48 protein-coding genes and 3 pseudogenes are annotated in these 57,671 nt (G+C 47.9%); 8 read left to right on the top strand and 43 right to left on the bottom strand.

Annotation, left to right across the window (positions count from 1 at the left end):
* Positions 1 to 97: 97 nt before the first annotated feature.
* The 5 genes and pseudogenes from efp to ACWPAB_RS11220 all read right to left on the bottom strand — a co-directional run bounded on the left by efp (position 98) and on the right by ACWPAB_RS11220 (position 4,444).
* Positions 98 to 661: an elongation factor P gene (efp, locus tag ACWPAB_RS11240; RefSeq protein WP_003566713.1), complete on the bottom strand. Its 564-nt coding sequence runs from the start codon at positions 659 to 661 to the stop codon at positions 98 to 100.
* Between the two features lie 572 nt (positions 662 to 1,233).
* Positions 1,234 to 1,414, bottom strand: a pseudogene (locus ACWPAB_RS11235) (hypothetical protein).
* Positions 1,415 to 1,480: 66 nt separating this feature from the next.
* Positions 1,481 to 2,188, bottom strand: coding sequence for a LutC/YkgG family protein (locus ACWPAB_RS11230; protein WP_003580170.1), 708 nt, complete (start codon positions 2,186 to 2,188; stop codon positions 1,481 to 1,483).
* Positions 2,181 to 3,665, bottom strand: coding sequence for a LutB/LldF family L-lactate oxidation iron-sulfur protein (locus ACWPAB_RS11225; RefSeq protein WP_003570969.1), 1,485 nt, complete (start codon positions 3,663 to 3,665; stop codon positions 2,181 to 2,183). The genes ACWPAB_RS11230 and ACWPAB_RS11225 overlap by 8 nt, the downstream gene beginning before the upstream one ends.
* Positions 3,662 to 4,444: a (Fe-S)-binding protein gene (locus ACWPAB_RS11220; protein WP_003570970.1), complete on the bottom strand. Its 783-nt coding sequence runs from the start codon at positions 4,442 to 4,444 to the stop codon at positions 3,662 to 3,664. The genes ACWPAB_RS11225 and ACWPAB_RS11220 overlap by 4 nt, the downstream gene beginning before the upstream one ends.
* 470 nt (positions 4,445 to 4,914) lie before the next feature.
* On the opposite strand from ACWPAB_RS11220, the gene ACWPAB_RS11215 reads away from it, so the two are divergent.
* Complete coding sequence (locus tag ACWPAB_RS11215) at positions 4,915 to 5,481, top strand: hypothetical protein (protein WP_003566723.1); 567 nt, start codon at positions 4,915 to 4,917, stop codon at positions 5,479 to 5,481.
* Positions 5,482 to 5,731: 250 nt separating this feature from the next.
* Here the strand turns inward: ACWPAB_RS11215 and ACWPAB_RS11210 are convergent, their stop codons facing one another.
* From ACWPAB_RS11210 to ACWPAB_RS11190, 5 genes are all read right to left on the bottom strand, one after another.
* Positions 5,732 to 6,067: a PTS lactose/cellobiose transporter subunit IIA gene (locus tag ACWPAB_RS11210; protein ID WP_003588351.1), complete on the bottom strand. Its 336-nt coding sequence runs from the start codon at positions 6,065 to 6,067 to the stop codon at positions 5,732 to 5,734.
* Positions 6,068 to 6,123: 56 nt separating this feature from the next.
* Entirely contained in the window at positions 6,124 to 7,224 is a 1,101-nt protein-coding gene (locus ACWPAB_RS11205; RefSeq protein ID WP_003580181.1) for a DUF871 domain-containing protein, read from the bottom strand.
* A 109-nt stretch (positions 7,225 to 7,333) separates the two neighbouring features.
* Positions 7,334 to 7,744, bottom strand: coding sequence for a DUF3284 domain-containing protein (locus tag ACWPAB_RS11200; protein WP_003570974.1), 411 nt, complete (start codon positions 7,742 to 7,744; stop codon positions 7,334 to 7,336).
* Positions 7,716 to 7,922 (bottom strand): hypothetical protein, encoded by a 207-nt coding sequence (locus ACWPAB_RS11195; RefSeq protein ID WP_003588354.1) that lies wholly within the window; start codon positions 7,920 to 7,922, stop codon positions 7,716 to 7,718. The genes ACWPAB_RS11200 and ACWPAB_RS11195 overlap by 29 nt, the downstream gene beginning before the upstream one ends.
* Positions 7,919 to 9,343, bottom strand: coding sequence for a PTS sugar transporter subunit IIC (locus ACWPAB_RS11190; protein ID WP_003566732.1), 1,425 nt, complete (start codon positions 9,341 to 9,343; stop codon positions 7,919 to 7,921). The genes ACWPAB_RS11195 and ACWPAB_RS11190 overlap by 4 nt, the downstream gene beginning before the upstream one ends.
* Positions 9,344 to 10,145: 802 nt before the next feature.
* Here ACWPAB_RS11190 and ACWPAB_RS11185 point away from each other — a divergent pair.
* The 3 genes from ACWPAB_RS11185 to ACWPAB_RS11175 all read left to right on the top strand — a co-directional run bounded on the left by ACWPAB_RS11185 (position 10,146) and on the right by ACWPAB_RS11175 (position 14,196).
* On the top strand, positions 10,146 to 12,368 hold the full coding sequence (locus ACWPAB_RS11185; protein ID WP_003580183.1) for an alpha-galactosidase: 2,223 nt from the start codon (positions 10,146 to 10,148) through the stop codon (positions 12,366 to 12,368).
* 62 nt (positions 12,369 to 12,430) lie between these two features.
* Positions 12,431 to 13,174 carry a peroxide stress protein YaaA gene (yaaA, locus tag ACWPAB_RS11180; protein WP_003580186.1) on the top strand — a complete coding sequence of 248 codons (744 nt, stop codon included), beginning with the start codon at positions 12,431 to 12,433 and terminating at the stop codon, positions 13,172 to 13,174.
* 275 nt (positions 13,175 to 13,449) lie between these two features.
* Positions 13,450 to 14,196 carry a DUF2087 domain-containing protein gene (locus tag ACWPAB_RS11175; RefSeq protein ID WP_003580188.1) on the top strand — a complete coding sequence of 249 codons (747 nt, stop codon included), beginning with the start codon at positions 13,450 to 13,452 and terminating at the stop codon, positions 14,194 to 14,196.
* A gap of 50 nt (positions 14,197 to 14,246) precedes the next feature.
* On the opposite strand, the pseudogene ACWPAB_RS11170 reads toward ACWPAB_RS11175, so the two are convergent.
* The 3 genes and pseudogenes from ACWPAB_RS11170 to ACWPAB_RS11160 all read right to left on the bottom strand — a co-directional run.
* Positions 14,247 to 14,438: pseudogene (locus ACWPAB_RS11170) on the bottom strand (hypothetical protein); the annotation flags it as partial.
* A gap of 103 nt (positions 14,439 to 14,541) precedes the next feature.
* A complete protein-coding gene (locus tag ACWPAB_RS11165; protein WP_016381933.1) occupies positions 14,542 to 17,124 on the bottom strand; it encodes an ATP-dependent DNA helicase in 2,583 nt (860 codons plus the stop codon).
* A 40-nt stretch (positions 17,125 to 17,164) separates the two neighbouring features.
* A complete protein-coding gene (locus ACWPAB_RS11160) occupies positions 17,165 to 17,755 on the bottom strand; it encodes a hypothetical protein (RefSeq protein WP_003570989.1) in 591 nt (196 codons plus the stop codon).
* 425 nt (positions 17,756 to 18,180) lie between these two features.
* Between ACWPAB_RS11160 and ACWPAB_RS11155 the strand changes: the two genes are divergently transcribed.
* A complete protein-coding gene (locus tag ACWPAB_RS11155) occupies positions 18,181 to 18,786 on the top strand; it encodes a WxL domain-containing protein (RefSeq protein WP_003585334.1) in 606 nt (201 codons plus the stop codon).
* A 685-nt stretch (positions 18,787 to 19,471) separates the two neighbouring features.
* On the opposite strand, the gene ACWPAB_RS11150 is transcribed toward ACWPAB_RS11155, so the two are convergent.
* From ACWPAB_RS11150 to ACWPAB_RS11135, 4 genes and pseudogenes are all read right to left on the bottom strand, one after another.
* Positions 19,472 to 20,284 carry a PfkB family carbohydrate kinase gene (locus tag ACWPAB_RS11150; protein WP_003570994.1) on the bottom strand — a complete coding sequence of 271 codons (813 nt, stop codon included), beginning with the start codon at positions 20,282 to 20,284 and terminating at the stop codon, positions 19,472 to 19,474.
* 321 nt (positions 20,285 to 20,605) lie between these two features.
* Positions 20,606 to 21,268: pseudogene (locus ACWPAB_RS11145) on the bottom strand (hydantoinase/oxoprolinase family protein); the annotation flags it as partial.
* An 18-nt stretch (positions 21,269 to 21,286) separates the two neighbouring features.
* Positions 21,287 to 22,093: a hypothetical protein gene (locus tag ACWPAB_RS11140; RefSeq protein ID WP_003585337.1), complete on the bottom strand. Its 807-nt coding sequence runs from the start codon at positions 22,091 to 22,093 to the stop codon at positions 21,287 to 21,289.
* A gap of 46 nt (positions 22,094 to 22,139) precedes the next feature.
* Positions 22,140 to 24,275 (bottom strand): DUF262 domain-containing protein, encoded by a 2,136-nt coding sequence (locus tag ACWPAB_RS11135; protein ID WP_003580307.1) that lies wholly within the window; start codon positions 24,273 to 24,275, stop codon positions 22,140 to 22,142.
* A gap of 141 nt (positions 24,276 to 24,416) precedes the next feature.
* Between ACWPAB_RS11135 and ACWPAB_RS11130 the strand changes: the two genes are divergently transcribed.
* Complete coding sequence (locus ACWPAB_RS11130; protein ID WP_016381930.1) at positions 24,417 to 25,499, top strand: restriction endonuclease subunit S; 1,083 nt, start codon at positions 24,417 to 24,419, stop codon at positions 25,497 to 25,499.
* 80 nt (positions 25,500 to 25,579) lie between these two features.
* Positions 25,580 to 26,506, top strand: coding sequence for a site-specific integrase (locus tag ACWPAB_RS11125; protein ID WP_003580311.1), 927 nt, complete (start codon positions 25,580 to 25,582; stop codon positions 26,504 to 26,506).
* A gap of 47 nt (positions 26,507 to 26,553) precedes the next feature.
* Here the strand turns inward: ACWPAB_RS11125 and ACWPAB_RS11120 are convergent, their stop codons facing one another.
* The 5 genes from ACWPAB_RS11120 to ACWPAB_RS11100 form a co-directional block, all read right to left on the bottom strand.
* Entirely contained in the window at positions 26,554 to 27,201 is a 648-nt protein-coding gene (locus ACWPAB_RS11120) for a restriction endonuclease subunit S (protein WP_016381929.1), read from the bottom strand.
* Positions 27,194 to 28,792 carry a type I restriction-modification system subunit M gene (locus ACWPAB_RS11115; protein ID WP_003580315.1) on the bottom strand — a complete coding sequence of 533 codons (1,599 nt, stop codon included), beginning with the start codon at positions 28,790 to 28,792 and terminating at the stop codon, positions 27,194 to 27,196. Before ACWPAB_RS11115 ends, ACWPAB_RS11120 begins: the two co-directional genes overlap by 8 nt.
* A gap of 17 nt (positions 28,793 to 28,809) precedes the next feature.
* Positions 28,810 to 31,860: a type I restriction endonuclease subunit R gene (locus tag ACWPAB_RS11110; RefSeq protein ID WP_076665435.1), complete on the bottom strand. Its 3,051-nt coding sequence runs from the start codon at positions 31,858 to 31,860 to the stop codon at positions 28,810 to 28,812.
* A gap of 33 nt (positions 31,861 to 31,893) precedes the next feature.
* On the bottom strand, positions 31,894 to 32,055 hold the full coding sequence (locus ACWPAB_RS11105) for a hypothetical protein (RefSeq protein ID WP_179948668.1): 162 nt from the start codon (positions 32,053 to 32,055) through the stop codon (positions 31,894 to 31,896).
* Between the two features lie 275 nt (positions 32,056 to 32,330).
* Positions 32,331 to 32,897 carry a hypothetical protein gene (locus ACWPAB_RS11100; RefSeq protein ID WP_003580320.1) on the bottom strand — a complete coding sequence of 189 codons (567 nt, stop codon included), beginning with the start codon at positions 32,895 to 32,897 and terminating at the stop codon, positions 32,331 to 32,333.
* 249 nt (positions 32,898 to 33,146) lie between these two features.
* Between ACWPAB_RS11100 and ACWPAB_RS11095 the strand changes: the two genes are divergently transcribed.
* The gene (locus ACWPAB_RS11095) at positions 33,147 to 34,331 is read left to right on the top strand and encodes an AbrB/MazE/SpoVT family DNA-binding domain-containing protein (protein ID WP_003566756.1); all 1,185 of its coding nucleotides are present in this window, start codon (positions 33,147 to 33,149) and stop codon (positions 34,329 to 34,331) included.
* 557 nt (positions 34,332 to 34,888) lie between these two features.
* On the opposite strand, the gene ACWPAB_RS11090 is transcribed toward ACWPAB_RS11095, so the two are convergent.
* The 21 genes from ACWPAB_RS11090 to ACWPAB_RS10990 form a co-directional block, all read right to left on the bottom strand.
* On the bottom strand, positions 34,889 to 36,850 hold the full coding sequence (locus ACWPAB_RS11090; RefSeq protein ID WP_027111533.1) for a PTS beta-glucoside transporter subunit IIBCA: 1,962 nt from the start codon (positions 36,848 to 36,850) through the stop codon (positions 34,889 to 34,891).
* Positions 36,851 to 36,852: 2 nt separating this feature from the next.
* Positions 36,853 to 38,520: a glycoside hydrolase family 13 protein gene (locus ACWPAB_RS11085; protein WP_003580326.1), complete on the bottom strand. Its 1,668-nt coding sequence runs from the start codon at positions 38,518 to 38,520 to the stop codon at positions 36,853 to 36,855.
* A 74-nt stretch (positions 38,521 to 38,594) separates the two neighbouring features.
* Complete coding sequence (locus ACWPAB_RS11080; protein WP_003580329.1) at positions 38,595 to 39,596, bottom strand: LacI family DNA-binding transcriptional regulator; 1,002 nt, start codon at positions 39,594 to 39,596, stop codon at positions 38,595 to 38,597.
* 144 nt (positions 39,597 to 39,740) lie between these two features.
* Positions 39,741 to 41,219 (bottom strand): sucrose-6-phosphate hydrolase, encoded by a 1,479-nt coding sequence (locus tag ACWPAB_RS11075; protein WP_003580330.1) that lies wholly within the window; start codon positions 41,217 to 41,219, stop codon positions 39,741 to 39,743.
* Between the two features lie 596 nt (positions 41,220 to 41,815).
* The gene (locus ACWPAB_RS11070; protein ID WP_003566762.1) at positions 41,816 to 42,691 is read right to left on the bottom strand and encodes an SDR family oxidoreductase; all 876 of its coding nucleotides are present in this window, start codon (positions 42,689 to 42,691) and stop codon (positions 41,816 to 41,818) included.
* A gap of 80 nt (positions 42,692 to 42,771) precedes the next feature.
* Positions 42,772 to 43,953, bottom strand: coding sequence for an SAM-dependent methyltransferase (locus tag ACWPAB_RS11065; protein WP_003580332.1), 1,182 nt, complete (start codon positions 43,951 to 43,953; stop codon positions 42,772 to 42,774).
* Between the two features lie 99 nt (positions 43,954 to 44,052).
* A complete protein-coding gene (gene accA, locus ACWPAB_RS11060) occupies positions 44,053 to 44,826 on the bottom strand; it encodes an acetyl-CoA carboxylase carboxyltransferase subunit alpha (RefSeq protein ID WP_003580334.1) in 774 nt (257 codons plus the stop codon).
* Between the two features lie 152 nt (positions 44,827 to 44,978).
* Positions 44,979 to 45,794 (bottom strand): acetyl-CoA carboxylase, carboxyltransferase subunit beta, encoded by an 816-nt coding sequence (gene accD / locus ACWPAB_RS11055; protein ID WP_003580336.1) that lies wholly within the window; start codon positions 45,792 to 45,794, stop codon positions 44,979 to 44,981.
* Positions 45,795 to 46,037: 243 nt separating this feature from the next.
* The gene (locus ACWPAB_RS11050) at positions 46,038 to 47,402 is read right to left on the bottom strand and encodes an acetyl-CoA carboxylase biotin carboxylase subunit (RefSeq protein WP_003585370.1); all 1,365 of its coding nucleotides are present in this window, start codon (positions 47,400 to 47,402) and stop codon (positions 46,038 to 46,040) included.
* A 40-nt stretch (positions 47,403 to 47,442) separates the two neighbouring features.
* Positions 47,443 to 47,883, bottom strand: a complete 441-nt coding sequence (gene fabZ / locus ACWPAB_RS11045; protein WP_003571030.1) for a 3-hydroxyacyl-ACP dehydratase FabZ — start codon at positions 47,881 to 47,883, stop codon at positions 47,443 to 47,445.
* Positions 47,884 to 47,995: 112 nt separating this feature from the next.
* Positions 47,996 to 48,439, bottom strand: a complete 444-nt coding sequence (gene accB, locus ACWPAB_RS11040) for an acetyl-CoA carboxylase biotin carboxyl carrier protein (RefSeq protein ID WP_003580339.1) — start codon at positions 48,437 to 48,439, stop codon at positions 47,996 to 47,998.
* 5 nt (positions 48,440 to 48,444) lie between these two features.
* Positions 48,445 to 49,665 carry a beta-ketoacyl-ACP synthase II gene (gene fabF, locus ACWPAB_RS11035; protein ID WP_003580341.1) on the bottom strand — a complete coding sequence of 407 codons (1,221 nt, stop codon included), beginning with the start codon at positions 49,663 to 49,665 and terminating at the stop codon, positions 48,445 to 48,447.
* Between the two features lie 22 nt (positions 49,666 to 49,687).
* A complete protein-coding gene (gene fabG, locus ACWPAB_RS11030; protein ID WP_003580342.1) occupies positions 49,688 to 50,416 on the bottom strand; it encodes a 3-oxoacyl-ACP reductase FabG in 729 nt (242 codons plus the stop codon).
* Complete coding sequence (locus tag ACWPAB_RS11025; RefSeq protein ID WP_016382226.1) at positions 50,413 to 51,336, bottom strand: ACP S-malonyltransferase; 924 nt, start codon at positions 51,334 to 51,336, stop codon at positions 50,413 to 50,415. The genes fabG and ACWPAB_RS11025 overlap by 4 nt, the downstream gene beginning before the upstream one ends.
* Before the next feature lie 36 nt (positions 51,337 to 51,372).
* Complete coding sequence (locus ACWPAB_RS11020) at positions 51,373 to 52,359, bottom strand: nitronate monooxygenase (RefSeq protein WP_016382227.1); 987 nt, start codon at positions 52,357 to 52,359, stop codon at positions 51,373 to 51,375.
* A gap of 23 nt (positions 52,360 to 52,382) precedes the next feature.
* The gene (locus ACWPAB_RS11015) at positions 52,383 to 52,622 is read right to left on the bottom strand and encodes an acyl carrier protein (protein WP_003566774.1); all 240 of its coding nucleotides are present in this window, start codon (positions 52,620 to 52,622) and stop codon (positions 52,383 to 52,385) included.
* 103 nt (positions 52,623 to 52,725) lie between these two features.
* Complete coding sequence (locus ACWPAB_RS11010) at positions 52,726 to 53,688, bottom strand: beta-ketoacyl-ACP synthase III (protein WP_003580349.1); 963 nt, start codon at positions 53,686 to 53,688, stop codon at positions 52,726 to 52,728.
* A 15-nt stretch (positions 53,689 to 53,703) separates the two neighbouring features.
* The gene (locus ACWPAB_RS11005; protein ID WP_003566777.1) at positions 53,704 to 54,153 is read right to left on the bottom strand and encodes a MarR family winged helix-turn-helix transcriptional regulator; all 450 of its coding nucleotides are present in this window, start codon (positions 54,151 to 54,153) and stop codon (positions 53,704 to 53,706) included.
* Between the two features lie 70 nt (positions 54,154 to 54,223).
* The gene (locus ACWPAB_RS11000; protein ID WP_003566778.1) at positions 54,224 to 54,661 is read right to left on the bottom strand and encodes a 3-hydroxyacyl-ACP dehydratase FabZ family protein; all 438 of its coding nucleotides are present in this window, start codon (positions 54,659 to 54,661) and stop codon (positions 54,224 to 54,226) included.
* Between the two features lie 495 nt (positions 54,662 to 55,156).
* Positions 55,157 to 56,140 (bottom strand): alpha/beta fold hydrolase, encoded by a 984-nt coding sequence (locus ACWPAB_RS10995; RefSeq protein ID WP_003571042.1) that lies wholly within the window; start codon positions 56,138 to 56,140, stop codon positions 55,157 to 55,159.
* Between the two features lie 63 nt (positions 56,141 to 56,203).
* Positions 56,204 to 57,397: an iron-containing alcohol dehydrogenase gene (locus tag ACWPAB_RS10990; RefSeq protein WP_003575944.1), complete on the bottom strand. Its 1,194-nt coding sequence runs from the start codon at positions 57,395 to 57,397 to the stop codon at positions 56,204 to 56,206.
* Between the last annotated feature and the right edge of the window lie 274 nt (positions 57,398 to 57,671).

Below are 57,671 nucleotides of genomic sequence, written 5' to 3'. Positions count from 1 at the left end.
GCAAGCGATCGCGCAACCGGCTGCGGCAAAATGACACGTTTTTGGATAACAAAAAACCACACAGATTATTCACTGTGTGGTCAGCTTGCTTTGGAAATTATTTTTGCGCGCGGCCTTTGTAAGTTCCTGTGTCGGTCGTGACGATAATAGTTTCGCCATCTTTGACGAAATCAGGCACGGTAACAACTAAGCCAGTTTCCAATGTTGCTGGCTTGCCGCCGCCCGCCACAGTGCCGCCTTTGACAGCCGGCTGGGTTTCGGTGACTTTAAGTTCAACGCTGCCTGGCAGTTCCAAGCCGATGACTTCATCGCCGTAGAATTCAATTTCAACCGGAACGTTGGGCAGCATGAACTTCAATTCATGCTCAATGCTTGAAGTTGGCAATTCATATTGCTCGTAGCTGTCGCTGTCCATGAAGTAGGCAGTGTCGTCTTGCGTATAGAGATAAGTCGCCTTTTTACGATCCATAATCGCAATTTCGACTTTTTCGCTTGGCCGCATGGTGGTGGTAACGTTAGCGCCGGAACGAATGTCGTAGAGCTTCATTTGCATGACGGTGTTGCCTTTGCCAGGCTTGTGGTGGTTGGATTCCAGTACCTTGATGAGCTTGCCATCCTTAACAAAGACCATCCCAGATTTCAAATCAATTGCTTCAGTCATATTTTGTGTTCTCCTTCATTCGCATTACGCCGCAACGGCGCGTTTCGTGTTTAGTATACCATAGTGAACGATAGCGCTATCTTTTTAATCAAAGACAAAAGCACAAGCTGAGCCATAATTTCATCTAGACCTTGTGATCTGTCAAATATCGAATAAATTGGAAAAACAATCTGGACTAAAAAGGGGCTTGCCGTGCCAAACTCCGCAATCTCCGGCCAGCTGGAGCTGATGTTGTTTGCACGGCTGAGCCCCATCTGGCCTACGATTGCTCCGCCTTCGCACTAGGGTCTTCAAATATCAGAAGGGGGTGTATCACAAAACGCTTGTTTGGTAGACATAGTGCCAAATTAAAAAGCCCGTTTCTTCTCCATCGAGTCACCACAACAGAATAGAGAAAAACGGACTTCCGAAACACTCGCCATGATATTGACAACTCACCAAGAACAACTGCTCACTAATAAGCTAGACCTGAGAAACTTCGGCAATCACTTGTCAAAGTCAGATCACAGATTTCTGAAACATCTCATTCTGTCATCATATTGACAGAAGATGTGCCTATCTTGGCCCTAATCCTACGACAGAATGCAGAGAGCTGGCGGAGCGGGGATGGGCTCAGCCGTGAAATTGGTCTTGGTGGCGTGGTTTTCTCCGTCTAGACCAAGGCCGATCTTCAAGACCGCGGTTTTGGCGGGCTTGAAGTCGTGCCCACAGCTCTAGCTTCGCGGTCGCCATCCCCCATCCCCGCGTAGCCAGCTCGGACCATCAATTAAAGCTTAGCCCAGAATAGAACTGAAGAACTAAGGAACTAAAAATCTCAAACTACATATCCTCCACAACCAAGTAAGTCATGTCCAACGGGCCGTGGACCCCGACAACGAGGGTCATTTCGATGTCGCCAGAGTTGGATGGACCGGTGATGAAGTTGATGTTGCTGGTTTGGAGCTTGCCGGCTTTAATGTCAGCATCGTAATGATCCATGGCTTGGCGAGAACGTGGCAGGATGTTGCTCTTTTTGATAATAGCCAAGTAATGGGTTGGCAGGAAGTGGAAGCCACGGCCTTGACCAGGGGTGGTGGCAACGGTAATCGTGCCTGATTCAGCCAGCAAATAATCCGCAAAGCCGATGGCGACGTCCGCGGCCGCCGCTTGCTTCAAATTGAAGTCGCGGCCTTTGCCTGGCGTCCAGTACATCGGCTTAGGACTGACGGTGTTGGTCCATTCGGTCAAGCCAAAATCTGCGTACTTGTCAGTGGTTGGCAAAATCATTGTTTTAGGCGCATCTTGCTCAATGTAAGCATTCAAGGCAGCCGCCAAATCAGCTTTGATGGTGGTTTTAAACGTGACATGCACCCCTTCGCTATTTTTCTTAGCGATGGTTTCTAGCTCATCTTGAGAGTGGCCAGACAAGGTTGTTTCTGGCAGATCATTGAGCGGCTCAAATGGATGATCTTTGAGCTGGTGCCGCGGTCGGCCGGCTTTTTCAGCGATGGCGTTCAAAAAATCTTCCCGATTCGTGTGATCACTCATGTTTTTGCGCCTCCAATGCTGCCTTGTGCTCCTTGAACCAGTGACGGAAGTTCTCGTTCTTCTTCGGTGGCCGTGGCAGGTCACGCACATCGGTCCAGCCGCGTGCGAGTTTCGGCAGCATCTTAGTTTGTTTGATGCGACCACTGTTGTACTCATTTTCCACGCTGCCTTGATCCTTCGTAGCCAAAACGCCCATCATGGCATGGTCCATATCAAGTGCCATGTTGAATAAAACCGGAGCACTAGTGCCAACGCCAACCATTTTCATGATCTTGTCGTTGAAGCTGTGATCCATCTTGAGCTTATCCATCATGACTTCACGATGCTTGATCAACAATTCGTGAAGCGGAATGCGAACGGGACAGGTTTCAGTACAGGCTGCGCAGAGGCTGGAGGCAAATGGCAAGTCGCCGAACTTTTCATAACCGTCTAAAACTGGTGAAAGCACCGCGCCGATTGGTCCTGGGTAGATTGAGCCGTAGCCATGACCACCGATATGCCGATAAACCGGGCAGACATTGAGACACGCGCCACAACGAATGCATTGCAAGACGGGCTCGAAAGGCGTGCCAAGGGCGTTACTGCGGCCATTATCGACAATGACCACATGAAAATCTTCTGGTCCGTCTGCTTCGCCGTCAACTTGCTTGCCAGAGAAGGAACAATAGCTGGTCAGTTTCTGACCCACAGCTGACCGAGACAACATGTTATCCAGTGTTTCTGCTTCCTTCAAACTTGGGACAATCCGTTCCATCCCCATCACGACCACCTGTGTCTTAGGAATCGCCATGGTCAGATCGGCATTGCCTTCATTGGTGACCAAATTGATCAACCCGGAGTCGGCGATCGCAAAATTGCACCCCGTAATACCGAAATCAGCTTGTAAGAAATAGCGCCGCAAGTATTCACGCGCGAACCTGGCTAAATGTTCTGGATCGTTGTCACCTTTGTAACCCAGTTTATCGAAAATGGTTTTGACCTGATCACGGTTTTTCGCCAATGCCGGGAAAACGATGTGAGTTGGTTCTGCCCAATCGTCTTCTTGCAAAATAAACTCAGCCAAATCAGTTTCCATCAGCTGGGTGCCAGGAATCTTCAACAAATCTTTGTCCAAATTGATTTCGGTGGTGACCATCGACTTGGACTTCACAATCTTCTTAGCCTGCTTCTTCTTGGCGAGATTCGTGATGTAAGCCGCGGCTTCTTTGTCCGTTTTGGCAAAGTACACGTGCCCGCCGCGTTTTTCAACGTTATCGCTAAATTCTTCCAAATAATCCGGTAAGTATTTGATCACATGCTGGCGGATCTGCTCGCCAAGATCGCGCCATTGCGGCCAGTTGCCAAGTTCGTGACGTGACGCCTCGCGTTTATCCCACTGGGCGTCTTGTGCTTTGGCAACACTTGCCTGCATGAACTTGTCCTGTTCGGATTCTTTCACCCGCTCCAAGAATGGTTTATCACTGGTAACGATACTCATAGGCGCACCTCCTGTTCTACCGGCAGTGGATCATGGAACTTGATCCGTTTCGGGTCAACATTGTGGTTGAGCACTTCAGCAATGTGCATGATCTTAATTTTTTCCTGACGGCGAGAGAAACGACCGGAAATATTCATCAAGCAGGCAGGATCAGCCGAAATCAGGACTTTGGCCCCAGTACTCAGCACATCGTCGACTTTTTCATCCACCATCTGCTTGGAAATCTCCGGCTCTTTAGCGGAAAACATGCCGCCGAAGCCGCAGCAGTTTTCGATATGTGGGAGTGGTTCCATTTGCAGATCCTTCACATGATCAAGCAAAACGAACGGTGCTGTCCGCTCACCCAACAACCGGGTCATGTGGCAAGAGCGATGATAGGTAGCTTTGGCATCGAGTTCAGCGCCTGCATCAATCACATTCAAAACCCGATACAGAAACTGGGAGAATTCAAATGTTTTGTCGGCGACTTCCTTCGCCTTTTCAGCATATTCCGGATCATCTTTAAGTAAAACGCGGTATTCGCGCAGCATATTTACGCAAGAACCAGCTGGCCCGACGATGTAATCGGCGTCAACTGACAGCAACGCATCGATCTCATTACGAAAGACCTTCTGCGTAGCTTTCACGTAACCTGAATTATATGTCGGCTGGCCGCAACAAATCTGCTTAACCGGCATGAAGGTTTCACAGCCAAAGCGTTCCAATACTTCGACCATTGCTGCCCCGACGTTCGGGAAGAAAAGATCTACGATACAGGTGGAGAAAATGACAACTTTCATGGCGCACCTCCTATATTAAAACGATTCCAATTTAAATATACACCTCCAAACATGATTACGGTACTGAAAGCGTTTATAAAAAAATAATTTACTTCTTTTTGAAATCGTTATACTAACTAGCAGCGACCAGCCAATGAGTTCACTTTGAAAAAGCACTGTTTATGCTAGCTTTTGATACTAGGTTTAAGCATATTGTTTCTTAAGCACGATACTGCCCGTCTGAATCACGCTGACAACTTGGCATAACTGCCACTAGCATCCACAATTAGGCTGTCACCAAAACCAACGACATCTTGTGGCTCTTTTGCTGCTTTATTAACTAAAAAAATCAACTTTTTAAAACGGTCTATACCCCCTCTCTCCCTTGACTTGACGCTGTTTCGCACGGTTTCACAGCCTTGATTTTTAGGCTAAAAAGACTATGGTAAAGGTGGAGTTAGGAAACCCTAAATAATAATGGAGGCGTGTTTATGCGTAAGCGATATAGGGCAACGTTACAGGCGCTTAATGATGATTGTATCGGTCGGAAAGCACACGGGTTTGCGAATCTTGAAGTCACGGATGATGATGCCCTGCAAATTCGCATCGAGATGTTTAATACGCCAGCAGATATGACGCATATGGCCGTTTTGGAAGGTTCCGTTACGAAAGCGCCAGTCGCGGTTGCGACAGCCGCGCAAGACGTGAATCATGATGGTGTCGTTGACGAGGAAGAAGCAGAGAAGGTTTCCGGTAAAGTGTTTGTGCCACTCGATAATGCTCCTGAAAAGCTGAATCTCATCGGTGGTAAATATCCAGAAGCCGACGACAATGGCTTTTACATTTACCAGCAGCGAGTTGTCATGTCAGACTTGCGGGAACAGTTGCTCAAACGTTACGGCACGGATGTCTTCAATCTTGATAATGCGGTCATGTATGTTGACGGCGTCCAAAGCGATGTCCTGTTGCCGAAAACAGTGATGAGCGATTTGGACAAAGAGAAACCTTATCTCACCTTGCCGATTGCCGTTGGTAAGTTGCGTAAGGTGATGGGTTGATCATTGTCCCCCAATATGGGATTCGTGAAAAGGTTGGGCTAAACAATTCTCTGTCGTGCCAAGCTCTATAGTTGTAGACTTTGATCTTTCAAGCCTAAAAGGCACTGTGACGTGGGCAAAAATTCTTTGTTTCGGTAATTGCAAATTTTGTCCTACCTGTTCACTGTTTCTTGTTAGCTTTACACCATTCAAAAAAGCCGATCATCATCTGACCGGCTTTTCGTTTGTCATTTTTGTGTTGCGCCCATGATTACACAGTTGGCGCCGTTGTCATTTCTGCCATCCGCTGATAAACAGCGACAACTTCACCCGCCAAATCGCGGAAAGTGATGGCATTCATGAGGTGATCCTGCGCGTGGACCATCAGCAGTGACACCTCGGCGTGATTGCCACTGGCTTCGGCGGTCAGCAGCTCTGTTTGCGCATTATGCGCTGACACTAATGCATCATCAGCTTCTTTTAATTGCACAGTTGCTTCAGGAAAGTCACCGGCTTTGGCGGCTTGAATCGCGGTGAAGGCCGCACTCTTGGCATTGCCGCCTGCTATAATCAAGCCCATGATCGTTTGTTCATTCACTTGCGTCATCGCGTTTTCTCCTTTGTCATGATCAGTTTCTGTTAACTCATCGGCGGTTTGTGGCTCTAACTTTTAACATGCTTTAACATGAACGTCCGCCATGGTTTCAGCAACGGCAACAAGTCGAGATCTGAATCGGTTAATTGACCAATTTTATTGCGTCGGCCATCATTTGCCAGTTCACGCAGGACAATCTGCAGTTCTCCGGCATAGCGGGCATACGTCTCATTCACCACGACAACATCGCCACGGTGTAACGTGCCAGTTGCATCATGCGCCGGAATCGCCTGTCCTGCGTAGCGAACGCGCGGTTGGGTGTCGCGAACCAGATAATCTGAGGCGTCACCACGATATAAATGCGCCTCACTGAATGCAATCTTGGTTTCCAATTCAGAAATGGCCGCCGTTGGACGCACGCGCAATGCCGGATACGGACAGAAGAAGGCCAGTGCCGCGGCGTGCAAATCAGCCTCGCTCGCCATCGCATTGCCGATTAACACATCGTCTATCACCTCGGTCAGTCGCAAATGGTGCACCTGACTGGCAATGGCCCGATCGCGAAGGCTTTCCAGTGTCGGCAAGCCTTCGCTGATCGGCCACGGCCCATGATCAGCACTTGGCGCAGTCACAAATGCCGCGGTGCGAATGCCATAATGTCGAAACTTCTGCGAGTAGGCCACAAACCGCTCATCACCCAAACCAGTATATTGCTGCGGGTAAAAATTATGGCAGCCTAACAAGTTATCTAGACGTGGTCCAAACGGCATGATGGCATCAACATAATTCGTGCCAGCACTCATATTGATCTCAATTTTCAAGCCATACTGGTTATGCGTCATCAACGCCTCTTCTTGCCCAGTAAATCCCTCGTCAAGCCGCAAGCCCCAGACGCCCAGTTCGTGAAAGAAACTCAGATCATGATAATCAATTTCTAACTCGGAAAATAACGGTGGTGCAATATCGACAATCGTTTTAAATCCAAGTTGAGTTGCTTTGGCAACAACAGCCTTAAAAATGGCCAACTGATCGCGGCCTTTTTCGCCAGACAACTGCAATAGCGATGTAAACAGCCGCCGATACCCAAGTTGATGAGCCATTTCTAGATAAGCAGTCGCCTTCGCTACCGTGGTTTGTTCTGGGTAGAGACTGATCCCAATCTGTCCCATTTTTTCGCCTCCTTCTGTCGAGTCATTGTTTTTTGTTTCACTGTCTTGTATTGCTTGCTTCGTGCTCCGTGCCGATACACATGGGGTGTCACCTCTAAAGGCAACTTTTTTAAGATTGACACATCTTCAAGGCCATTTTCTTGAATCGGCGTTTCCGAAACCAGCCCATCAGTAGGCCGCTCACCCGATTGTTGGCCGTGCCGCGCGCCGTTTTTGCGACTAAGGATTCTTCATATTCCAACCGACTTTTTCCCGATGCAAGTGGCACTAGGCGATAGCTAACGCGAAAGTCGTCTTGCGGCGTTGCCAATGTATAAGCATAGACTTTGTTCGGCTCCATGTCGGTAATCTGCAGCCGCGCCTGCCGACCATTCGGCCATTTTTTAGCATAGCTAAACCCGCGCAAACTTCCCGGTAAAGGTTCCCGGCCGGTATGCGTGCGAATGTCTGCCAATGCCGAGAGCTGTAACTGTTTGAAAAAGACCGCCGGCTCAACCGGCAGATTCATGGTGATCTTCATCGCGCCCCTCCTGCTTTTGTGCCTTGATCAACTGAACATAGCAACGGACGAACACAATCGTTAAACCAATGCCGATGCCGCAGCCAACGATCTGCCATGGTGCTGGCAATAATGGACTGAACATCACGATGGCCATACTGAGATTGAGCAAGATCAAGTTTGCTGTCACATTTTTCAAACAGCATCACCTTCCAGCTTGCCTGTCTCCTTCACGCGTTTTTCTTTTTTCATCACCGGTTCGTCAACGGTCAACTCAGGGTCCAGCTTGTTGGCTGCTTTGACGAATGGCACATAGATCAAGAACCCGATGACCATATTGACTGCCTGTAGAATCGGTGCACGCCAGTCCATGGTTGCAATCAGCGAGTTGACAAACGGTGGCATTGACCAGACGATTTGATTCTTAACTGGCGATACCCAGCCGAGGATGTGGGCGCCATAAGCGATTGAGACCATGACCACTGGCGCCAAAATGAATGGGATGAAGTAAATCGGATCCAGCACGATCGGCAACCCAAACATCACAGGTTCATTCACATTGAAGCAGCCTGGGGCAATTGATAATTTTGCCACGGTACGTTGATCGTCTCGTTTTGAAAACAGGAGGATGGCAATCAGCAGCAGCAAGGTACTGCCGGCGCCGCCAATCCATGCATACAGATCAAATGCGTTTCGGGTCCAAACAAACGGTAACGCTTCACCTTTCATGAACGCATTCATATTAGCAATTTGCGCGGTCAACCAAATGGAATCCAACACCGGTCCGAGCACATTGGTCCCGTGCAGACCGAAGAACCAGAAGATTTGCACCAACAGTGTCATCAGTAAGACTGCCCAGAAACCTTGCGACATATTCAGCAATGGTTCCTGGATTAAGGTAGCAATAAATTCGATCACCGTTGTTTTGTTTAAGCTAATCAGATAGTTGATCACACCGGCTAAATACAACGCAGCCGTTGCTGGAATGATCCCGGTAAACGCCTTCGCAATAGCAGGCGGCACCGCCTCTGGCATCTTAATCGTGACATTCTTTTTCATGAGCCAGATGTATAAGGTCATGGCGATGCCGCCCATGATCATGACGGTGAAGAAGCCATAGGAACCAAAGAACTTGCCAAAGTTGAAGTAGCCCCACATGCTGATGTTCTTGCCATCAACGACCCCACCAGCATCGGTAATCAACTTTGTAGCGCCTTTACCAAGTGCACTGCTTAAAGCGACTGTGAAATTCTGCGGTAAACTCATGATGAATGCGCCTAGTACCACAATCCCCCCAGTCACCGGCTCAACTTGGTACTGGACTGCTAATTGATAGCCGAACGTGAAGGCAAACAGCAAGCCTAGAATCGCCAGTGTGCCGGTCCAAACCATCGCATTAATGCCGATCAGCCATTGCATTGAATCAACAATGCCCATCCACTTGAACTGGGTCGGAATATCGCGAATTAAAACGTTCAAGACTGTCGAAACTGCGCCGGCCATCATCGCTGGCATGATCGCAATAAACGCGTCACGCAAAGCAACTAACCACCGAATTGATCCAATCTTAGCCGCGATCGGCACCACATGCCGATTCAGCCATCCAATAAATGCATTCATAAAGATGCACTCCCCTCGAATATTTTTTGATAATGTCGCAGTCATTCTTTATTACAATTAAAATTTTACGGGAGTGCTGGTTCGCGGGTCAAAGATAATAGTAGTTATTATTTATAATTTTTATAAGCAAAATAGTTGCGGCGGCCTGTTCTTGTGTTGGCTTGTTGAACACCCTTAGTCCGAGCTGGCTACGCGGCGATTGGGCTGGAACGTGGTGGGCACGACTTCAAGCCCGCAAAGCCCGCGGTCTTGAAGCTCGGCCTTGGTCTAAGCGGAGAAAACCACTCCGCCAAGACCAACGTCACCACTGAGCCCATCGCCGCTCCGCCAGCTCTCTGCTTTCTATCCCATAACTTGAACCCGATTGCTCATAATTTTCCAGGTACAAGAACTACTTTTTCCACATCGAAAGTCGAATTCAAGAGCGGCTTCTTATTAATATATGGACACGAAAAAAATACTTCCTACAGCAGAAAGAAAGAGCTGGCGGAGCGGTGGCGGGCTCAGCCTTGAAATTGTTGTTGGCGGTTTACCGCCTACAACAAGGCCAGACTTTGAAATCGCGTGGGTTTTGCGGGAGTTCAAAGCTGTGCCCACGGCTCTAGCTTCGCGGTCGCCAGCCCCCGCCGCGGAGTTAGCTCGTTCTGTCGGTGTTCAAACAGCCCCCGTAAGAAAGGAAGCCCTCCCCCGATATCACAAGCAGTTCGACGGCCATTCGCTTATAATAGATTGAAACCAGTCACCATAACGCGCTCGCAGTCGCAGAAACCTGCTCGCGCTTTCCATCATGGGGGTAAACTTTATGGCAAATATTGAATATGATCCGGAACGTCAATTGTTTCATTTGCACAACGACACCTTTAGCTATGTCATTCAGGTTATTCGCGGTTATCTTGTTAAACGTTACTGCGGACCGGCGCTGGATCATTTTTCCGGTACCGCCAAACTTGAAGACTTCAGTCATGCTTTTAACATTCAAAATGATGCCGCACCTTACTCACTGACGACCTTGCCGCTGGAATATAGCACATTGATGGGTGGCGATTACCGTACGCCAGCTTACGCCGTGCGTAACGGTCACGGTCAGCTGATTGGTAATCTCAAGTTTGACCACTATCAAATCCTTGCTGGCAATGAAAGCTTTAACGGTACCTTGCCGACAGCGCGGACACCGCACGGGCAAACGCTGATCATAACGATGCACGATGAAACCCAGACGCTTGCTGTCAGGCTCAAATACACGATTGTCGGCGATTTACCTGTCTTGCTCAAACAAGTTGAGTATCGTAATCTGACAGACACGACACTGACGATTACTCATGCTGCCAGCCTTCAACTGGATTTTGACGACCACGCTTATGACCTCATTACGCTGACCGGTGCTCATCTCAATGAGGCCAAAGTGACCCGCCAGCCGCTGACCCCCGGCAAAAAGTCAATCGGCAGTAATTATGGCGCCAGTGGGCCGCAAGGTGTCCCGGCGACGATTCTTGCAGCGCCAGCGACCAATGAATTTGCTGGGGAAGCTTTAGGCGTCACGCTTTTGTGGAGCGGCAATTTTAACTATACAGCGCAAGTCGATCAGTTCGACAACAGCCGGCTCGTGATGGGACTGAATCCGGAGCTCTTTGCTTGGCAGCTCAAGCCCGGCAAGCCATTTGTCACGCCGGAAGCAGCCGTCGCTTACACCAACGATGGCTTAAATGATCTCAGTCGAATTTTCCATCGCTTTTTCGCCGATCATGTCATGCCATTGCCGCGCAAAAACCTAATTGAATACAACACGTGGGAAACCACTTATTTTGACGTTAGCGAAGCCAAAATTCTTGCCGAGATTCCCAAAGCGGAAGAGTTGGGAGTTGAGTTACTGGTCATTGATGATGGCTGGTTCAAAAATCGACCTAATGATGCTGGCCAACTTGGCGACTGGGTACCTGATCCCGTTAAGTTTCCGCATGGCCTGCGCCCGGTGGCTGACGCAATTCACGCTCGCGGCCTTGCTTTTGGACTTTGGGTCGAACCCGAAATGATCAGCGAAAATAGTGAGCTCTATGCCACCCACCCTGACTGGGCCATGCAATATGTCGGCCAAAAACCTCTGCGTTCTCGCAATCAGCTTATTCTCGATCTCAGTCAGCGGATTGTGCAGGATCACTTGATCACAGTTCTAACTAACCTCGTGCGCGATAATCATATTGATTACCTCAAGTGGGACTATAACCGCCACTTCAGTCAACCTGGCAGTCCGGTACTGCCACCTGATCAACAAGGTGAAGTCGGCTATCGCTATACCCGCGGCTTATATCGGGTTTTGAAAACGTTACGCGACACTTTTCCAAAGCTACTCATCGAAAACTGTTCGTCCGGCGGTGGTCGTTTAGATGGCGGGATGATCGCCTACACCGACCAAACATGGACCAGCGATTTTACTGACCCGGTTTACCGCATGAAAATTATGAACGGCTTCTCGCTGTTTTTCCCGCTCAAAATTTTTGTCTCGCATTTCACCGCCTCCCCGAATCTACAAGATGCGCGGTTAACGCCCTTGCATACCCGCGCACTGTTAAGTCTGGTTGGCATCACTGGCATCGAATGCCCGCCGAGTCAGCTCAGTCCCGCTGAAGCCGCGGCGGTCAAGGCCAGTTTTGCCTTTTACAAAGCGAATCGCAAAGAATTGCAGAATGGTTTGCTTTTTCGGTTACAACCTAGCCATGTTAATCAAGACGAGGTTTGTTGGCTGATCACTAACGCCGCCAAAACCAAGGCACTGGTCTTGACTTCAGTCGGTGTCACTTCGCCGATTCCCCATTATCAACATGTACTGCTGCATTACTTGGACCCAAGATTGTCTTATCAAATCGACAACACCAAAAATGCCACCGGGTTAGAACTGAACCACGCCGGTGTTACCTTACCACTTGCCCATGGTGATTTTTCAGCAACGCTCATGGAGCTGACGGCAGTAACCAACCTTCCGCAACCCACCGCAGCACCGACGCTTGATCAAATAACCACGCAAAGTTAGACCATCTTGTTGTTCAAGCATGACCGTTTAATCTCAGCCGTTAGAAAGTGAGTTTCGCTCGCATGAAATTTATCATCGCTCCCGCAAAGAAAATGATCCGCGCTCAAGACGATTTCCCGGTCCAAAGCCAGCCCAAATTCCGTGCCGAAGCTGGCGAGCTGTTGCTGCTGATGCAACAATTGACCTTTTCTGAAGCGCAAGCGCTGTGGCATACCAGTGACAAACTCACGCAAACCGCTTACAACCAACTGCAGCAAAGTGACCTGACTCGCCAACAGTCACCGGCCATCTTCAGCTATTCTGGCATTCAATACCAATACATGGCCCCGGACTTGCTAGACGACGCCGGACTGGTGTACATTCAGCAACATCTTCGGATTTTGTCAGGACTGTATGGCATTTTGCGCCCATTCGATGGCGTTGTGCCTTATCGCTTAGAAATGCAAAATCACTTACGTCTGCCTCATCATCGCAATCTATATGACTTTTGGGGCAACCGCCTTTATCAGGCTTTAGCCAGAATGCCCGGCCCCATCATCAACCTCGCCTCTGACGAATATGCCAAAGCCATTCGCCCCTACTTGCAAGCAAAAGATCAATTCATAGATGTCCGTTTCGCCCATCGCGTTAACGGTCAACTAAAAACCCGTGCCACTTATGCCAAAATGGCCCGTGGTGAAATGATTCGTTTTGCCGCCAGCCATCGGTTAACTAAGGCGGCTGATTTGAAAAATTTTGATTCCCCGACTTATCGCTTCGATGCCCACCTTTCAACCGCAACACAACTGGTGTTCATCGCGAAGTGAGTCTTTATAAAAAGCTGGCCCAAATTGCCTTTGATGAGTATCACCATGACCGACCCAGTCTCTTTTGGCCGGTAATGATGTGAAGAATCAGCCATCATTGACAGTTTGAGTCAGTTTTTTTGCGTACGCGGCTCGCGCTCAAGCCCCACCATTAAACTTATCGCATGTGTCAAAAAACGCTTCTTTGCAGGTAAAAAGTCATCAGCGAGCTCAAAACTTGCAGTTTCGCAAAATCCAAGTTAATATATAAACAAATATTAGAAAGGTTTGTTCATATGGAAACCTCAAATAATTTTGTTTGCGAAAATTCAGAACTAACGTACGGTTATCGGCTCAAAGATCATCATTACCAATGCCGCTACTGTCCGGTCACATTTGCTGCGGATGAAGTCTACCCGCAAGATGGCCATTTTTTCACAGCTGAAGCCATGATCCGTCAGCATGTCGCCCAAGTCCATCATGGCGCGCTTGCAGCGTTAGTGGCACAACCCGCTGGTCAACTTGGGGTGTCATCCAGCCAACAGACAGTTTTACAGTTGTTCGCCCAGGGACTCAGTGATACTGTCATCGCGCAACGACTCAAAGTCTCGCCTTCCACCATCCGCAACTACCGCTTTAAGTTCCGTGAAAAGGCACAACAGGCACAACAATTTCTCGCCGCCATGACGTTGCTAGCGATGCCAGACGCGCTGATCATCCCTCACGACGGTGCAAAAATGGTCGATGATCGATATGCGATCACGCCTGAGGAACGAACCAAGACACTCAAAAGTTTCATGGACGCTGATGGTCGCGTGACGAATTGGCCATCAAAAGAGAAACGCAAGCTCATTATTTTGTCGGAAATTTTCAAAGGCTTCGATCCTCAAAAGAACTACTCGGAAACCGCGGTCAATGAAATCCTTAAGCAACACGTTGAAGATTATGTCACGGTCCGGCGTAATTTGATTGAATACGGCTTTCTCGATCGAACAGCAGATGGCCGCACGTATTGGGTCAAGGCTAGTGGTCCGCGAATTTAAGATAGCACGATAAATGTGTTCGCGGGATATTCAAAAAAGAATTTAGAATAAAGATTCTGCGCCGTGCCAAACTCCGCAATCTTCAGCCAGACGGGGAGGCGACGCGTAGCTAGAGCGGAGACGGCGCTTCGAGCGCAAAAACCGGTCTCGAAGTCGCCTAACAACATCAGCGACAAGGCCCGGTCCCTGTGTTGTTTGCACGGCTGAGCCCGATCTGGCCTACGATTGCTCCGCCTTGGCACTGAGGTCTTTAAAAAGTTATCGTGATAAGCCGAAAGGCGAGGGATTTTCCGAACTCTCAGAAAATCTCTCGCCTTTATTTGTCTTCCATGAATGATATGACTATCAAACATCCCGAGCAGGTTTTCTAGCCGGCAATTGAGCAACCTCATCGACAATCTGATCCAAGATGTCCAGTTGTTCCGCATAACGAACGGCAAATGGCTGCTCGCTTGGTTTGACTTCCTCTGCTTCCAGCGCGGGTCGCGTGGATAAGCGTTCAGCGTGCCGCCTATCCAACCAAGCCAAGACCTGATCAAAGGTATAGCGGCTGAACGTATCGACTGTCAGTTGACGGGATAGAAAACTACCAAGTAAATCATGACGAGCGTCGATGGGATAGATTTTGGTGCGGGCTAAGAGCACCCGAAAGTCACCAAAAAAGATGAATTGCTGCTGGGTGCGCGTCAACGCCGTATAAAAGCTTTGGGCATTGAGCATCATGTCGGCGCCGTTGACAATGGCAATAACGGTATCTGCCTGCCCACCTTGGGCCTTATGCACCGTAATCGCATAAGCCAGCGTCAAATCGCGCGGCACGCTGCCAAAACTGTAGTAACAATATTGCTGGCCGATTTGGACCACAACAAAATGGCGTTTGGTATCAATATGGGCTACCACCCCTGCGTCGCCGTTTGCCACAATTGTCTCACGCCAACGTTTAGTGCCAAAATCATCGGTCTGTTGCAAGCCATTTTCACCCAGCACCGCACGCCGTTCCCATGTTTTCGGATCAACAAGCGGGACATGTTTGTCGTTTTTCAAAATCATGACCCGATCATTGAGGCGCAAGTGATGTTTTTGATTAGTGACCGGGTCCACGTAACTGCTGATATACTCCGGTTCGCCATTTTTAGCCGGGTTGACCAACGCTTGCAACTCAGCATTAAATCGCAAGCGGCCAGTTGCGCCGATGTTTTTATTCACGATCAACAATTGCGCATCAATCTGCTGACCACTTTTGACCAGCGCATCCTGATACGCCTTCACCCCAGCATCAAACACCCGGCCAGCATTGCGTTGGTTATACAGCCCCACGTTGCCGCTGACATAGCGATCATCGTCTGGTCCAAAAGGCAGCGCTAACCGCTCACGAATGCGATTAGCTAGTGCTAACACGCCGGACTGGCTATCTTGCCGATAAACGCGCGTCAGTGTTGTCGCCGCCACCTGTTCATCGTCTAGACAATCTTTTAAAAAGTTGCCAGGACCGATGGGCGGCAGTTGGAAAACATCACCGACAAACAGCACATGCGCCTTTTTAAAATTAACGTTCTTCAAAACCGTGTAGGCTAGCGGCGTTGTCAGCATTGAGCTTTCATCCACCACAATGAGTCGCGCATCGCCAAAGGTTTCCCAGTCGGCATCCGCGTCAAACTGGCCGGTTTCTTCACCTGGAAGCAAATGCAGATAAGCATGAATCGTAGCAGCCGGCTCGTGCGTATACTTTGCCAAAACTTTGGCGGCGCGGCCAGTTGGTGCAAGCAAGACACTTTTCCCTTTTGCTTGGGCGTTAAAAAACCGAACCAGCAAATCGGTCAACCAAGTTTTACCGGTGCCAGCACTGCCGTTCAAAACGCTCAAGCCATGACGGTTCACATTTTGAAAAGCGGCGCGCTGTTGATCATTAATGGTTAAATGAAACCGATCGAGAAACTGATCGAGAGCATCATCTAGCTCACCCGGAGCCATCAACGGTTCGGCTGTTTTTTGAGCGACTTTAATAATCCGCGCCACCGATCCTTCTGTGGCAAACATATCGCAACTCGTCACCAGTCCATACTGCTCATTAAGTAAAAAGCCGTATTGCAAGGCTTCTTGCGGATCAGCAAACATTTTCAAATCGGCTTCGCGTACAGCCAATAAAGTAGCAGCTTGCTGCCGGAACCACGTAATGGTGATATAGGTCAATCCTTGCGTGAGTACAGCCGTGCGAAAAATATATTGCAATCCTGCCGTAAGCCGATGCGGATCATTCGCTGCAATGCCACGCGTCTTAGCAAAGGTGTCGACTTTCTTGAAATCAAGCTGGGCAACTGACATCAACAGGTACGGATTGGCATCAATACTTTGCATGGCCAAATTGGCATCTTTATAAGCCAGCCAAATTTTTTCATAGGTCATTGAGCTTAGTGCCTTGCCCCAGTGATTGGCCAACACGGCAATTTCCAGTTTGCCGCGGATGGCGGTAGCGATTTTCTTAATTGTGGCGGGACCAATGCCCGGGACACTATCCGGTTTTACCTGATCGGTTGAAAAAATCGTCAAGATCGGGGTGTCATCTGCAAAATGTTCATGCAATCGGCGCCGAACTGTCGGCTGATGCACCAGCAACGTGTCAATCAGCTGCCACTGCCGGCGCGGTTCTTTGGGCAAGCCAAAATGCAACCGCGCCAATTTGTAAGACGGCTTGTTATAACGCAATGAGCCAGCATCATCGTAAACCAAATCAGCGGTGATGATCGCTCGGCGATTGTAGTAGCCCATATCACCGGTAATGGTTGCCTCTTGGGTGAGCGTCATTTTAAGCGCCGGATTCGGATTCAGAATCCGCACGGCGTAAACTTTATAATCACCGTTATCGCTATTAAACAGCAACTTGATCACTTGCAGATCAACATTTTCATAAACTTGTTCCTGATTAGCCATGTGCGCCCCTCCTCTCAAAAAAAAATCACCGACAAAAACTTTATAGTTGCATTCTTAGTTTCGTTGTCTCGTGTGTCGCAGCCTTGTCGAGCTTCGGTGCAATCCGAAATCGAAAATCCTCCGGTAAGGCTTGCAACTCATGCTGAGCCCACTGTTGGATAAAGGTCGGTTGCTGCCGGGCCTGATAAAACTGCAACTCTGGGCGATGCGTACTGTAAACCACGACATCTTCTCGCCCGTGCTTCACTGACCACTGAATGGCCGCCAGCAGTGCGACCAAGCCGGCAGATGGTAGATAAAATTTTCGCGCCGGGTTGAAATCGTCCGGTGTCAGCTCAGCATTTGCTGGCGCATCAGCGTATGCCAACTCTTTGACTGCATCGTCCAAAAACTGGGTGTGGCGCAACAACGTTTTATCTGCCGCATCCGTGATTTTCAAGCCAAATCGATTGCCATTCAGGTCATTCAGCCACGCTAAATAAACCTTTGTCTGCGGCGCAAAATCTGCACTATCAACCTCATGTTGCAGATTAGCCATGCCGCGATGCAGCATGATCCCCTCAGTTGTGCCGCCATTAGGAAGTTTAATGATGTGTTGTGCCTCGCTTGATGTTGCGTGTGTATCTGCCATGATCGGCCTCTTTTCTTCAAATAAGCTTAACCGGTATGGTGGTTGGCTGCAAATATTGATTAGCTAACCCTCAAAACGGCGGCTGACTTGCTGCTAACATTGACTTTTGAGTGATCTCGAACGTCCCATTAGCATCGACTTTTACTACTATCATTCTTTTGATATTTTTGGGGTTGGAGCTTAGACCGGCAATTTAAGTCTCACAAATCGGCATTTATTTACCTTAAAACGAGACAAAAAGTTATTTTTAGCTTTGTGATCTCGTGAATTTGAAAGCGGGTTTCCATGTAAAGCCTATTAATAAGCGATTAAATAAATTTTGTTTGCTCACTCAATTCGTTTTTGTTGGCTCTCGCAACCATTCGCGTACAATTAAAGTTGTTCCAGCGAATGGAACGATTTGACATCAATTGGGGGGAACTTTTATGTCAAAGAAATTGTGGTTGAGCGGTGTCGCGTTTGCCGGTCTCGTTGTGGGGAGTATTGCAACCGGTTCATCGCTTGTAGCTGCGGACAATACCGTTGGCACGACAAATACGACAGTCGCAGTGACGGGTGGCACAATCGACCTTGCAGTGCCTGACACACTGACTTTTCCAAGTGAGCCTGTCGAAGGGATTGTTAGAGGCAATGTCAACGAGACGGTTAATTCCGCTGACAACTCATTATTAACGATCAATGACTTCCGCGGTACGGACGCCGGGTATACGGTGTCGGCCAAAGCGTCTGCGATCACAGCCGCTAATGGCGATGTTCTGCCAGGCGCGGCCATCGAACTAACGCCGGATGCCCCAGCAGTGACGAATGCTGATGCCCCGACTTGGAGTAAAGCGGTAACGTTGACGGATTCAGATCAACCATTATTCGCCACGACCAAATCGCTAAACGGTGCCGGCATTAGCAGTTATGATCTGAACAAAACAACGTTGGCAATTCCTGAGGACAACGCTGTTAAGGCTGAAAGCTATTCCGGTATCATCACCTTTACATTGACACCTGGTCAGCCAGCTGCACCAGCTACTGCACAGTAACGGTGGCGCGAGGTTGATGGTTTTCGACTTTTCTGGTTGTACTTGCCGGAAGGGAGTTGATTCATGTCAGGACATCACCAGAAGACTGTTCGGTCACAATTAAAAATCAGCGCGGGTACCCACGTCGTTTGGATCGGCAATCATTCACGCACCATATCGTATTGAATCTACAAGTCTTTCATCTCTCTTATGAATTTTCATCTCTACACATGCGGCATCACCATTGTCTTGGGGGAGACGGTGATGCCGCATGAAAAAGAACCAAAGTTAATGTCTTGCTCAAGGTTGACTTGCAACTGTCAGCTTTGATAACCAAGTCGCGACACGGCAACCAGCAACATCAGAGCGCAAACAGAAGCGCTAAAAAATCGGAACATGTTCAAATCCCAATTTGATGTTACCGGCATTGCTGATCGTTCACGCGCACGGTCAGCGATCCAAAACCCACAGTACCGATCTTTTCAAAGTTCCCGAAATGGGCTGCCGACTTGGTCTATCAAAAAGCATCAAAGAAACCGTCGATTTTATGATCGACGGTTTTTTCGTGAGCGCGAACCAGCCCGGGTAGAAACCGGAGCATAAGTGGCCTTGGGCGTGATGGTTGGTTTTTGACTATTGCGATCAAGGTCCTTATGCGAAGGTTTCTGGGCTGGCAAGCGCGTTATGGCGAAACACAGCGTAATTTTCACGAAAGCAGTGGTGCGCCATGCCCAAATGAACCGGGCAACAAAACCTGCGCCGAAGCGAACTTAGCCGCATGACTTAATGATTCCGAAACTTTGGCATCCAATGTTGGCTTGCTCGAAGAGTACAAGGTCGCAGCAAAGGACGTAATATAAGCATCCCCTGCTCCCAACGAATCCACCGCCTTCACGCCAAGCGCCTGCTGCCAAGACATCATGCCGTCAACCAGCGCCGCCGAACCACGCAATCCGCGTGAACAAACAATCCGATCACAACCAGCTGCCGCAACCCGGCGCATCAATGCCTCCACATCATCATCAGACCGTGCTTTGCCAGAAAGATAGGCGAGATCAATCTGTGGCGCAATCTTTTTAAACAGTTTGTCATCGTCAAGGATCGAAAAGTCATAAACCTTGCGCGCTGTGATAGCCTGCAGAAAAGCATCCGCATGACTTTCACTATTCAGATAGACCAGATCGAAACTATTGATATAGGCGATGTCCTCTGGGTCAAGTCGCAGCTCTTGTGGCGGCTCGCCGACCACTTTACGCCGTGCCCCGTCTTTGCCTGTGATCGTTGTAAAAGCATTTCGACCGGCATATTGTAGCGAATGCTGCACATCTACGCCGCGTTCGACCAACATGCGCCGCGCAAAATCGCCACGCGCATCATTCCCGAACGTCCCGATATAGGCCGCCTGCAAGCCGAGTTCGGCGGCAAAAACCGCCGTATTCGCTGCATGACCGCCAAGATACATCTGCTTATCAGCCGGATAAAGGTCAACGACATTGTCTCCAATCGCAATGACTTTCAACGATCTCTCCTTCTTTCCATCAAACGCAGCAACTGCAGTCTTCGATCAAACTGCCGTCATGCACACCCCTGCTTCCTGTTAACAAGGTCAAGTTTACCACAGCAGGAATTGGGTGTGGCATCAAGCTTGTCATGTTTTCCAGAATGCATGATCATCACCAAGCCTATCAGCCTGAGGAAATGAACAAAACGGCGTCCAAAACTGGCCGTCGTTTTTTCGTTTTATATGTTATTCCAAGCTAATGTCTGAAAACTTATTACGGTCACCAATAACAGTCTACAAATTTCGATGATGGGTATTATCATCATCAGGTTTGCTTTTTCATTTCGCCAAATTTCCAACCACCTTAATCTTCACCCGATTCGCATTCTCAGGATGATAAGCCAGCGGTACCTCATCAACTTCAACGACTTCAATCGTCGTTTCATCCGCGCCAGATTCAATTGCTGCGGCAGTAGCTTTCTCCTTTGCATCAGCCATCGCCTTGTCGCGCGGAATCTGGTTGTATGGATAAATTCGGCCGTATTCACCCGAAACCTGACTGATGGACGCACCAATCGCGTTTGCCACACCGCCCAATGGGTCACGAACTAGTTTGCCGACCCCTTTCAACCGATGCGGTGCGATGATCGCCCCGCCACCAACAAGGATCACTGTTGCCGGCTCAGCACTCGTCTTCATTTTATCAATCGCCACGGCGATCATGTCGCTGATCGTTTGCAAAGCCGCCTGAGCGAACTTCAGCGAAATTTGCTTGGTCAGTTGGGGATCGCCGACATCCGACAAACCCAAACGAACCGCAATGTCAGTGGCGGTGATGATGTTACCGCCAAACGTCAGCGCCTCGTCGGTAATTTTGTAGCCAACGGAATCGGGGCCCACCGTGGCACTGCCATCTTGCTGCTGGCGAACGATTGAACCACCGCCTAAGCCAATCGACATGATGTCCGGCATCCGGAAGTTAGTCGCCACGCCGCCACAATTAGACTTTATATGCGTTTTTCAGCCCAATATTTGCCGAATCGCCAGTAACACCAAACCCAATCCCATCATTGCCATCGTAACGTTAAGTACCTTCGTCACAATTCGCCGCTCTTGGTCATCCATCTCCTCTATCATGCTCAAACTATAGTCATTGTAAGGACCAGCATCCCAGTACCCGACATAATAACTCAGCAACTTCTTCTCACGACCAGTCAACGGCTTACTGTCAGCGCGAAGCAACAGTTGATCATCAAACAAAGCATACATATCATCGCTCAACATAGCGGTCTTACGATGCCGCCTCGCCTGCTCACTGACCCGATCGAACAACCGCTGAAACCGTTCCCGCGCCTGCGCATCTTCATCATCCTCCGCTGACCACGCCGTCAATTTCCGCTTAAAAATCGCCATCACCGCGTTAAAGTGCTTCCGTTGAAAATGATTTGCAAACGTCAGATAACGATTCTGTTCATTCAGATATTTATTTTGCCAAGTCTGATAAAGAAAGTAGCCAAACAACCACAACACGATCAAAGCATTGATCAAGTTCCCCAAGTTCCAAGCCGTCATCAATTTCTCAAGACTACCAATCACCCAAAAAGTCAGGATCATGAGACTAACAAACAATGACAACAGCTGCTTCTGCCGCATCTGCGGATTCCGCTGCATCTCGGCATAAATCGTCTGGCGATGCTTCAGGTAAAGGACAAAATAATCCAAAAAGTCCAACGAGCGGACTTGTCGGTAAGTTTTAACAATGTAAAAGAGCAGGATGACCAGTGAAACCATGTTGATGACGCGGTTGATGGTGTCGATTGGGGACATGAAGGACTCCTTTTCGGTTTATTGACGTGTCACACACCACTTAATGTTATGAATGGTTAACTTTACGCGTTTTAACATTTACTTCTGACAAATCATGATCACTGCCAGCTAACAATCGTTTGATGTGTTGTACCCGACTCCAAGCGCTATCTCCACCTGCGTAGACGGCAACGTCAGAATCACCTAGTTGCCGGTAACGTTGATCTGCCTCGACTTCATTAACATGTTTAACAAGGCTTTCATCACTATTGGCCATGGCAAAAAAGTTAGATGGGTCAGCATCCCACAGGAGATCAATCAGTTGATTGTATAAATCAGTCCAACTTTTAATTTGAACCACCTGATCATCAACAAAACTGAAAGCAACTGGCTTAGTGCCGGTTGGGTTGGCTTCTAGAATCACATCCAACGTATCCCATGAATTTGGATCGTCTGTCGCAAGCTGAGTTGACACATTGGGACGTGGCCAAACTGTTAACGCTCTTGTTAACAAATCTGCCTGCCGTTCCTGTAAAGTTGCTTCATCCCACTTATCGAATTGTGCTACCCATTGGTTAAGTTTAATACCTGACTTACGATAACCGTCTGCCATATCCCGCTTCTCAATATAAGGGCGATTGCTCATCTGACCATTAAACCCAGTTAAAGTCAGGTTAGCTAGTCGGTTCAACCAAACATTGTGGACCAGTCGCCAATCGGTCCCCAAAGCCTTCTGCCAACTATTATTCACAACTCGCGGCATAATATGTTCAATCGAGTACTTACCAGATTGCGCCGTATCGAATAGGTCCTGCTCCTCACCACTCGCATTATTCAGTTCATCTAGAATGAACCACAGTGACATAGAACTCATGTGGTAGTAATCTTTCTCAACCAACGCGTCTTTTAAAGATTGATCTGTTGGAAAACGTTTATTTTCTTTAACGACCTGCGTCAACACTAACTTCAAGCCTTCAACATAATCAACCTTAGCCTGGTCAACATAATGCTCCACTTGGCGATCCAGCGCGGCAAACAGCAAATTCAGTCCAGTAGTGGGGACCCCGACAAAAAGTCGCCGAGCTAGATAGGCAAGCAAAACCCGCAACACTTCAACTAACTGATCAGCCGACAGCGCGCCATCACGCGTTTTTGCAAAAACCTGCAATAAGTACGGCACCAAAATATCGTTATTCAAATGACCGAGTCTAATCAAAAGTGATTTGACTCGTTGATCTTTGATGGCAACAGTCGCTGGCGCTGTGATTTCCGCAAATAATTTGGCTGCCGCCTGCTCCTTTTTCAATTGAGCAATTTGATCAAAGTTTTTGGTCAAGCCCACATAACGGCGATAATCGCTGTAAATTTCATTTTCTTTAACCGGCTTTGAACTCCGAGCCAACGAGGTCAAGTACTGCCGATAGAACCGCGAGAGCTCCTCACTGCCAACCAAGCGCTCGTTCTGTTGCCACAGTTGAAAAGCCGCTGCTTGTTGATCGCCCTTCAAGCCCATCAGCAAAAAGTTCCGGATCTTGTCTGATTCCGTTAAATTCATACCGGTCGAATTTAAACTTTCAAAGATCAATTGAGCATCATCGTACTGATCAACAACGATGTTCATAACTTGCAACCGCTGTTCCAATAAGGAAAGCCACTCACGAACTGTTAAGTCTCCCTGCTGCAAAACATTCCAAAAATAAGCGTAGGTGCTTTTGAAAATCGTATCCGCAGCTGACATACCATTAACTAGTACATCGACATACTGTTCCTCATCACCAGGTACCGGATGCAACCGATTCTTCGCGATTGAATCCCGATCAAACCTGTCTATTAAAAACATTTCGTTAACTCGTTGATAATCCACATCACTTGATCCTAAAAAATCACGGATAGCAATCAAGAATAACGAAACAGTGGTCAGTCGTTGCTGCCCATCAATGACATCTACTGTACTAGTGTCACCAGTGGCGTTCAAAATTAAACTTCCAAAGAAATATCGCTCGCGTTGATTCGCATAAGCCGTCTTCAAATCCGCGACAAACCGTTCCAACTGTTCCCGCCGCCAACTATAGCGTCGTTGATAAACTGGAATATTGATGGTCCTATTATTCGCAATCACCTGACTGACGATAAGTTCTGCATTACCCTTCACAATTGTCACCCCAAAGTAGTATTTTGCTGGCAAGTTCAACTTGATTAGCACTAATTGATCGCTAGCATTCTCTGGGTATTAGCATACCAGATGTGTGGGTTTGTGGCGGAGTTTGGTTGTTGATATTTTTGGAGTTTGCTTGCTCGGAACGCTTGGGAAAAGCGTAAGTTAGGAGAGGTAGCTACTATCACAATGGGGCAATCACCTGATAGCAAGAATTACACATTAAATCCCCAGGACCACATCTTGGTTCAAGGAAATGCGGATATAAAGAACGGATGGGTAGAGCCAAGAGTTTGGACTACACAAATAACCAAGATAGCAAAAAAGGGAAGTGTACTACTTAGTGTCCGTGCCCCTGTTGGTGAAGTTTCCAAGACAGCATTTGATGTTGTTTTAGGCCGCGGTGTGGCAAGTGTCGGTCAGACAGATTTCTTATACCAGTATTTGATCACATTGAAGATTAATGGCTTTTGGCTTCGGTATAGTACGGGATCCACTTTTGATTCAATTAATTCAGCTGACATCAAAGACGCAATTATTTTTCTTCCAGAAAAGAATGAACAAAGTAGAATTGCAAAGACATTGAACTGCATTGATAATCTTATCGCTGCAACTCAGCGTAGAATTGATGATTTAGAACAAGTCGAAAAAACTTTATTGCAACATTTATTTGACCAGTCGTGGCGCTTCAACGTATACTCCGACCCATGGGTAAAGAGTAAAGTGGCCAATATGGCTAAAGAAAATTTTGGCGGCGGCACTCCCTCCACCAAGAAGAGAAGCTTTTGGACCGGTTCATTACCCTGGATTCAAAGTTCTGATCTAGACAAGTCAAATAAATATACAGTGATTCCAAAGAAGTTTATTTCGTCCGCTGCGTTAAAAAGCAGTGCAGCAAAAAAAGTGCCCTCAAATAGTATTGCAGTTGTAACCAGAGTTGGAGTTGGAAAGTTAGCATTCATTAATTACGACTATGCGACAAGTCAAGACTTCCTCTCGTTTTCTTTCCTTAACTGGTCTGCGTTTTTTTCTGTTAATTTATTGACTCGTGTGATGGAACAAATGTCTAACGAAGGCCAGGGCACTTCCATAAAAGGAGTAACGAAATCTGAGTTACTGGCAAAATCCGTTTTAATTCCAACCTCTTTAGAGGAACAGATTAGTATCGGCAATCTATTAAAGTCATTTGATGACCTTATTAAATCAACCTCTAACAGATTGTCAAAACTGGAACTATTAAAAACATCCTTACTAAAGAATCTTTTTGTATAAAGCTTACGCTGACTTTTTCTAGTTCATATGGTAAACAGTTTAATTGTCTAACAAAGACAACTAAACCAAGGAGGTGCGCAATGAATTTACGCACACAGAAATTCCATATGTACTTCAAACAGTGGATTGAGCTCTACAAGGAAGGCGCTGTTCGACCAGTCACTTATCAGAAGTATCAAATGTCTCACAAGCATTTGGTCACGCTGGCTCCTGATCTGCATATGGACGAACTCAAGCGACGGACATATCAAGAATTGATCAATGAATTCGCCGCGAACCACGAAAAGCAGACGACACTCGACTTTCACCACCATCTCAAGGCAGCGATCCTGGATGCTTTGGACGAAGGCATTTTAGAACAAGACCCTACGCGCAAAGTTGTCATCAAAGGAACCGTGTCGCGTGTACATAAGGTTAAGTTTCTAAATCAACATGAACTCACAAAGCTGTTGGCCTTGTTGGATCTCGATCACGGATTGGACTGGGATTATTTCCTGCTGCTGATCGCCAAAACAGGCCTACGATTCGGTGAAGCGCTTGGCGTCACACCCATGGACTTTGACATGGCAAAATTAACGCTGACGATCAACAAGACATGGGACTACAAAAGTGCCACTGGAAGCTTTGCAGAGACAAAGAATACTGCCTCTGTTCGCAAGGTGCCGCTTGATTGGCAGGTTGCGATGCAATTTGCAGCTCAAATCAAAAGTCTACCGCAGGACAAGCCGATCTTTGTTACAGATGGGCAACGCGTATACAATGAGACAGCAAATGATATTCTTGAGCGCAAATGTAAGCGGGCAAGCATCCCTGTCATCAGTATTCATGGACTGCGCCACACCCACGCGTCTCTGTTACTATACGCAGGTGTCTCAGTTGGTTCAGTTGCGAGACGACTTGGACACGCCAATATGAGCACCACCCAGAAGACATACCTGCATATCATCCAAGAATTAGAAAACCAAGACAACGATAAGATAATGCGCTATCTTACCTCATTGATGTAACACAAAAGGATCGCCTAACGCAGCTTCACCGCGTAAGACGATCCTTTTCAAATGAAAAGGTCCTGTAATAGGGCTTTTTTTAATAATTCAAGGCTAGAAAGTCTGGATTGAGTTGCAGCGATAAGGTTGTCGATGCTTGTGAACAATGCGCTAATCTCTTTCTGCTCATCAAGATTCACGATTGGAACTGGAACATCTTTCAATTGCTTAATTGGTAATTGTTTTAAAGCAGTTCCTGTATTTCGAGATAATAGTTCTTTTTGACCTCTCCAGGAAAGAAGAAACTGAGCCAAAAATTTTCCACTTAACTCCGACTTATCAGTTCGAATAACTGCTAGTTGAGAATTGATATTCCAGTCGATGTTCTCTTCCTTAACGTATCCTAACGCTCCTAAGGACCCACGAACTGCCAAAACAATATCGTCTTCAACTAAATGACCTGACGTCAACTCAGCGTGTTTTTCCTTTGTAATGTAATTTGCATTATCTTCGATAAGTTCACCATTTCTAAGATTACTCCCTCTTAAAAATGGAACTCCATTCTCCTTGTCACTAAGTTCAGATTCTTTCGGATATGACTCGCCATAATTTCCATCAGTAAAATATGAGTTTGTCTCCCCCAACTTACGCTTTTCCCAAGCGTCAGAATACCCCTTAAACCGCAATGCAGGAACGTTTTTAACATCCTTACTCATTTTTAAACAGCTCCTTCAAGGCGGCGAGTTGCTTGGCAGCTTCGTCATTATTGGCCACTAAATCGTCAAAATCTTTGGCTAGCTCCGAACTTAATCTTGCAATTTCTTCATCGTTTTTCTTGATATCAGCAACCACTTTGACCACATCAACTGGCTTTTCTGGTTCTGTCGTATCAACATAACGCGGAATATTTAAGTTGAAGTCATTTTCCTTGATCTCATTAAATGACGCGACATGGGCATACTTATCAACATCCTTGCGATTGATATACGTTTCGAGAATTTTTTGGATGTTGTCGCCTGTCAGATGGTTTTGGTTCTTAGCCTTCTCGAATTCTTTTGATGCGTCAATAAAGAGCACATCACGAGTCGTTCTAGATTTTTTCAAGACCGTGACTGTGGTTGGAATGCTCGTGTTAAAGAAGATGTTTGCAGGCAAACCAATCACCGTGTCGATCGCGCCGTTTTCAAGTAATGCTTTACGAATACGCCCCTCTGCACCACCACGGAAAAGAACACCGTGCGGCAAAACGATACACATTACCCCAGTGTCCTTTAAGTGATAGTAGCCATGGAGTAAGAAGGCAAAGTCAGCCTTAGATTTTGGTGCAAGTCCATAGCTGACAAACCGGGGATCGTTTTCCGTCCCCTTCGATGGCTGCCAATGCGCTGAGTATGGTGGGTTCATCACAACGGCATCAAAGTTTGTTGGTTCTTCAATTGGCCAGTCTTGATCCAAGGTGTCAGCATTGTGCAGATGCTGGTTATTAATTGGCACACCGTGAAGAATCATGTTCATACGCGCTAAATTATACGTTGACGTATTCAGTTCCTGACCAAAGTAGTTGATAGACAGACGTTCGTTCGAATAGCGACGCGCATTTAGAAGCAGTGAGCCTGATCCCATTGTCGGATCATAAATCGTGAAACCACGGACATCTTCCTTACCGTGCATCGCGATTTGCGTAATAAGACGTGACACCGACTGCGGCGTATAAAACTCACCAGCATTTTTGCCGGAATCAGAGGCAAATTGACCGATCAGATACTCATATGCATCCCCAAGTATGTCATTCGTGTTCTGACCAACCAGATCAAGCGTCGAGATTTGTTTCATGACATCCGAGATGACTTGATTCTGCTTCTGTGGAGTTGCCCCTAATTTTCGAGAATATAAATCAACATCCTCGAACAATCCGGAAAAGAATTCACTGGATTGTTCAATATCTCGAAAACTCTGACTAAGGTCTTCAAGCTGAAAGGTGCCATGATCGATTTTGTCTATGAGAGCCGTAAAAGTCAGATCAGGCTGAATGTGATAACCAAACTCATCGGAAACATTACTTATCAGATCATCATGCAAATCTTTATCATTGTATGCATCCGTGTAAATTTGCTGGGCTTTATCCAGATCTGTTGTCTTCTCCTCCAATTGATCTGAAGCATAAACCACCATGCGATCAGAAAGATACTTGTAAAAAATTAAGCCTAGCAAGTAATTCTTATATTCGCTGGCGTCCATCTTTGATCGTAAGATATCGGCAGAATTCCAAAGTGCTTGGTACAGTGTCTGTGACGTCATTTGAGCCATCGTTAAGTTCCTCCAAATTAGTCCTGATTAAGTGGCAAGATCTCTTCGCGAATAAGATTCGAGTATGCATCTTTAAATTCGCGCCAGTACGAGATCTTCTTAACCGGATTTTCAGTTTTTTCCTTATACATTTCATAATCCATATGACGTTTTAAGCTCTCTTCGCCGGGATTAGATTCTTTCTTAGGATCAAAATTTTCAGCGTAGAAAAGCGCCTCTGCAGGATCAGCACCCCATGTCGTCGCGACATCCTTGACCAAATGCTCGATTGTTTCGTTTTTCATTGTCTGAAGCAAAGTTTGGACATTCTGATTTTGAAATTCTTTAGGATTAGCTTGAATTTTACGCCATAGGCTTTCCATCAACGTGCCAAGTTTCTCGTTGTTGTTCTTCAATCTATCGACGTAATTCGAAATTTCTTCCACCCGCTTTTGGCTAACAGCAGGCTTATCATCGCGAGAATCGCTGACATAGGCTTGGATGAGATTAACGATGTACTCGTAGTTGATCGTATCCTGACGTACGGTTTCCAACTCATACTCAATATCTAAATCGTCTTCTTCCGGCCCTTCAGTCTGTCGACGCCGCTTTAATTCGTCAATGACATTTTGATACGCACTCGTATACGCCTCGATGTCTTGCGAATCGATAGCAATCTCATCTTGAATTTCGTCTGAGTCATATTCGCTATAAACCTGCGCAGCAGCCAGTCCCTTATCAAAGCCTTGAAATGCCTTGGCAAATTGCTTCAAGGTCGCATCTGGCAATTCACTGATAGGTGGACCAGAAGGATCAATCTTGAACTTTTTCAAGCTTGAAGCTGCCTTCTTTAATCGGTTGTGTGCTACCTTCCACTCAGGGGCAAGGACTTCATTTTCGCCGCCATTTGAATAGAGGATTAACGCATCTTCGACTGCTTTTGCAAAGGTATTCGGCAGTTGATAGACAACAATCTGTCCATACTGTTTATTCTTGTCAAAGATACGATTGGTTCGAGAAAAGGCTTGAATGATATTTTGCAGCTGCATCGGCTTGCGATCAATAAACAAGGTAGACAAGCAAGGTGCATCAAAACCAGTCAATAATCGATCAACCACAATAACGAGGTCTAATTGCTCTTCACGAGACAGATAACGGGCCTGTTTACGAGCTAACCGATCATTGATATTAGCGTTATATAAGTTAATATTCTCAAGACTGTAACTCGTACCAAACATCTCGTTATAGTCACTAATGGACTTCCGCATCGCGTCTTGATTCAGGGTTGAATCGAGATCATTTTCAGTGACTGAATAAGTGATAGCAACTTTCGGAAAGTCAGGTAATAATTCTGAGGTACGCTTGTTCATTGTAAATGGCGCTTTACCAGCACGTAACTCTTTGAACAATTCATAATATTTTTGTGCTTGCGAAATGGAGCTAGTTGTCAACAAAGCCGTGTAAGAATTGCCTCGGCCATTGTACAAGCCCAGCTTCTTTTGTGAATGGTTGACGATCCCCTCTATCACTTTCCACATATGATTTTTGTTCAAATAATCAGAAGAGAGCAGGTTCTTTTCCATCTCAACAGGATCCATCTTCGCCACATCTGCAAGGGACTCTCCTGTGCGCTTCGCAATTAACTCAGTGAGTTGATCTTCACGAATCGTATTTATATACTCCACTTGAAAGCCCAAGACAGCACCATCATGAATTGCTTCTTTAACTGTATACTCATGCAGTCGTTCGCCATATTGTTCCGCAGTCGTTCGGGGCAAGTTCCCCTCTTCTTTGCGTGCATTCTGCTCAAATATGGGAGTTCCCGTAAAGCCACACCACAACGCGTGATGGAAAAAGCCGTTAATCTCCCACTGTTTTCGCGAAGTAACAGCACGATGACACTCGTCAACAACAAAAGCAATCTTTAATTTTGTCAATCGCTCATAGTCTCGTGTGCCTTGCTTATCCGCGAACCGACGCATGACAAAGTTAAGCTTTTGAATCGTTGTGACAATGACAGTGCGGTCTGTACTTTTTAGCTTCTTAATAAGATCGCGAACGTGTTCAGTCTCATCAATATCAATCGTATCGTTTTCAGCGTAAGCCATGAAAGAGCTTGTAGTTTGCTGGTCTAGGTCGACTCGATCCACAATAAAGATAGTTTTATCAATACTGGGAATTTGTAAAAGATTTCGAGCTACTTTGTATGCTGTAAGCGTTTTTCCTGAGCCTGTGGTATGCCAGACGTATCCGGACACTTGGTGTTTTGTCGCCTCACGAACTCGCTCAATCGCATGAATCTGATAAGGCCGCAGCAAAATTAAGGACTTTCGAATCGAATCAATCACGGTATACTGAGTCACCATTTTATGTGCTTGTGGAATTGAAAGTACCTGATCCGTAAAATCAGTAAGCGTCTCTACAGGTTGATTATGCTCATCGACCCAGTTGGTTAAGAAGCGCTCGTTCATCTTGGTGCCTGAAGCCGGCGCAATATAACGTGTGTGGTACGGGTCACTGACAACGAACATTTGAACAACTGAATAGATGCCGTTAAACATACCGTCACTCAGATACTTTTTTATCTGACGAAAAGCATCCATGTATGAATGATCCGCATTCTTGAGTTCGATATGAATTAACGGTAGTCCATTGATCAAAAGTGAAACATCAAACCGACGGTTCTGATAGTCAGCAAACACTTTGGGCATTTCGATCTGATTAACAACCTCGTAGGAAGAAGTACCACCAGCTACATCTTCCCGACGAACAACTTCTAGTCGAACTGTTCCCAGCGTGGCATCTTCACGTTGCACTTGAACTTTGGCCACACCATTTTCGCCAGCCAACCACTTAGCGGCATCATAAAACGTACCAAATTGAAGCTGATTCTGAATTTGACGAAACTCTTGTTCTGTTAGCGGATGTCCGTCCAACACAGCAACATTATTTTGTTCGATTTTCTGCCGAAAGTTACGCCACAAATCCTCCTCTGTCTTTAGCTCCGGACGATACGTCCATTGTGAAATGCCCCTCGTTAACTGTTCGATTAATCGTTTTTCAAACGTAGATTCAAGTGTTGCACCCATTCTTGACTCCTCCTGTTGTCATTGCAAAACCCGTTAGTCGTATTTCTTCAGATCCTGCAAGCCACTGACGAACCATTCATACTCCTTGATTCGCATCTTCAAAACTGTATTAATATTCATCCAAAGCAGCCCGCAAGACCGAGATGCTTTTTGAACCTTAACGCTGCGTTCCAGCGTATAGATAACCTTCTTCATTATGAAGCATATTACGGGCAACGTCCATACAGAGGGACTCAACTGACTGACTGATTTAATATGTACTTCTGACAGAAAATCAGGATACGTTCGTCACCGATTCGGACTAAATTGAAGTTGAGTAACGAATAGAGCAAATATTGTGTTAGAGTTTACATTTGTTTTCGGGACAATTCTGTAGCGAAATCTGACTACATTTAGAAACGTAAACAAAAAGCAGTGCCACTTCACGCTAATCATGAAGTAACACTGCTTTTTCACCGCGTAAGAATCATTCAGATTCTGTAATATCGAGCAACTTTTGCTCGTGGGCCACTATCAATTTGCTCTAAAAGTCTCTTTGCCTCTTCTTTAGTCAGAAACGAACGCCGATACACTGCCTTCATCCACTCAGGTTCCGGCATCTTCTTACTTATAAACCATTGATCGACATTTGGGGCTAAGAAAACGCTATATCCTTTTTCACCAAAGCGTCCATCTGTCTCTTTAGCAATAATGGCGTGCAAAATAAGATGTTCGATTAGATCCGCATATACCAGTCTGTCTTTACGATGCATACTAAACGGATATTGATAATGTCGAATAAATCTTAGATCACTCAGGTTTTCTGCACGATTCTCGTCAACATGGTGCGTATAGAGTCCTTCTGAAGTTCTGGCATACTTGCCTTTGCTAATAGACTTGATTTCACCGTTTAGAAAACGCTGATAAGATTTTTCATTAAAATAGTTGTCTTTCACCGGTCCATATTTATTGAGTAAATAGGCAACTGCTTCAGAATAGGTCATGTTGATCATATTCATGTACTCTGCATATCTTATTTCGTGGTCTGCTTCTGTCATGACGCGTACCTCCTATCGTTTAGAAAAAGGCTCAATCAATCTTGAAAATAAAAGCTCCCTTTTGTGCCAGCCCATAGGCGGACTGCGAGTCTCCCTTACCGCATAACTTCAGATTGATTGTATCATAGGCATTGCCTAACAATCGAAAGTTAGACCGTACTTTAAGTTGGCAACACCCTTTTTCCAAAATGTGCTACAGTAAGTTCCTGAACACATCACATCAAACCAACTTTGGAGCGTGTTAAAACATTGGCTAAAGAAACACATCACGTCGTCATCCCAGACGCCATCATGGAAGATCTTGATATTAAAGATGGCGAGCAAGTTGAAGTTACTTTAAAAGATAAGGAAGCCGTGATTCGGCCTAAACGGACGGATACGGGGACGCAGACGATTTCGCTACGGTTCTTCCTGATTCCCACGGTTTTGGCTGGAATCGCGTTTTTGGTCTACTTTATCTATTTCCAGATTTTGCAGGTGCCAATGACGGGAAAGAACTCGATTGCCCAGATGGTCATTGTGCTGGGCGAGTTGAGTGGGATCGCTACGTTTGCGGTTGCTTACATTCAGAATCATCGCCAGATTCATGGGCGGGATCATCGGCGCCGTTATTGGCGAATTTTTCCAACGATGCTGTTGTCCTTTGCAATTATTCTCGCGTTTGTGACATCAGTGTTTTTCTGGGTGATTGGCTATATGTTTGAAGGCGTCAGTTTTGATATTTATACGGCGACTGGGTTATTCCTGCTGTTTATCAGTATTGTGAACTACCTGATGATTTATTCGGCCTTGTCGATTTCGACCTCCTTCATCACGACCCTGTTTCTATCGACCTTCGTTGGCGGCGTCATTGGCGCGATTGTGACAAATAGTTCGCGCCAGTGGTGGCAACATAACGTCAGTTTTCTTGGCACGAACAAGGCTTTGAATGCGTGGCAATTTAATCTCACCATCGCTGTGTCGGCCTTGCTGTGGATCGCGCTGGTGGATTATCTCTTCGTACCACTGATGGCGCATCGAAAAAATGATTGGCGGTTGATCACGATGCGGATCATGTTGACGGTTGCGGCGATTGCCTTGCTGGGCGTCGGCCTTTTCCCGAACAATCGCGGCCTCATGCATATCTTGCATACGCAAAGTGCTTGGTTCCTGAATTATTTCATTATCGGCATGATCATTGCAGTTCGTTGGCTGTTGCCAGGCGTTTCGCGCGAATTTCTAAGCACCAGTTACATCATCGGCGGCATCATCATTTTCGCCGCAATCCTCTTCCAATTCGTCCACTACTTGTCACTGACAGCGTTTGAGATGATTGCCTTTGCCCTCGCAATGTCATGGATCATGTTGCTACTGCAAAACATTCACCGGCTTTACCAAAAAGACGAGTCTACGTTTGTCGTGACGGTGACCACAGACAAGGTAAACACTGACTAGCTATGATCCACTGTTGTTTCTTGGCACGCTCTACTAATTTAGCACTCAGCTTCTCGCAGCCTTGTTAACTAAGGATGTTTGCAAAAAAATTAGACCGACTAGTCGAAAGCCGCTACAGGTTGGCAACTTGTCACTCTGGCTCCCATCTAGCATTGAAAATACCCCAAGTACTAACAGACGCTTCAATCATCTGTCGGTACTAGGGGTATTTTTTAAAATTGGGGGCAATTTGGGGGCAATTTTTAGCTACGCATGTTGAGACATCACTCAATGTATAGCGGAAAATTATTAGCCTTATCATAGGTAATTTAGCATCAATTTTAAAGATCCCAGTGCCAAAGCGGAGCAATCGTAGGCCAGATGGGGCTCAGCCGTGCAAACAACACAGCGACGGGCTGTGGAGCTGATGTTGTTAGGCGACTTCGAGACCGGTCTTTGGGCTCGAAGCGCCGTCACAGCGTTCCAGCCCCATCTGGCCGGAGATTGCGCAGTTTGGCACAGCATAGAACTTTAGCCTAGAGATTCCCACCAGCTTATTTGAACGTTGTTTAACAACATCAAGCCGGTTCAACCGATTCAACCTTCACATCTTCACGCTGCACCGCGAGCAAATCCGCCCCAGCCTGAACCGTGGTATCAGCCGCCACTGGCTCGATTTGTGCATAAGACTTGCTATTGGTAATGAGCACGATGGTAGTCGCGTCTAGCCCAGCCTTTTTAATAGCTGCTTGATCAAAGGTGCCGAGCAAGTCGCCTTGGTTGACATGCTGACCGGCTTTGACGGCGACTGTAAACGGTGCACCTTTGAGATTGACGGTATCGATGCCTAGGTGAACGAGGATTTCCATGCCATCATCTGTCGTTAGGCCGTATGCGTGGCCGGTGTCGGCGACGACGGATAAGGTGCCGGCTTGTGGTGCGTAAACTTTGTTGATGCCAGGTTCGGCAGGCTTGATGGCCATGCCTTCACCCATCATCCCTGAAGCGAAAACGGGATCGCTGACTTGATCCAACGCAACGGTTTCACCGCCAACCGGTGCATAGACTTTGTTGTCGCTGACAGTTGAGGAGATCACAGCATTGGCGGTTTCGACATCCCCATCTGGCGTTAGCACTTCCTTCGGGATCGCAAACGCGTTGGTCGCGACAAAGGCCGCGACAACGGTCCCAAGTGACACGATGGTATACCACAACAACGCATGGCCGTTATAGATGTACATCAGATAAGATGGCACCACTGCAAGGCCATACGAGTTAGCAGCGACGTTGAGCATGCTTAAAATCGCAGCACCAATTCCGGATGTCAAAACGGTGACGATCAATGGCCGAAAGTTGTAACGGATTAAGACCCCAAACAACGTTGGTTCAGAAACCCCGAATAGTTGTGAGGTAAAGGCACCCATTGAAGTTGCTTTAGCCTTGTTGGAACGGGCCCGTAAGAAAATGGCGAGGGCAACGCCGAGGTTGGCAAAGCCATACATCGCTTCAAGTGTGATCAACGGATTCAAACCGGTTGAAGCAAGCAGCGAAGTTTCGATGGCGATCATGGTCTGATGAATCCCGATGAGAACCATCAGTGGATAAGCAGCCCCGATCAGGAACCCACCGATTCCAAATGGCAGATGGATCACGGCTTCAACACCGACAAGCATGCCACTTTCAATGGCGTGGACAATTGGACCGACGCCCATGATCATGATGGCGAACGTGACGAGCATCGTCAAAAATGGCGTGAGAATCTGTTCCAAAACGTTGGGCATGTGACGCCGGAAGAATAGTTCAAGTTTGGCCCCGATAAACCCAGCGACCAAGGCGGTTAACACGGAGCCTTGACTACCAACAACTGGCAACCAGCCAAACAGCATAATGGCCTTGGCACTGCCATCAGCAACCGAATACGCATTTGGTAGAATTGGCGAAACCAGCATTAAACCAATGACGATCCCAATGATCGGTGTGCCTTTGAAGTAGCGGAAGGTCGACCAGACGATCAAGGCGGGCAAGAAAGCAAAAACGGTATCGGTGAGCACCGAGATTACCGATGTCAGGCTAGCCGGTATATCGCTTGGGACCGCTCCGAAAAGTTTTAATACTTGCGCATTGGTTGCTGCACTTTTCAGCCCTAAGAACAGACCGGTGGCAGCAATCACAGGAATAATTGGAATGAAAATGCCTGACAGCATCGCCATTAATCGCTGTACGACTGTCTTGTGCTCGTTGCTGGTTTTACCGGCAGTGTCGGCGTCGTCTTTACCATAAATCGCATTCACGGTGCCAAGCTTAGCAATGGCCGCGTAGACATCGTTGACAACGCCGGTGCCGATAATGACCTGATATTGGCCAGAGCCATAGAAAACACCTTTGACTTCCGGCAACTTCTCAAGGGCTTTGTCATCAATTGCCTTCCGATCTTTCACTACAAAACGCAGTCGCGTCTGGCAATGGGTCACGGAATCGACGTTATTTTCACCAACCAGCTTTAAAATTGCTTTTGCTTCTTCTTCATAGTTTTTAGCCATGATCATTTCACCTCAATAAGAATCACTTGATAGGGTTGTAAGCTCGTTCCAACGTCCGGGTAATTGTTCAGCCAAACGTGACCAGCTGGTAAGTCAACTGCAGCTGACTTCGGGCTAAGATTCACAAAAATTTGGACATGTTGCCCGCGGGCATAGGCAATCACGTTGTCGTTGTGTGCATCCAGCGGGGCAAAGTCGCCTTCGATCAAATCGGCGCGCAATGGTGATGCATTCCGCAGGCGGCAGAGCGTTTGATAAAACGTCCAGACCGAATTGGGATCATCGTGTTCTGCCTGCCAGTTCACGCCAGCAGCTTGCTTGGCCAGTGGCAACCAAGGTTCATGACCAGCGTTGAAGCCGCCATTTTGGCTGTCGTCCCATGGGTATGGCGTACGGGCATTGTCACGTGAGCGTCGGTTGACACAAGCAAGGGCATCAGCTTCGGAGTAACCTTCTGCCAGTGCACGGCGATAGTTGTCATGCGCGGAAAGATCGTTGAATTGATCAATGTTGGTTCGCACCGCATTGACCATGCCGAGTTCTTGGCCTTGATAGATAAACGGACAGCCACGTAAACCGAAGTATAACAGTGCTAAGGCTTTTGCCCCAATCGCATTGCGATATTGCGGCTCACGGATATACTTGCTTAGGCTTCGCGGTTGATCATGATTTTCAAGAAAATTAGCCCCCCAGCCAACTTTTTGAATCGCCAGCTGGCTTTTGGCAATCGCCTCGCCAAGCATTTTCGGCGTCCAGTTGGTTTGCTTGAACCACTCAGACCCGGAAGCGACGTCAATGTCGGCGTAATGAAAATCAAAAATCATTGAGAAGTAGCCGTTTTCGCCAATGAAGTCACCGAGTTGATCGTATGCAACGCCGGACGCTTCACCGATCGTGACGGCATTGGCTGGTTTAAAGGTGGCAGTGTTCAACTCTTTGAGAAATTGATCCAGACCCGGTCGATTTTCCGTTTTGCGCTTAACCTTGCCTAACCCATCGCTGCCATCTGGCGTGATAGAAGCAAAATCCTGATCCTTTTTGATAAACGTAATGGCGTCGACCCGGAATCCGGCGAGGCCTTTGGCTAGCCACCAGTTGATCATGCTATAAATGGCTTGCCGCAACTTCGGATTTTCCCAATTCAGGTCCGGTTGTTGTGGGGAAAAGACGTGGTGATAATAGGTGTTGGGCTCTCCGGGAACCGCTGTCCATGACGAGCCAGCGCCGAAGTTTGAGCGCCAGTTGTTCGGCGGCTGACCATCATGACCCTGGCGGAAAATATAAAAGTCCCGATATGGTGAGGCCGGATCCTTGAGCGCCGCTTGAAACCACCGGTGCTGATCGGACGTATGGTTGACCACCAAATCCATTACCACTTTGATACCGAGATCTTTGGCAGTTGCCATGAGCTGATCAAAGTCAGTCATGGTCCCAAAGCGCGGATCAATCGCCTGATAGTCGGCAATGTCATAACCATTGTCAACCATGGGGCTCTTATAAACCGGCGACAACCAAATCGTGGTAATGCCTAATTCTTTTAACTTCGGTAATTCGGCAGTGATGCCAGGCAGATCGCCTATGCCGTCATTATTGCTATCTTTGAATGAGGCCGGATAGATTTGATAGAAAATTTCTTGTTGCCACCAAGTACGGCTAGTTTCGTTCGTCATGACTTTATCCTCCAGTTAGCTGATGCTGTCGTATGAGAATGTGGTATCGATTCCATATGAGGCAAAAATAAAACTCAGGCGCTTTGCCTGATTTTCAACGATAAGTGCAAGGTTGGTTGCGTGTCTTGGGCGACTTGTCGGCCCAACCCTTTTAACAACTCGTGCGTCGCCGCCGCTGCCATCGAAGCAACAGGCTGATGCACCGTCGTCAGCGGGACTTTGGCAAAAGGCGCAAACGGCTGATCGTCATATCCCATAACTGCGATGTCATTAGGTACCTTCACGTCGGCAGCCAACAGACTGTCAATCACGCCGACTGCGACCTCGTCCGAGTTGGTAAACACGGCATCCGGCCGCACATTCGGCGCCAAGCTTGCGAGCTGCTTGCCAACTGCCTGCCCTTCTTTGGCTGTGTGAATTTGACCAAACAGTAAATCTTGCGCCACTAAAAGCTGATGTGCCTGCATAAAGTCTAAAAACGCTTGCGTACGGCTTTGTCCATGGTGGGCGCCGCTGATGGTGCCACCGCTGACATACGCAAACCGGCGATGGCCTTGATTGAATAAATAGTCGAGTGCATCACGGGTCGCCTGATAATGTGGCAATACCAGCGAAGTAGCCCCGGGGATCTGGGCATCGGCATTCACAACCACAACCCGCCCCGGAAAGGCCTTCGCAACTGCCATAACTCGATCAGGGGCTTCAACTGAAGCTAAAATGACGCCGTCCAATTCGCGACTTTTCAGTTGCTTGAGAAACCGTTCTTCGGCCTCGGGATCATCATATGTCTGGGTAATCATCACTTGGTAACCGTGGGCATGTAGTTCCCGTTCAATCGCATCGAACAAGCCAGCAAAAAACGGATTGGTCACGCGGGATACCAGAACCCCGATGTTGCCAGTGGCTTGAGCGCGCAATGATGTGGCGGCCGCACTCGGCGTATAGCCCAACTGATGAATTGCTTTTTCGATCCGCGTACGCTTTTCAGCGGAGATGTAGGGATGATGATTCAGATAGCGCGAAACCGTGGTCACGCCAACCCCTGCTGCTTTAGCAATTTCACTAATCGTCGCCATTCCTTGCATCTCCTTTTATATGGAATCGATTTCATAGACGAGTATACAGCGCTTTCAAAAATTGTCAAGCATTGACTAAAAAGATTTTTTGCGTCCCAGTCTAAAAAAGCCTTACGCCGTGTCGCCACAACGTAAGGCTTGCGATCAAAGACCGCCATTATCCTTTTTAAGATTCCATGACACAACATCACTGGCCGCTGACGGTGGGGTAATGCGTGCCGCGGTTGGTGCTTCATTGCCAAAGAAGCGACCGGAGACAACGCGGTAGCCTTGGTCAATGAATAATTCGAACACAGATACATCAATGAACAAGCGGATTTCAACTGTTTTTCCAGCTGGAAAGCCGAACTGGCGCAAACTGCCGCCATTATTGCGATTCTCGCGCTGAATCATCCCCTGCCCGCTATCAGAGTCGAGATGAATCAGCAACTGATCATGGTCCCCATCAGGCAGATGAATCGTTGTCTTTTGACCTGCCGCAAGCGTGAAGGCTAGTTCAAAGGCGCCTTCCAAGTTGGTAACGGTCCACTCATCATCATGCTGCTGAATGACCGGTAGATCTTCCACCGCCGTCTCCCGCAGACTTTTGATAGCCGGGTGCGGATAGAGGCAAACGTGATCATCACGCAGCGTCAATTGGCGCACATAACTCAAGACCCCGGCCCAACCATCATCATCTGTTGGGTAGGTGGTATCTGGCAAGCCGAGCCATGAAATCGCCAAGGTGCCATCATCATCTGTATTCGCCAGACGAGTCGCATAAAAGTCAAAACCCTTGTCAATGTTTTGCAGCCGCTGGTGGGTTAAGTTACCAGTTGCCGGATCAAAACTATCAGCCACGAGGGCAATATTCGGATAGACATTTTCATATTCGAAAAAGTCCTGATCGAGACCTTGTGGACAGTATACTAAGACCACTTTGCCATTGATGAACGTGATGTTCGGGCACTCAACCATGTAGCCGCAAAATTCATCAGGAATACTTAGCGGTGCCACAAACCGCCAGCTCTTGTCGGTCTGCTTGGCATAAAGCAGAATGGCGCCGGTGTGATCTGGACGCTGGCCGCCAATCAGGACATAGGTCTGGCCTTCATAGTTAAACAAAAATGGATCGCGGAACTCCTGCGTGTAACCAGTAGGCGGTGTTAGGATTAATGGCTTCGGATCCTTGAACAACCGGCCATCAGCGCCGAGAACGGCCCCTAGCTGGGTGCTATGCCGATGCCACTGATCATCCCGCGCATTGCCGGTATACATCAAGCGCAACGTGCCGTGTGTCACCAACGCTGATCCTGTGTAAGCCCCATGCGAGTCATACTCGTTATCCGGCAATAGATCGCCTGGCACCCGGCGCCAGTTAAACAAATCCTTCGACACCGCATGCGCCCACGACTTCAGGCCATGGACCGGGCCAAACGGAAATTGTTGATAATAAAGGTGCCATTTGTTGTTGAAAAAGTTCAAGCTGCACGGGTCATTGATTAAACCAGTATCTGGTTGAACATGCGTCTTTGTCCGCCATTTACTCGCAGCAACCTGAGCCTTCAACTTCATAATATAATCAGGCGCCCAGGACGAATACGGCTGATACCGCGCCGCCGTACTCCAAGTTGCTTCTTTCATGAACTTACCACCTTGTTTGAAATGTTACCCCCATCATATATGAGTTAGGGGCAATGTCAATGAAGACAGAAAAACAGGTTTCTGAAATCTTGATGCAATCATTTTCGGGAGAGCTGGTTGACCACCGAAAGGACGGGGTGGCGCCGCAGTGATTCGGGATGGTGACCACGAAGCTAGCGTGGTGGGCACGGACTTTGAGCCAACGGGCAAATCCGGCACGCTGGCTCAAAACTCGGCCTTCTCCTAAAGCAGGCAACCCACCTGCTTTAGGAAAATCCCGCCACTGAGCCCATCGCCGCGGAACCAGTTCAGGCTAGCGGATAAATCGCTGCCCAAGATAGATCCTGAAAAGCGATCCGCAACAAACAAACTTGATGCAAAAAATCCGCAGCTTAGGCCGCGGATTTTTGATTGGCCGATCGGAGGGTGGCCGATCAGCGATTTTTTACTTTGGAGGAGTAAAAATGAAAAAGTTGGGTTGGGGAAGGAATGAGTGGGTGGCTCATTTCTATGTTGTTAATACTACAAGCGATGTGTGAAATTTTTGTGATGGTAAATGGGTCTTTATGTTAAGTCTGTTGATTAAAATCATCTGCTCACGACAGCGGTTTAGGTAGAAATTCTGCCCGATAATCATGGACATATTGCTCGAAGCTGATTGCTGGGCGCCCGAGCACATTTGGCAATGTTGTCGTAACCGTTTTGGCGTTACCTAACTGGGTGATCAAGTAAAGCATCACCATGACATTGACATAGTTCTTCGGTAGCCCGCGTTGCAGCATGACCTTGCGAAAACGCCACAAACTCGGCTTGCTATAGGTGATCGGCACACCGAGTTCCATCGTCATGATCTGGGCAGCATCGGCGTAGGTGAGCGCTTGGGCGCCGGTAATATCGAGCTTTTGGCCAATATATGCCGGATCGCGCAGGACAACCGCAGCAGTCGCGCCGATATCACGGGTATCAATGAAACTAGTGCGAGCATGCCCAGCAGGCACAAACAGATCGCGATGGCCGACGATATCAGCTTGGTGGGTGGTATTCAAATTTTGCATAAAGAAACTTGGACGAATGAAAGTATAAGGCAAACCAAGTTCAACAATCCGTTTTTCGATTTGATGATGCGGCGTCATTGGATTATGCGCCACCCCAAGTAGTGACACAAAAACAACTTGCTTCACATGTCGAGCCACCAAGGCATCGAGAAAAGGATACATATCCTCTTTGGGCTTAGCCAATTGTGGCGGCCGAACGAAGAAGACCTTGTCGATGTCAGCTAAGGCTTGCTCGAAAGTGGCAGGATCGAGAAAGTCAAACCGGCGTACTTGAACCTTCAGCCCGTTTAACGCCTGTTTGGCATGCTCCGAATTGTGCACACCAGCAAATAGGTGAACATCTGGATCATCTTGCAGGTCGCGGATCAGCGGTTGACCGATATTGCCAGTAGCACCAATCACTAATAGATTTGTCAATAACTTTCTCCTTATAAAGAAAAAGTGCCTGAACAGGCACTTTTTTAATCTTGATCACCGCTTAATTATCGCGGTTGACCCTATTCATACATATAAGCACGGGTTGCCGGCAGATCTTTTCCAGACGGCCCCTTGCTGATCAAATACTGCATCACGTCAATGTTGCCAGATTCAAAGCTGGCAGCGGCCGCCTGCAGATAAACATCCCACATCCGCGTAAATTCGTAGCCGAATTTTTGCTGAATCGGATTACGATGATTATTGAAGTTGGTATCCCAAATCTCAAGTGTGCGTTGATAATGACGCCGCAGTGGTTCAAGATCTGCAACTTGCATGCCAGCGTCGACAATGTGATTAAGGTTTTCCGCCATCCCGGGCACATAACCATCCGGGAAAATGTATTTGTTAATCCATGCGTTTACCGCGCCGCCTTGTTGTCGCGTGATGCCGTGAATCAATGCCACACCGTCATCTTTTAGCAACTTAGCGACATCTTTAAAGTAGCCTTCTAGATTTTCCTTGCCGACATGTTCAAACATGCCAACTGATGTGATGTAATCAAATGGCTCGCGATTCAGTTCGCGATAATCCATATACAGCACCTCAGCAACATCGGATAGATGTTCTGATTCAATCCGATCCGAAACCAGTTTAAACTGTTCCTTGCTCAGGGTGATGCCGACGACCTTCAAGTGATAGGTCTTAGCTGCGCGTAACATCAACGTACCCCAGCCGCAGCCAATATCCAGCAATGTCCGCCCCGGCTGTGGATTAAGTTTCCGCAAAATATGATCAATCTTATTTAATTGGGCGGTTTCTAGATCGTCACTCCAGTCCTCAAAGTAGGCACAGGAATAAGTTAAAGTCGGATCCAACCACAGTTTATAAAAATCATTGCCAAGATCGTAGTGAGAATGAATGTCTTCTTTTGACTTATGTTCGGTATGACTTTGCTTCGGGAGAAAGCGCATGAGTTTCTTGTTGCGCATAAAACTGCCCGCATTCGCATAAGCCGCCGCGATTAATTGTTGCAATGGCCGTGTGCCGCCAAGCACTTCAATGTCGCCACGCATATAAGCCTCACCCAGTGCCAACGATGCATTTTTCAGCAAATCACGGACCGGAATGGCCTTTTTCATTTTAATCGTGATCGTTGGCTCACCTGTACCATACGTTTCTTCCGTATGATCCCAGTAGTCCACGCGAACCGGAATATTGAAAGAGTGACTGAACATGGTATGATAAAACTTTTTTTCAAGCATGATGGCCTCCGTTTTGAGAAGTTACAAGAAGAATTATACGGCTTTTTAACCAAAGAAAAAACACCGCCGTGAAAATGGACGGTGTGTAGCCGTTTTCATTTAAAATTTTCGAAAACGCTGCTGTCGCTTGGCAATCAGTGCCTGCGGATCAGTAGCAACTAATTCTGCGAGCTTGGGCTTGATTGCTGCCTTCAACGTCGTCGCGAAAGTCGTACCGGTATCCGGAATAATGCGATCACAGACCGCTTTAGCCAATAAATCTTGCGGGGTCAGTTGCATGACCGCGGCCGCCTCTTTAGCACGGCTGGCATCCTTCCACAAAATAGCCGCAAAACCTTCTGGGGATAGAATGCTATACATGCTCTTGTCCGTCATCCAGACCTCATCCCCAAACGCCAAAGCCAAGGCACCGCCTGACCCGCCTTCACCGATCAAAATCGCAAGAATCGGCGTTGGGAGATCAGCACAGGTGTATAACAAATCAGCAATAGCGGCGCCTTGGCCATTGGCCTCCGCCTCTTTGCCAGGATATGCGCCGGGGGTGTTAATGAGCGTGACAATCGGTCGATGAAACTTGGCTGCCTGCTTCATTAACCGTAGCGCCTTACGATAACCCCAAGGCTCAGGACTGCCAAAATGCGTCTGCAATCGCTCCGTTAGGTCTTGCCCTTTATCCGTTGCAATCACGGTCACGGCTTGCTGATCAAGCCAGCCAATGCCGCCAATGACAGCCGGATCATCGTGACTTGAGCGATCACCGTGAAATTCATGAAAGTTTGTCACCAACCCGTTAATCAGTTCCCGCGTGCGATATGGTCGTGGTGCTCTGGCTGCTAGAACTGTCTCATACGCTAGCGTTTCTTTATCCGTCATGCTTGAAAGCCTCCCTTATTGCTGCAACTGTATGCCTGTCAATGTGTTTGTCAGACGGCTACGCGTGATATGAAGAACGCTAGGCAAATTGATCCAAGATGGCAATCAATCCGTCTAGCGTCGCGTCACCATGCCTCATCAAATGTCACTGCTCAGGCTGTATGCAACGCCAACAAATCCCCTAAATAACTAGGCTGATCCTGCCGCTGTACCACTGCATCAATAAAACCGCTTTGCAAAAGGGTTTCTGCTCGCTGAAAGTTTTGCGGCAGCTTTTGGTTAATCGTTTGTTCAATCACCCGCCGACCTGCAAAACCAATCAAACTGTGTGGTTCTGCCAACGTGATGTCGCCTTGCATCGCAAAACTCGCGGTTACGCCGCCCATCGTTGGATCGGTCAATACACTGATGAATAACAAGCCTGCATTGCTGTGCGCTTTAACTGCGGCACTTACTTTGGCCATTTGCATCAGCGAATGAATACCTTCCTGCATCCGCGCACCACCGCTAGCACAGAAAAGAACAACTGCTAAATTGGCGCTGGTTGCTTTTTCAAATAACCGAGTCAACCGTTCGCCAGTCACAGTGCCAAGTGAACCCATCATGAACTGTGGATCCATGATACCAAGCGCACAGTTTTGACCACCAATCGTCGCCTGACCTGTCCACACACTGTCTTTCAAACCAGTAGCAGCCTGGCCTGCTGCCAATTTCTCGGTATATCCCGGGAAATCCAGCGGGTCCGACGTCACCAGATCGGCATCCCATTCTTCTGTTGCTGTCGCGATAAGGGACAGTCGTTTTTTAGCAGTGATTCGAAAGCCGTAGTGGCAGTGCGGGCAAACTTGAGCATTGCCCAAACTCTCACGATAGCTGCCTTGCTTACAATACGGACATTGAATCCACAAGTTTTCGGGTAAGGCTGCCTCACGAGCAAGTGCTTCTTGGGTCAGTTGTGGTTGTGACATGCAGTATCCTTCCTTTCAAAACGCGTTCACCACCCCAGAAACCTGCACATAAGGACCTCAAGCCTAAATGGCCAAAGCCCAGCCATTTATTTAGGCTTGAGGCCACTTATGCTCCGGTTTCTAAACGGGCCTGCTCACGCTCTGCTTAAACGCGCTCTCCAGCCCAGAAACCTGCATGTAAGGACCTTGGTCGCAATGGCCCAAAACCGGCCATCACGCCCAAGGCCGCTTACACTCCGGTTTCTAACCGGGCTGGTTCGCGCTCTGCCATTTTGGTAAAAAGTCGCGATTGAGATAGGCGGTATCGGCTTTGCCGGCCAGAACAGTCGGTGCTTGGAATAAGGCCAGAGCAAAATCCCGGTTGGTTTTGACACCTTCCACATGCAATTCAATCAGTGCACGATGCATTTTCGCTAAGGCCTCGTCACGGGTTCGCCCATGGACAATGAGTTTAGCAATCATGGCATCATAATAGGGGCTGATCTTATCGCCAGGCGCAACGCCGGTGTCAACCCGCAGCCCCATGCCGCCGGTTGGAAAGCGCAGTTGTTCAAGGGTGCCAACGTCTGGTCGAAAATCATGATAAGGATCTTCCGCGTTTAACCGGCATTCGATCGCAACCCCTGATGGTTCAGGTGTCGTTAATGCCACTTCATCGCCAGCTGCAACTCGTAGTTGAGCTTGGACCAAATCAACACCGGTCACCATTTCTGTAATTGGATGCTCGACCTGAATACGCGTATTCATTTCCATGAAATAAAAATGATGCTGCTGATCCATCAAGAACTCAATGGTACCAGCATTGAGATAATCGACTCCTTCAGCAATGGTCGCAGCGAGGTGAAGTAACTTTCTGCGTTCAGGTGACGTCAAGACTGGACATGGACTTTCTTCGACCATCTTTTGACTGTGACGTTGCAAGCTGCAATCTCGTTCTGGGAAAACACTGGTATGCCCGTGCATGTCGCGTAAAACCTGAACTTCGACGTGTTTGGCAGGGACAATGACTTTTTCAAGATACATCGTCGGATCGCTAAACGCCGCTTGAGCCTCTGCTTGGGCCCCCGCGAATTCAGCTTTCAATGCAGCAGCATCCGTTAATTTGCGAATACCTTTGCCGCCTCCGCCTGCGCTGGCCTTGAGCATCAATGGATAACCGATGGCCTCCCCTGCTGCCAGCGCGGTTTCAACGTCCTGTAAAGGATGACTGCCTGGAATCACGGGTACGCCTAAGTCAATCATTGTTTGTCGAGCAACGGCTTTGTCGCCCATTTGATCAATGGCAGTCGGTTTTGGCCCGATAAAGGCCAATCCGGCATCGGTTACGAGTTTCGCAAACTCGGCATTTTCCGATAAGAAGCCGAACCCGGGGTGCACTGCCTCGGCACCGCTCAAAATAGCGGCACTGACAACATTGCGCATATTCAGATAAGAGTCGGCCGCCCGCGGTCCGCCAATACAGATGGCTTCATCTGCAAGGGTGACATGCAGGCTGTGACGATCAGCGTTTGAGAACACCGCCACAGAGGTGATGCCCATTTCGCGCAAGGTCTGGATAATCCGGACCGCAATTTCGCCACGGTTGGCAACGAGTACTTTTTTGAACAAAGTTCCACTTCCTCACACAAATCTGGTTTCAATGGCAGTTTCAGCCAATAGCAAAAACTAAATCCGCACTGCTGGCCATGTTTTCGCCAACATAAATTTTGCCTTTGCCCAAACCTGCATTGTCAATCAGTTTCTCCAAGGTCACTTCAATCCGCAGCACGTCGCCTGGACGCACCATGTGGCGGAACTTGGCCTTCTTAATGCCGCCAAGGTAGGCTGTCTTTCCTTTGAAGTCCGGCATCGAAAGCAATGCAATCGCGCCAGCCTGCGCCATGGCTTCAATCTGCAACACACCAGGGAAAATTGGATTACCAGGAAAGTGTCCCTGAAAAATCTGTTCGTTAATTGAAACATTCTTTTGTGCCACTACGGATTCACCGGGTTTAAGATCCAAGACCCGGTCGACCATTAACATCGGATAGCGATGCGGCAAAATGGCCTGAATTTCTTGTGCTTCAAGTGTTTTCTTGGTTTCGAGCATAATGCCCTCCTTTTAAACGCGCTCTCCAGCCTAGAAACCTACGTATAAGAGCCCTGAACGCAATGCCATCAGGTTCAGGCCCGCGTACACACCGATTTCTAAACGCTCCTACTCACGCTCTGTCTTCTTCAATTGTGACTAATGCCTGATCATATTCAACGAGGCTTTCATTGTCGACGTTAATCGCCTTGAGTGTGCCGCTGACGGTGCTTTTGATTTCGTTCATCATTTTCATCGACTCAATGATGCAGACCACATCGCCTTTGTTAACGTGCGCGCCGACTTCAAAGTACGGATCAGCGTCAGGTTTAGGGGAAAGATAGACAATACCGACCAATGGCGCCTTAATCGCGGTGCCAGCTTCTGGTTCAGCTGGCACCGCCGTTTCCGGCGTTACCGGTTGACTAGGCACTGTTGCCTGAGTATTAACAATTGGCGCCGGAGCCGCACTTGCTTTGACCAGATGTAAAGAATCGTTGCCAAGCGTCAGCTCTAATTCATGCAAAGAACTTTGCTCCAACTGTTTGATCAGGACTTCAATCATTTCGGTGTCCATGATGCTCACCACCTTTTGAAGGCCAAGACCGCATTATGCCCGCCGAAACCAAAGGAATTGCTGAGTGCATAGTCAACTTCGACATCGCGATTAGCGGCATCCACCAAGGTGACTGGGCATTCAGGATCTTGCTCATCATCACCGACATTGATCGGCAATTTACCTTCGTGCAACGCACTAATCGTCATGATCGCTTCAATCGCACCAGCCGCACCCAGTAAATGACCAGTCAAAGCCTTGGTGGAACTCACCAAAACATCGTCCCCGAAAAGATCGTGGATCGCCTTGCTTTCCATGGCATCATTAGCCTTGGTCGCCGTGCCATGTGCATTGATATAGCCGACATCACTTGGCGCAATCCCAGCTTCTTCAATCGCCAGTTCCATTGCCCGTGCCGCTTGATGGCCGCTTGGATCAGGCGCCGTCATATGGTAAGCATCGCTCGTAGCACCATAACCAACAACTTCGCCTAAAATGTTGGCACCGCGTTGTTGCGCATGTTCGAGGCTTTCCAAGATAATCGCACCGCCACCTTCGCCGAGGACAAAACCGCTGCGATCAGCCGCAAATGGCAAACTTGCTTTGGCCGGATCGGCAGCCTTGGATAAGGCAGACAGGGCTGCAAAACCAGCAATACCGATTTCGTTAACAGAAGCCTCGGCACCACCTGTAATCACAACATCGGCTTTACCACTTTGAATCCGCATGGCTGCTTCGCCAATGGCATTCGTGGCTGAAGCACACGCAGTCACAACGACATAGCTCGGTCCGTGCGCGCCAAAGTACTGAGAAATTGTCCCGGCGACCATGTTGCTAATCGCTTCAGGCACAAACAGTGGACTTACTCGATCAGGGCCTTTGGCATTCATTTTTGTGACTTGTTCCTGAATGGTTGTCAAGCCACCAATACCTGAGCCAAAAATGACAGCCATTCGTTCAGAATCAACATCATCTTTAGTTAAACCTGACTGTTCATATGCCTCGATTGCACTGTAAAGGCCATATTGCGTGAAAAGATCCAGCCGTTTGCTCAGCCGTTTTTCCATTCGCACTTCAGGTTTAAAACCTTCGACCTCACCAGCGACTGTGATCCCGGTCTTCTCGGCATCAAACTTAGTGATTGGCCGAATACCAATCTTGCCAGCATCCATCGTTGCCACTGTTTCGGCAACTGAATGACCCAGCGGATTCACAGTACCCATTCCGGTTACGACTACTCGTTGCAATGTCATTCCTCCGTTCATGTACTTAGCCTAATCCACCAGCAACAGTTAATGTTTGCCCGGTTATGTAGGCATTTTCGACCAGAAAACGGGCCGCATGCGCAATTTCCTCAGGTTGACCGAATCGCTTTAACGGAATCTCCGCCAAAATCTGATCCTGACTAGCCTGACTCAGCGCTGCGGTCATATCGGTAGCAATCATGCCAGGTGCGATCGCATTGACTCGCACGCCACGCATGGCACCTTCTCGTGCTAATGTTTTGGTCAGACCAATGATGCCCGCTTTACTAGCTGCATAATTGGCTTGACCGATGTTCCCGGTCAACCCCACTACACTGGCAAGATTGATAATGACACCAGTGCGTGCCTTCAGCATTTTTTTGAATACTGGCTGACTCACATAGAAAGTCCCATCTAAGTTGACGCTGACAACCCGGGCAAAATCTTCCGGTTTCATCCGCATGGCCAACATGTCACTGGTGATTCCCGCATTGTTGACTAAAATATCGGCACTGCCAAACTTGTCCAGAGCGGTTGCCACCAGCTGCTGACCGGTTGCTGGATCGTCAACACTGCCAAGGACAGTGACGACGCCATGACCAAAGGCTTCAAGCTCTTTGATCAACTCAGTGGGAAATTCGTGGCGAGCGTTTAAAACAAGATTTGCGCCCGCTTCAGCAAAGTTTCGGGCGATCGCTTCGCCGATGCCTCGTGAAGCACCAGTGATGATCGCGGTTTTATCAGTTAATTTCAATCTGCCTTCACTCCGTTATTCAAGTCAATGACTGCATTAAGGCTCGCTGCGTTACTGATCAAGTATGTGGTCATACCGCGATCAATGCGCTTAATCATTTTGCTAAGCACTGGTTTTGGTCCCAGTTCAATGACCGTGTCAATACCAGCAGCCTTCAGTTGCCGCACCACATCAGCAAACTTAGTCGGTTCAGCCACCTGGGCCGCCAAAATTGACCGCATGTTTTCAGCCGAGAAGGGCTCAAGAGCCGTGGTACTGATGACCGGTGTAGCAGGATCAAAGACATGTACTTGGTCAAGGGCAGCACGCAATGGTGGCTGCGCATCAGCCATTAACGGACTATGAAATCCGCCAGCAACTTTCAGTGGCACAGTGCGAACGCCTTGATCTGACAACCACGCTTCAACCTGCGCCAAGCCAGCCTTGCTGCCGGCCAGTACGGTCTGTTTAGGGCCATTGTAATTGGCTGGCCAAACATCAGGCGCTTGTTGACAGGCAGCCACAATCACAGCAGTATCGCCAGTCATGACGGCTAACATGCTGCCTGGATGGGCCTGACAAGCAGCGGCCATCGCCTTGCCGCGGGCAGCAACCAGCTTCAACCCATCTTCCAAACTGATCCCGCCGCCAGCAATCAAGGCACTGTATTCTCCTAGACTTAAGCCAGCAAGTGCGGTTTCATCGGGCAATGCCGCGGCTGCTACTTCATGCGTGGCCACGCTGTACGCAACTAAAGCCGGTTGCAAAGCATCCGGATGAGCAGCAAAATCGCCAGTCGCCAAAAACTGCGGCAGATCGAAGTCCAAAACTGCATCAGCACGGTCAATAATCTCTTTGAATATCAAAGTATTCTGGTAAAAATCAATCCCCATTCCGGGGACCTCGGCACCTTGGCCATTAAACACATATGCAAAACGCAAGCAAGTACCTCCTCGTTTCAATGCGGACGTTTGCCGTTAAGCCTGTGCCCGCACATCGACTTGACCTGTCAATAAGGCCGCCATTTTTGAGCCAGCCAAAATTTCTTTGGCCTGACGCATCACGTCCTCAACAATGTCTTCGCTGCTTTCTTCACGCTTAACTAAGCCGGCAATCTCACCAGCCATGAAGGAACCATGTTCACGATCGCCTTCAAGGACGGCTTTACGCAAACTGCCATTACCAAGTTCTTCAACTGCCGAAAAATCGGTCGTGTCAGAAAGGGCAATTTTCTTTTCAAGTTTCAGGAAATTCCGGCTCATTGGGTTCTTCAAAACGCGGGCAGCATGACCGACATACAGGCCGGTTACCAGCGTATCAACGTCCTTGGCTTTAATGACGGCGTCCTTGTAGTTCTGGTGGATTCGGCTAGACGTTGACGTCAGAAAACGCGTCCCCATCTGAACACCGATGGCTCCCAAACTCAAGGCAGCCGCCACACCACGACCGTCAGCAATACCGCCAGCTGCAACGACGGGAATATCAACCGCATCGACAACTTGTGGCACTAGGGCCATCGTGGTAATGCTACCAATATGACCGCCAGATTCCATGCCTTCAGCGATAACGCCGTCGACACCGTCTTTTGCCATCCGTTTTGCCATGGCGACAGACGGTACAACCGGCATCACAATCGTGCCATTTTGCTGCAACCGTTCTAAGTAGCGGCTTGGATCACCGGCACCAGTCGTCACAAGCGCAACCTTAGCGTCAACGATCACGTCAATGACTTGTTCGACAAATGGTGAAAGTAGCATGACATTCACACCAAATGCCTTGTCAGTCAGTGACTTGGCAATATCAATTTGCTCTTTGACCCAAGAAGCTGGGGCATGACCAGAACCAATGATGCCCAAGCCGCCAGCTTCAGAAACTGATGCGGCGAGCTTGCCGTCAGCGACCCACGCCATGCCGCCTTGAAAAAGCGGATATTTAACGCCCAAGCGTTCCATTAATGGACTCATTGGCCCACTCCCTTCAAGTTGTCTTAAGCTTCAGCCTTTTCGGTGATGAAGTTAACAAGATCAGCCACCGTTTCAATGCTTTCATCGGTATCAATCTTAACGTCGAATTCGTCTTCGATTTCGTTGATGATTTCGAAAATGTCCAAACTGTCGGCATCCAAATCGTTCTTAAAGTTGGTTGTCAGTTGAACTTCTTCCGGCTTCTTATCCAATTGGTCAGCGATAATGTTTTGTACCTTAGGCAATACTTCTTCGTTTGTCATGTTTAATGTTCTCCTTTAAAGTTAACTATTTTGTAAGCGCCAGCAGAAGCGGACCCATAAGCGGGCTTCTGCGACTGCGAGCGCATCAGACTCAAACATACTGTTAATAAGTGACGATCAACGAGCCAACGGATAAACCGCCGCCAAAACCGCTGAGTACCAGCCGCTGACCGCGTTGTAAGCGACCGTCTTCAGCTAATTGTGCCAACAAGATCGGCACACTGGCTGCACTGGTGTTGCCATGCTCATCAATATTGATTGGGAACTTGGCAGGATCTGCTTTCAGCTTTTTGGTGACTGATTGCACAATTCTGGCATTGGCTTGGTGTAAGAGATACCAATCAACGTCATCAACCGCAACGGCTGCCTGTGTCAGTGCCCGATTGATTGAGCGTGGCACTTCGGAAATGGCGAATTGATAAACCGCTCGCCCATTCATTTTGAAAAATGGGGACGGCTTAGCTGAGGGTGCTTCGGCAAACGGACTGTGATTCGTCTGTTCACCAGCAACCAAAGCCATCTCAGTATCGCCGAAACTTTTAAGATCCACGGCCTGAACCGGGAAACCTTGATCATTGATCAAAACCCCGCCAGCACCATCAGCAAACAATACGGCCGTTCGCCGATCATGCCAATCGACAAGCCGAGAAAGTACCTCGCTGCCGATCACAATTCCTTGATGAACCGTTGGACTCGTCATCAGGCGATCCGCAACATGTAATGCATATTCAAAGCCGGCACAGGCAACATTGATGTTAAAAGCAAAGGCATGGTCTGCCTGCAAGGCCGCCTGCAACCGATTAGCCTCAGCCGGCGTCGCATAATCCGGACTCATGGTTGCCACAATAATAAAATCAAGTTGGTCAGCCGCGACCTGCGCTTTGGCCAATAACTGCTGAGCAACATCGTAAGCTAAATCAAAATTTTTTTGATTGGTGACGACATGGCGCGCTTTAATCCCGGTGCGTTCCTTGATCCAATCATCGGACGTATCCATGTACTGGCGCAATTGATCATTCTCAATCCGCGTGGCAGGTACCGAATAGGCACTGGCCAGAATCTCCAAAGCGGGTCCTTCTTTCTAATGACGATATTCGTCAATAAATTCATTCAGATTATCCAGTGCCCGCTCGATCAATTCGATCTGTGGCTCGGTAAATCCTTTGACGAAACTCGCAACCATTTTTTGATGAAAGGCAAGATGGGCACGATACATCAAGCGACCTTTGCGACTGAGCCGTAAATTCACAACGCGTTTATCCGACTCAAGATGCAACCGCTCGACATAACCTTTACGCGCTAAATTGTTGATGGCAACGCTCAAAGTGCCTTGGGTGACATGCAGTCGTTTAGCAACATCGCTTGAACTCGGTGTCGCATGAATGCCGATCGCATCGATCGTATGCATTTCCTTGATGCCTAAATCGCGGAACTGACTTTTACGCAGTTCTTCTTCTTCCATTCGTAAAATATCGGTATAAACTCTGATCAATTTATCATTGATCCGCTTGACGCTTGGCTTTTGGGACATAGGTGTGCCTCCATTGACAACTGATTTGATATTCAAAGTATCAGTTGAAAAAAATAGCCTGTCAAGTGAACTAAGCATTGGCTTCTACCACGAAATGCAATTCTGCGTGGCAAACCAATTCATCTCCGATACTGGCAGTCGTCGCAACGACCCCCATATTCTCTCGAACCTTAACCATTTTGATCGCCAGTGTTAGTACACTGCCGGTTGGAACTTGTGCTGAAAAATCAGCTTTACTGATACTGCCTAGATAAGCTGTTTTGCCAGCAAACTTTGGCGATTTTAAAATCAAAATGGATGCCGCTTGCGCTAGTGTTTCAATAATCAGTGTTGGCGGCATCGTTAGTTCATCTGGTAGATAGCCGACCAAATGATCCTCCGCAACACTGACATACTTCTCAGCCACCAGCGATTCATCAGGCACTAACTCACTCACATGATCGATATAAAACAATGGATATCGATTCGGAATTAATGCCTGAATGGTTGAGGTATTTAAAGTTGTCATAGCTTCGCCTCCTCTTTTCAAACGCGATTGCCGGCCTAAACGTTGCCGGCTCACGCTTTCTTTTTAAACACGGTCGCCAGCCCGGAAAAACCGGGCCAGCTTTTTTCAAAACGCGTTCGCTGACCCAGAAATCTACGTGTAAGGACCCTGCACGCAATGGCCAAAGTGCGGCCATCACGTTCAGGCCCACTTACACTCCGATTTCTAACCGGGCCAGCTCACGCTCTCAACTAAACTAGTTGAATGTTCAAAGCATATGCAGAACTGCTTTGATTGTCAAACCTTTTTTGCGTTTATTATCTTTTGAGAATATTGATGTATCAGAATGAATACGGTCTCAGATAATATGGTTAAGGGGTTTAAGGGTTACCGAAAAAAGCCTAACTATGCAAAAAAAAATCTCGACTTTTTTCTGGTTTTCGTTGTCAAAAATGGCAAAATAAAAAAACTAAAGTTGAGAATACACAATAGCTTTTTTACAAAATTCGGTTGAACTTACCACTCATTAGCCGATGTTTGGGACACGGCAGCACGTAAATGGTTTTCTTTTAGCCGAAGTCGGACAATGGTGCCAACTTTTTTGGGATCGTCAATCCACGGTTCATGTCCTGCCCCATTCACGGTTAACAGTTCACCATGTTGCACGACAGCGGCGATTTCTTGACCGAGTTCAGGATTCGCAAAGGTATCATTCGTTCCCCAGATTAACGTCATTGGAACAGACAGCTCGCGCAATTGCGACTCTTTCAATGCATTGTGGTACTTTTCTTGATTCATCGTCCGTAATAAGGACAAGGTTGCCAGCTGATAGTTCGGCAAATGATCAAATGCATAAACACAGTCCGCAAAGCTTTGCGGCAAAGCACTGACGGCAGCCGGATCAGTCCCCATGCGATGCAGCGGTCCCCAAGCGCGTTTGGCTGATTTAGGGATTTGACGTTTCATGAACCATTTACCAAGACCTGGCATCATCGCCATTTTGAGCAATGTCGGTGTTTTGGTCATAAGCATTCGGCCGGGATTACCCAGTAAAATGAGCTGCTGAACCCGATCTGGATAGGCCAGCGCAAACCAAGTCGCCCAATGCGCACCCATCGAATGAGCAATGATCGGTGCTGATTTGAGATCAAGCTTATCCATGATCTGGCTGAACAAGTCCACGGCAAAATTGTGAACATCTACTTGCTCATGATCAAATCCATCGCTCAAACCGCCACCTGGGCGCGCCATGACAAAAACATGATAGCCGACTAGTTGCGGCAACAACGGCGCTAGCGCATATGGATCACCAGTATTGCCGGGCACAACCAACACGGGGTCGCCATGACCAAACTCTAAGACCCGAACCCGCAAATCATCAGGCGCAATTTTAAACCAGCGCGTCTTAGGCTTTAAGTGAAAGTCAGCCCAGAGTTGATTTTCAGCGTTTCGTGCCGCCTGAAAAGCAACAGAATCATGTTCAAGAATTGGTTGCGTCAAAAAAGAACCCCCTTTAAAAGTGGCACAACAATGTCAGGTATAGACTCGTTACCGCTAACACTTTTATGCCAGCCCATCTGTCATGGATGCTTGATAAATCGTTTCGACATCTTCTACCGACAACGGCACATAGGCGCGCGTTTCAAGACTAGCATTGGCAACAGCAGCAGTCGCCATGGCATCAAAATGCTGAGTATCCTTGATCCCAACTTCAGGCAAGGTCATTGGGAACCCTAAGCGACTAATCCAGTCAAAAGTCGCGTCAATAGCCGCTTGCGCCACGGCATAGGATTCATCACCTTCAAGATCCCAGACATGGCGACCAAATTGTGCCAACATTTCTGCTGTCGTTGCGTCCTTGGTCAGAATAAACGACATCCAACGCGGTGTTAAAATGCCAAGGCCGACACCATGGGTAATGTCATAATAAGCTGATAGTTCATGTTCAAGGCTATGCACTGTCCAGCCATTTTCGTTAGCAACACTCACGATACCGTTTAGCGCCATCGTTGCGCTCCACATTAAGTTGGCGCGGGCATCATAGTTATCAGGTTGTTTCAACGCAATGGGCGCCCACTTAATAACTGTACGCATCAAGCCTTCAATCATGCCTTTGCTGGCGTCATTATTTTTTGAACGATCAAAATATTGTTCAAGCAAATGACTAAGAATATCCATTGATCCCGCCGCCGTTTGTCTGGCTGGCACAGTAAAGGTCAGTGACGGATCCAAAAATGAAACCGCTGGTGTGTTTGGCCCGACTGTGCCGAGCTTTTCATGAGTGACAGGATTTGAAATCACGGAGCCGCTGTTCATCTCACTGCCTGTCGCTGCTAATGTCAGAATATCGACGACTGGCAATTGCTGCAATTTCCGGCGAGTTACGCCACGATCTTTGACAAGATCCCATGGGTCGCCTTCGTAAAACTTGGCGCTGGCAATGACCTTTGCAGCATCAATCACGGAGCCGCCACCAACTGCCAAAACAACATCAATATCCTGATCCTTCGCCAGCTTTTGGCCAGCACGGATAGAATCGATCTTCGGGTTCGGCTCAATGCCCGGCAATTCGGTTAACTGCAAATCAGCGAGCAGTCCAGTCACGGTATCGTATAAGCCTGACTTTTTGATGGAATGGCCACCATAAACGAACAAAACACGCGAACCAAATTGACTCACCGCGTCGTGCAGCTCAACATCTAATCGGCCTGTACCAAAACGAATATCGGTTTTATTCTGAAATCGAAAATTCTTCAAAGTTATCGCTCCTTTTTTGAGTGTGAACCTGATCGTTTCTTATTACTTTAATTGTAACGGTTTTAAGGGTAAAAGAAACGCGAATAGTGACAAATTCTCGGATCTCGTTCAGTTGACGGGTATCGATGAATCCAGCTGGTAACGTGGTGACTCGCTACTTTCTCCCAAACTGGTAAGGAATGAACGCCGGCATGTTCCTCAGCACACAAAAAAGGGTCTACACTTTCTGGTGTTGAGAAATAATCAACACTGAACGTGTAGGCCCTTTTTGGAC

This window comes from Lacticaseibacillus sp. 30, assembly GCF_053819265.1.
This window is presented reverse-complemented; position numbering and strand designations above follow the sequence as displayed.

Bases quoted from the DNA above. Each gene is read 5' to 3' on its own strand.
- efp (WP_003566713.1), bottom strand. From the start codon at position 661: ATGACTGAAGCAATTGATTTGAAATCTGGGATGGTCTTTGTTAAGGAT.
- ACWPAB_RS11230 (WP_003580170.1), bottom strand. From the start codon at position 2,188: ATGAGTGATCACACGAATCGGGAAGATTTTTTGAACGCCATCGCTGAA.
- ACWPAB_RS11225 (WP_003570969.1), bottom strand. From the start codon at position 3,665: ATGAGTATCGTTACCAGTGATAAACCATTCTTGGAGCGGGTGAAAGAA.
- ACWPAB_RS11220 (WP_003570970.1), bottom strand. From the start codon at position 4,444: ATGAAAGTTGTCATTTTCTCCACCTGTATCGTAGATCTTTTCTTCCCG.
- ACWPAB_RS11215 (WP_003566723.1), top strand. From the start codon at position 4,915: ATGCGTAAGCGATATAGGGCAACGTTACAGGCGCTTAATGATGATTGT.
- ACWPAB_RS11210 (WP_003588351.1), bottom strand. From the start codon at position 6,067: ATGACGCAAGTGAATGAACAAACGATCATGGGCTTGATTATAGCAGGC.
- ACWPAB_RS11205 (WP_003580181.1), bottom strand. From the start codon at position 7,224: ATGGGACAGATTGGGATCAGTCTCTACCCAGAACAAACCACGGTAGCG.
- ACWPAB_RS11200 (WP_003570974.1), bottom strand. From the start codon at position 7,744: ATGAAGATCACCATGAATCTGCCGGTTGAGCCGGCGGTCTTTTTCAAA.
- ACWPAB_RS11190 (WP_003566732.1), bottom strand. From the start codon at position 9,343: ATGAATGCATTTATTGGATGGCTGAATCGGCATGTGGTGCCGATCGCG.
- ACWPAB_RS11185 (WP_003580183.1), top strand. From the start codon at position 10,146: ATGGCAAATATTGAATATGATCCGGAACGTCAATTGTTTCATTTGCAC.
- yaaA (WP_003580186.1), top strand. From the start codon at position 12,431: ATGAAATTTATCATCGCTCCCGCAAAGAAAATGATCCGCGCTCAAGAC.
- ACWPAB_RS11175 (WP_003580188.1), top strand. From the start codon at position 13,450: ATGGAAACCTCAAATAATTTTGTTTGCGAAAATTCAGAACTAACGTAC.
- ACWPAB_RS11165 (WP_016381933.1), bottom strand. From the start codon at position 17,124: ATGGCTAATCAGGAACAAGTTTATGAAAATGTTGATCTGCAAGTGATC.
- ACWPAB_RS11160 (WP_003570989.1), bottom strand. From the start codon at position 17,755: ATGGCAGATACACACGCAACATCAAGCGAGGCACAACACATCATTAAA.
- ACWPAB_RS11155 (WP_003585334.1), top strand. From the start codon at position 18,181: ATGTCAAAGAAATTGTGGTTGAGCGGTGTCGCGTTTGCCGGTCTCGTT.
- ACWPAB_RS11140 (WP_003585337.1), bottom strand. From the start codon at position 22,093: ATGTCCCCAATCGACACCATCAACCGCGTCATCAACATGGTTTCACTG.
- ACWPAB_RS11130 (WP_016381930.1), top strand. From the start codon at position 24,417: ATGGGGCAATCACCTGATAGCAAGAATTACACATTAAATCCCCAGGAC.
- ACWPAB_RS11125 (WP_003580311.1), top strand. From the start codon at position 25,580: ATGAATTTACGCACACAGAAATTCCATATGTACTTCAAACAGTGGATT.
- ACWPAB_RS11120 (WP_016381929.1), bottom strand. From the start codon at position 27,201: ATGAGTAAGGATGTTAAAAACGTTCCTGCATTGCGGTTTAAGGGGTAT.
- ACWPAB_RS11115 (WP_003580315.1), bottom strand. From the start codon at position 28,792: ATGGCTCAAATGACGTCACAGACACTGTACCAAGCACTTTGGAATTCT.
- ACWPAB_RS11110 (WP_076665435.1), bottom strand. From the start codon at position 31,860: ATGGGTGCAACACTTGAATCTACGTTTGAAAAACGATTAATCGAACAG.
- ACWPAB_RS11105 (WP_179948668.1), bottom strand. From the start codon at position 32,055: ATGAAGAAGGTTATCTATACGCTGGAACGCAGCGTTAAGGTTCAAAAA.
- ACWPAB_RS11100 (WP_003580320.1), bottom strand. From the start codon at position 32,897: ATGACAGAAGCAGACCACGAAATAAGATATGCAGAGTACATGAATATG.
- ACWPAB_RS11090 (WP_027111533.1), bottom strand. From the start codon at position 36,850: ATGGCTAAAAACTATGAAGAAGAAGCAAAAGCAATTTTAAAGCTGGTT.
- ACWPAB_RS11085 (WP_003580326.1), bottom strand. From the start codon at position 38,520: ATGACGAACGAAACTAGCCGTACTTGGTGGCAACAAGAAATTTTCTAT.
- ACWPAB_RS11080 (WP_003580329.1), bottom strand. From the start codon at position 39,596: ATGGCGACGATTAGTGAAATTGCTAAAGCAGCAGGGGTTGGCGTGACC.
- ACWPAB_RS11075 (WP_003580330.1), bottom strand. From the start codon at position 41,219: ATGAAAGAAGCAACTTGGAGTACGGCGGCGCGGTATCAGCCGTATTCG.
- ACWPAB_RS11065 (WP_003580332.1), bottom strand. From the start codon at position 43,953: ATGCTTGAAAAAAAGTTTTATCATACCATGTTCAGTCACTCTTTCAAT.
- accA (WP_003580334.1), bottom strand. From the start codon at position 44,826: ATGACGGATAAAGAAACGCTAGCGTATGAGACAGTTCTAGCAGCCAGA.
- accD (WP_003580336.1), bottom strand. From the start codon at position 45,794: ATGTCACAACCACAACTGACCCAAGAAGCACTTGCTCGTGAGGCAGCC.
- fabZ (WP_003571030.1), bottom strand. From the start codon at position 47,883: ATGCTCGAAACCAAGAAAACACTTGAAGCACAAGAAATTCAGGCCATT.
- accB (WP_003580339.1), bottom strand. From the start codon at position 48,439: ATGGACACCGAAATGATTGAAGTCCTGATCAAACAGTTGGAGCAAAGT.
- ACWPAB_RS11020 (WP_016382227.1), bottom strand. From the start codon at position 52,359: ATGAGTCCATTAATGGAACGCTTGGGCGTTAAATATCCGCTTTTTCAA.
- ACWPAB_RS11015 (WP_003566774.1), bottom strand. From the start codon at position 52,622: ATGACAAACGAAGAAGTATTGCCTAAGGTACAAAACATTATCGCTGAC.
- ACWPAB_RS11005 (WP_003566777.1), bottom strand. From the start codon at position 54,153: ATGTCCCAAAAGCCAAGCGTCAAGCGGATCAATGATAAATTGATCAGA.
- ACWPAB_RS11000 (WP_003566778.1), bottom strand. From the start codon at position 54,661: ATGACAACTTTAAATACCTCAACCATTCAGGCATTAATTCCGAATCGA.